Raw genomic sequence first — 49,784 nt, forward strand, 5'->3', positions numbered from 1 at the left:
CGGCAAGCCGGCTCCCACACTGTCCGTGCAAACCGCATCATGTGTGGTCGCCGCGACCCCTGTGGGAGCCGGCTTGCCGGCGATGGGCTGCAAGGTAGCCCCAAAAATGACAAAGCGCCGCTTAACTGAGTGACATTGCCCCGCAGCCTGCCTTGCAAATATTGGGGCGGCTTGGGTTCAATGCGCCAGCCAGGCTAGACCTTGGCCAACCGGGTCAGGATCCGGTCCAAGGCATTGGCGAACGCCTGCTTCTCCCGATCCCCGTAGGGTGCCTGCCCGCCACCGACCTGGCCCTGCTCCCGTAGCTCGGTGAACAGATTACGCACCGCCAGCCGCTCGCCCATGTTGCGCTCGTCGAACTCGCGCCCGCGCGGGTCGAGGGCTGCCACACCCTTCTTGATCAGGCGATCGGCCAGGGGCACGTCGCTACAGATCACCAGCTCGCCCGGCACGGCGTGCTCGACCAGATAGTCGTCGGCCGCATCCATGCCGCTGGGCACCACGATCAGCCGCACGCAGGCGAACGCCGGCTTGATCTGCGCCTGGCCGGCCACCAGTACCACCTCGAACTTGCGCTTGAGGGCGAACTTGACGATCAGGTCCTTGGCCGCCTTGGGGCAGGCGTCGGCATCGATCCATACACGCATCTCTGTGATTCCTATGCAGCCAGGCCCCCGGGTGGGACCACTGCCGATATTGTGTCAGGTCCGGCCCATTCGCGGGCAAGCCCACTCCTAGCCGGCTGCCGCGCGCCGCTTCTGCGCCAGACGACTACGTCCATAGAGCACCATGATCGCCAGCAACGCCACCACCTGCGCCGCCAACGAATACGCATCGGCATGGATCCCCAGCCAGTCGAACTCGAAGAACGCCACCGGCCGCGTGCCCAGCACACCGGCCTCCTGCAAGGCCTTGACGCCATGCCCGGCGAACACCACCGACAGCGCGCACAACAGCGCCGCATTGATGCTGAAGAACAATGCCAGCGGCAACTTGGCCGAACCCCGCAGGATCACCCAGGCCAGGCCCACCAGCAGCACCAGCGCCGTGGCGCCGCCGGCCAGCACGGCCCGGTGCCCGGCAGGCCCTGCCTGCAGCCATAGGGTTTCGTAGAACAGGATCACCTCGAACAACTCGCGGTACACCGAGAAGAACGCCAGCACCGCGAAGCCGAAGCGCCCACCGCCGCTGAGCAGGCTGCTCTTGATGTAGTCTTGCCAGGCCGCGGCGTGGCGCCGGTCGTGCATCCATACGCCGAGCCACAGCACCATCACGCTGGCGAACAGCGCCGTGCAGCCTTCGAGCAGCTCGCGCTGGGCGCCGCCGACATCGATCACGTAGGCCGCCAGGGCCCAGGTGGCGAAACCGGCGACCAGCGCCAGGCCCCAACCGACGTTGACGCTGCGCACCGCCGACTGTTGCCCGGTATTGCGCAGGAAGGCGAGGATCGCCGCCAGCACCAGGATCGCCTCGAGCCCTTCGCGCAACAGGATCAGCAGGCCGGAGATGTAGCTGAGCGACCAGCTCAAGCCATCGCTGCCCAGGCGCTTGGCCGCCTCGTCGAGCTTGGCCTTGGCCTCGGCCAGGCGTTGCTCGGCCTGGGCGACCGGCAGGCCGTCCTGCAGCGACTGCCGGTAGGCCATCAGCGCCTTCTCGGTGTCCTTGCGGGCCTGGGTGTCGATGTTGTCCAGGGAGCTCTCCACCAGCTCGAAGCCTTCCAGGTAGGCTGCCACCGACAGGTCGTAGGCCTGGTCGTGGTCGCCCTCGCGGTAGGCAGCCAGGCTCTTGTCCAGGGTGCTGGCGGTGTACTCGAGCAGTTGCGCCGGGCCGCGCTTGACCTGCGGTGGCTGGGCACGCTGGGCGCGGAACGCCGCCACGGCCTCGGCACCTTCGTTGGTGGCGACCTCGGCTGGGGTCTGGCGGGTCAGGTCGGCCAGGTTCCAGGCCCGGTCACCTTTGGCCGCCTCGGGGTCGGCAGTGAAGCTGGCGATATAGGCCGCCACGTCCCAGCGTTGGCGCTCGTCGAGCTGGTCGGCGAACGACGGCATCTCGGTGCCATCGATGCCCAGCCCCAGGGTGTTGTAGAGGTCGAACAGGCTCAGCTGGTCGAGCCGCTCGGTGCTGCGCAGGTTGGCCGGCGGCGGCTCCAGGCCTACACCGGCCGGGCCGTCGCCAGCACCGCTGTCGCCATGGCAGATCGCGCAGTTCTGCGCATACAGCGACGCGCCGCGGGCCGGGTCCGGCGTGATCACCGGGGCCTGGCTGACCTCGTAGGCCACGGCCAGGCGGGCGCCCAGCTGACGCGCCTGGCGGGCGACGCTGGCCCCGTCCTGGCGCTGGTCGATGGCCTCGCGCAGCGCCTGGACGCCCTGCACCAATGCCTCGCGCTCGGCATGGGCCGGGAGGCCGTCGACCAGGCCGGCCAGGACCGCGCTGAACTCCTGCTGCTCGCGGTATTCCCCCTCGTCCAGCACCTTGCCGTCGCGCACCGTCGGCGGGTAGTCGGCGCCGATGTAGCCCAGCAGGTGCAAGGCCTTGGTCGCCTCGGCAGGGGTTTCTGCCAGCACCAGGGTGCTGCACAGCGCCAGCACCGGCCAGAGCAGCCAGGCGAACAGTCGGGAACGGGAAATCATGGCCAATCTCAACGCAAACACGAAAGCGAACATTGTTCACTTCCACTTTCCCCGGCTCAAGGCTCCCGGGCAGATTTCATGAAAAATCTTGAGACAATTCTCTGAGTGATGGCACTCGAGTAAAAAATGAGATCAACGGGCCATCATATAGCCATAACCTTCGTTATAATCCCGCCGCTTTTTGATAGCCATTTGAAATCACGGCGCTCAGCGCCTTCATTTGTTCCAGGGAAAGAAGATCAACGATGGTACGCGCCCTCCCCTTGGCGACCCTGCTCGCCGCCTTGCAGCTGACTGGCTGCGCCGCCTTCCGTAGCTACGACAGCGAACTGCAGCAAACCAACCAGCACCTGGTGGCCGGCAACGTCGATGCCGCCCTGGCCGTGCTGGAAAGCAATAACAAGGGCGAGGACAAGGACCTGCTCTACTACTTCGAAAAAGGCGAACTGCTGCGCTCCAAGGGCGACCTGCAAGGCAGCCAGGATGCCTGGCGTGCCGCCGACGATGTGGTGTTCCGCTGGGAAGAGTCGGTAAAACTGGACACCGAGAAGTACCTCAGCCAGTTCGGCAGCTACCTGGTCAACGACAAGGTGCGCCGCTACGAAGGCTACGACTACGAAAAAGTCATGCTGACCACCCAGATGGCCTTGAACCTGCTGGCGCAGAACGATTTCGAAGGGGCCCGCACCGAAATCAAGAAAACCCACGAGCGCGAAGCGGTGATCGCCGAGTTGCGCGACAAGGAATACCTCAAGCGCGAGGAAGAGGCCGAGAAGGAAGGGGTCAAGACCGAGTTCAAGGAGCTGCAGGGCTACCCGGTCGCCAGCCTCGACGACCCGGAAGTGGTCAACCTCAAGAACAGCTACCAGAGCGCCTTCAGCCACTACCTCTCCGGTTTCGTCTACGAGGCCCTGGGCGAAAAAGGCCTGGCCGCACCAGGCTACCGCAAGGCCGCCGAGCTGCGCCCGAACACCCCGTTGCTGGAGCAGGCCCTGCTGGACCTGGACAAGCACGACGCCAAGACCACCGACAGCGACGTGCTGATCGTGGTCCAGAGCGGCCTGGCCCCGGCGCGTGACTCCGTGCGCATTCCGTTGCCGCTGCCGATCGATGGCAACCTGGTGATCACCCCGCTGTCGTTCCCGGTGATGAAGGAAGACACCTCCACCGCCCACTTCAGCGAGATCTACCTGAACGACAAGGCGCAGCCGCTGACCGCCCTCAACAGCACCAGCGCCATGTCCCGCCGCGCCCTGCGCGACGACATGCCCGGCATCATCCTGCGCACCAGCGTACGTGCCATCACCCGTGGCGTCGCGCAGAAGAAGATGAACGAAGTCAACCCGCTGGCCGGTCTGGCCATGGGTATCGCCTCGGCCGTGGTCGAGGGTGCCGACACCCGCACCTGGCGCACCCTGCCCAACCAAACCCAGGTCGCCCGCGTGCGCCTGGCCCAGGGCGAACACCGTCTGAGCCTGCCGTCGAGCCTCGGCGGCAGCCAGATCAAGGTGAAGATCGAGCGCCCCTACCAGGTGGTCAGCCTGCGCGTGGTCGGCAACCAGGTCTTCGCCGGCGGCCCTGCCGTGGAAGTCGCGCCGCAAGCCCAGGACCAGGCCATCGCCAGCCTCAAGTAACCTCAAGGAACGAACATGCGCAGAACATGCCTCGCCCTGGTCGCAGCCGCCCTCCTGGCCGGCTGCGCCACCCCGCCCCCGGCCCCGGGCAGCGCCGCCAGCAAGGTGGTGACCATGGGCCAGCTGGATGACTTCGACATCGGCCCGATGCGCGTCGCCCGCGAGAACGGCTTCCTCACCGTCAAAGTGGGACTGAACAACACCAGCCGCAGTACCCAGACCCTGTACTACCGCTTCGCCTGGCTGGGCAACGACGGGTTCCCGGTGGCCGACGAGGAAAGCTGGAAAACCCTCACCTTGTACGGCAAGCAGGCGAGCTTCCTGCCGGCCATCGCCCCGGTGCCCCAGGCGACTGACTTCCGCCTCGAAGTCCACACCCGGTAACCCCTTTCAGGAGCATTTTCGATGTTTGCACGCATTACCCTCGCCGCCCTCTCCATCGCCCTAGTCAGCGGCTGCAGCACCACCTCGCCGGTTCTTGGCGGCAAGAACATCAGCTACGGCGACAGCAAGGCCGTTGAGCTGGTGACCAACGAGTTCGGCTCCACCGACCTGCAGATGATCGCCGAGAGCATGACCCGCTCCCTGGCCCAGTCCGGCGTGCTGCACGGCCGCCCGGTGGTGCAGGTGTACGACGTGAAGAACAAGACCAGCGAGTACATCGATACCCGCGAAATCACCACCTCGATCAAGACCCAGCTGATGAAGTCCGGCGTGGCGCGCTTCGCCAGCGACAACACCGACATGCAGAGCCAGGTCGACCAGCTCAAGCTGCAGAACCAGAGCGGCCTGTACAAGAAGAACACCGTGGCCAAGACCGGCAACATGATCGCCGCCCAGTACCGCCTGGAAGGCTCGATCAGCTCCATCGTCAAGCGCAGCAGCGACTACAAGGACGTGTTCTACAAGTTCAGCCTGCAGCTGGTGGACGTGGAAAGCGGCCTGGCCGAGTGGATGGACGAAAAAGAAATCCGCAAGACCACGGAGCGCTGACCGATGCGTGCATGGATGGCAATGATCGGCCTGGCCTGTGCATTCAGCGCGCAGGCGGCCCCGAAGGTCGCGGTCACCGACCTGGCCTACCAGGAGCGTGTGGAGCAGTACATCCACACCATCAACGCCCAGAGCAACCACCAGGCCGGCCTGTACCACGCCAGCGGCTCGGCGAGCTACAGCGAGCATGTGAGCCTGGAGAGCTATATCGAGCAGACCGAACTGCGCAAGTTCAGCGGCGATATCAAAGGCGAGATCCTCAAGAGCGGGATGTTCCAGCTGGTGCAGGGCACGCCCTACACCGCCTCGTCCAGCGAGAACGTCTACGATGTGATCGCGCGGATCAGGAGCGGTGCCTTCGAGGGGGCCGACTACGTGCTGTTCGGCACCTTGTCGGACATCGACTTCCAGCGCGACATCACCTCGCTGGACCATACCGACAGCTACTCGGCGGTGCTGGGCCTGAGCGTGGTGGCGGACTTCAGCCTGATCGACACCCGCACCTACGAGATCACCTCGGCGTTCACCGCCATGGGTGAGGGGCAGGACACCAAGCTGGTGAAAAGCCAGGATGCGCGGGTGACCCTGAACCGGCCGCGGGTGGTGCGGGAGGTGTCGAAAGAGCTGGGCCTGGATGTGGCGCAGCAGTTGGCCGAGCAGCTGGGAGGCCCGTTGCCTGGGCAACCCACGCGGCCAACGGGCGGCGGCAACCTGCCGCCTGATGAGCCGGCGCAAATTCTGCGCTGAGCCTTGGGGGCTGCTTTGCAGCCCAATCGCTGGCAAGCCAGCTCCCACAGGGTCCTGCGGGGTTCACAAATCATGTGTCATGCAGAGAAAACTGTGGGAGCCGGCTTGCCGGCGATGGGGCGCGAAGCGGCCCCTGCGATACCGAGCCACTCGCAAGAGGGGCACGGTACCGATCAAAGCCAGACAGCATCCCAGTGCGGATAATCCCCAATCCTCTCAACCAGGCCGGCCCGCTTCGGATTCATGACGATATAGCGCGCCACAGCCTGCACATCCTCTTCCCGACGCAAAGCCCGATCATGAAATCCCTGCTGCCAGAATCGTCCACTTCGCCCTTGAAGCGCATTGATTGCCTGGGTACTGCGCGACTTCACCCGTCGCATCAGGGTCTTCAGATCCACCGCACCCAACTCCACCAGCCAGTGGAAATGGTCAGGCATTACCACCCAGGCCAGGGATCGGGCGTCTCCTTCTTCATGCGCCTTGCGCAGCTGAGTGATAAGCAGACGAGCCACCTGCAGATTTCCCAGTACCGGGGCTCTGTATAGCGTCGTGCTGGTCAGCAGGTACAACCTGCCCGGTTCGGAGAATCGGCCGAGTCTCAACTGATTGGAATGGGGACGATCCATGTGCCCAGCTCCTGCTTTTTGCAGGCCAGGCTAGTGGCTGCGGCTTCGTTCGGACAGGGATGAATTGGCACCTCGTGTGTCATTTGATTCCCACAAGGGCTTCGCTCTTGATCGCTGGCAAGCCAGCCACAGGTTCCTGCTGTGCTCACGAATCATGTGTCATGCAGAGAAACCTGTGGGAGCCGGCTTGCCGGCGATGGGGCGCGAAGCGGCCCCACATGGCGGCTGGACGCCTCGCCCGACCGGTATTCTCACTGGCTACCGAGCGCGGTTCATCCCCAACTCCACGTCATTGATCAACGCCTTGGCCATACTGCTGAGCACCCGCGCCGCACTGCCGGCCAGCAAATCGCCTTCCATCTCCGCCTCGGTGGTCAGGTGACGAATACAGCCCAGGAGCATCGACAGTTCATCGAGGGCCCGGTCCAGGGGGACGCCAGGTTGTACCCGGAACAGCTCCAGAAAGGTTTCGACGCCTGCGGTGGTGCAGGCTTTCGGATCATTGCTCATTTCATCACTCCTTGACGTGATCGACTCACATTCGGTTCCGCACGCTGTCTAGCGCGTCGGGGATGGTCGTGTCGGAGTGGATGGAGAAGTGAATATGGGGGAACGAGCTTGGGACGAGGTGGATCGGGGACGAGCTTTTTCATAGTGAAGTTCCTATGTGCCGTAAGGAACTGCCTTCCTAGTCGTCTCACTGATTGAGGGTGGCAGTCGTACGCGGGGTGAGACCCGGGCCACATAGGAAACCCGACCAGGCCGAAGCCTGCCCGCGCACGACCGCCATAGCAAGCGGCGAAGTTCCAAGTGGTCCGGGGGTCTCAATCCCGATCGCCCGAAGGCGACCCGACGACGTTATCCGTGAGGCATTTCCCCGACAACACAGAAGCTTCCGCAAGATGCGTAGGATACTTCCCAAGCGCTCAGCAACTGAACCCTTTGATTCCACATTCGGAAATCCCCTACGGGTGTCGACGCAAGCAGCATCGGTACTCCGTTCCGTCGGCAGTGTTCGACTTCATTGAGCAGCAGGCCCAACGCACACTTTGTCAGGGCTCAGCCAGGAGCAATGGCTCCAGATCTGGCAGGCAACCATGTAAAACTTCGCTGCCTACCGATGAGGCCTAGCATTTTTACCAGTTGCTATTTATAAGCCGTGAGGACATGTTCATAGCACAGACGTCGTTCAATCCGGCATATCTCTATGAACTCTCAACTTTTTTATCAAGGCACATATCTTCGCAATAAGCTCAGTAGCGAGCTGCAGTGTTCATCGCTGCTGGTGAATACTACCCCCTATGCGGAATCCCTAGTCGCCCGGCACGGTCCTGAAACCATGCTACTCACTACCGACAACCAAGACTCGGTAATCCAAGCTCACACCACTAGTGCCACTGCATTTGCGGCTTATACCCCCTATGGTCATAACGTGCCAGAAGCTCGGCCTCTCTCCATGTATGCGTTCAATGGCGAATGGCGCGACTCGGTGACAGGTTGCTACCCACTGGGGACTGGCTATCGTTTCTTCAATCCCATCCTGATGCGTTTCCATTCTCCGGACGGCATAAGTCCTTTTGCTGACGGAGGACCCAACTACTACGCCTACTGTGCAGGTGACCCCATAAATTTTCAGGATCCAAGCGGCCATGTCCGCGTTCCGTTAGCATCGATATCGTTAAATCGAGGACCTCGCCCCTCAGTGCCACCCTTAACTCGCCGAATTGTTCGTAGGCGACTGGCCAGCACTCAAGTGGCGCTTCAGCAGGCAAGTGACCTGTCAAAAAACGCCCATAACCGAGCGGCCTCATTGGCGGCAACTGCCAATGAGGCCCGGCGCCTTGCGAACGCTGCTCAAACATCCCAACTCCGGAATAAGTACAACGCAGACGCCAATACCAATAATTCACTAGCCGCCCGAGCTCGTACTCTGGCAGAGGAACTAGCAAGAAAGGTAGAGCACCTGAAGAGTATTGCCGCCTCCCAAACGCGACTTCTGGGCCAGGACAATCGCGAAAATCTCATCTCCTCCCCCCAAGGGCCAAATGTACGACGCCCTCTCGCTAGTCCTGATCCATTGCAGATAGAGGTCACACGGCTACGCCGAACGAACAACTGAGCTAACGACTCTGTAAATAGACCCCCACAAGCGCCACGATGAGCCGCAAAACGGCCCTATTCCCCTCAAGGCTGGGCAGCCTCCTTCCACCCCCCACCCAGCGCCAGGAACACCCCGATCTGCCCCATGGCCACCTGGCTATTCGCCGCCGCCAACTGCGCACGCATGTCGGTATAGGTCCGGGTCGCCTGCAAGTCCGCCAGGAACGACTCGCGCCCGGCCTGGTAATAGCGATGGGTTTGGTCGGCCGCCTCCTTCGCCGAGCGTTCGGCCTCGGCCAGGGCATCGCGCCGCTCCAGCAGTGCGCTGTACTGCGCCAGGCGGGTCTGGGTCTCGCGGATGGCGTTGAGCACCACCCCATCGAAATGCGCCAGGGCGGCCTGCGTGGAGGCCTCGGCTTCGCGGATGCGGGCGCGGGTGCCGTTGGTGGGGATGGTCCAGCTCACCAACGGGCCGAAGCCCCAGCGGTTGGTCGAAGGTTCGCCGAGGTTCTCGAGGATACCGATGGTGCCGACCTGGGCACCGATGCTGATGTTCGGGTACAGCGCGCCGGTGGCCACGCCGATGGTCGCGGTGGCAGCGGCCAGCTGGCGTTCGGCCTGGCGCACGTCGGGGCGGCGCTTGAGCAACGCGGCGCCGTCGCCGATCGGGATCAACTGGGCGATATGTGGCAGCTCGGCGCAATCAGCAGTACCAGCCGGCAGTTGCTCGACTGGCTTGGCCAGCAGCGCGGCCAGGGTATACAGGCCCGCCTCGCGCTCGGCCTGGAAACGCGGCAGCTCGGCACGCAGCGACTTGAACTGGGTCTGCGAGCGGGTAACCTGGGTTTCGTCGCCACGGCCGGCATCGCGCAGGCGCTGGGTCAGTTGCACGCTCTGCTCCTGCAGGTCGAGGGACTCGCGGGCGATGTGGTACTCCTCGTTGGCCGAGCACACCTGGGTGTAGGCCTTGACCACGTCGGCCACCAGGGTGATGCGCGCGGTGTCGGCCGCGGCCTGCACGGCATCGGCGTTGGCCTGGGCCGCCTCGGTGCCGCGCTTGAAGGTGCCCCACAGGTCGAACTGGTAGGAGGCACTGAGGATGGCTTCGCCGATATTGGCCACCGGTACCTTCTCCGGCAACAGGAAGGCTTCGCCAGACTCCTGCAGGCGCTGGGCAGCCACCTTGGCACCGCCGCTGAAGCCCCCCTGGGACTCGGCCACCTCGACCTGGGCACGGGCCTTGGCGATGTTGGCCGCGGCTACGCGCAGCTCGGTGTTGGCGGCCAGGGCCTGGCGCACCAGCTCGTTCAGGCGCGGGTCCTTGTACAGCTGCCACCAGTCCTCCGGCACCGGCGCCGAAACCACGCTGTCGGCATCCTGGCGCAGCGGGCCGTTGAGGTCGCTGCGCTGTACGGCTGCGTCTTTCGGCAGCTCGTAGTCCGGGCCGACCATCGCACAGGCACCGAGGGACAGCGCCAGCCCCACCAGCATCAGACGTTTCATGGGTGCTGCCCCTCGATGATCGACACCGTGGCGGTACGCCCGGCGATCATGCGAAAGTCCTCGGGCACCTCGTCGAAGGCGATGCGCACGGGGATGCGCTGGGCCAGGCGCACCCAGCTGAAGGCCGGGTTGACGTTGGGCAGCAGGTTGGCGCCGCTGGTGCGGTCGCGGTCCTCGATACCGGCGGCCATGCTCTGCACATGGCCGCGCAGGCGGGTGTTGTCGCCCATCACGCGGATGTCCACGGCATCGCCGATGTGGATGCCGCTGAGCTTGGTTTCCTCGAAGTAGCCGTCGACGTGATAGGACGCGCTGTCGACCACCGACAGCACCGGCCGGCCAGCGGTGACGAACTCGTGGGCACGTGGGGCGCGGTCGTTGAGGTAGCCATCCACGGGGCTGCGCACCACCGAGCGGTCGAGGTTGAGCTGGGCGGTATCGACCGCCACTTGCGCCTCGTTCACCGCCGAGCGGGCACGGGCCTCGCGGGACTGGCTCTCTTCCAACTGCTCGGCCGCCACCAGGTTGCCCAGCTTGCGGTTACGACGGGCCTCGCGGGAGGCCTGGGCCAGGGTCTCCTGGCGCTCGGCCAGGGTCGCCTGGGCCTGGCGCAGGGCCAGGGTGAAGCGGTCCTGGTCAATGGTGAACAGCACGTCGCCGCGCTTGATCATCTGGTTGTCGCGCACTTCGACCTTCTGGATCAGCCCGGAGACATCCGGGGCGATCTGGATCACGTCGGCGCGGATGTGGCCGTCGCGGGTCCAGGGCGCGAACAGGTAGTACACGACCATCTGCCAGACCAGCACGGCCGCGAACGTCACCACCAGCAATGTCAGGACCACACGGCCCAGGGTCAACCAAGGTTTTTTCATGTCAGCATCAGGTTTCGGCAAAAGTGATCCACCGCACCGAGCAGCACGGCGTAGAGAGCAACGTTGAACAACGCCCGGTGCCAGACCAGGCGGTAGAAATGCAGGCGCACCAGCACGGCGTGCACGCCCAGGAACAACAGGTAGGTGAACACCATCATCACCAGCAGCGTAGGCAGGAACACCCCGCTGATATCCAGATCACCGATCACAGGGGCGCTCCATCGATGCCATGGGGCAGTTGCGGTTGGTCAGCGGGTTCGAGCATCACCTCCACCCCAGGCAACAGGGCCAGGCGCAGGCCGCTCAGGGCATGCAGCAGGTGAACGCGGGCATCGCCACGATCATGGAACGCGTCCAGGGCCAGGGCCTGGCGGGCACGCTCCATGTTGCGCAGCAGCGCCGCCGGCGCGTGCAGACGCTCATTGGCACGCAGGCAGGCGGCGTAATGCGCGCCGACTTCCTCGACCACCGTCTGCAGGCGCTCACGGGCCTGCTGGCCGACCCGTGGCAGGTAGGCCAGCAGGTCGAGCAGGTTCAGGCCCACGCGCAGGTCGCGCAGGGCCACGCCACTGTCCTGGCCGGTCTGCGACAGGCGCGGCAGGTGCTGCATCAGGCGGTCGAGCATCTGCACGCCGACCTGACGGTGCTCGGCCAGGGTCGCCGGTTGGGTCATCTCGACGATGTCGCGCCAGCTGAAACGGGTCAGGCGCTTGGCGGCCAGCTCCACGCCGAACGGGCGCAGCAGCAGGGTCCAGATGAAGGCGAACAGCAGGCCCACCGGGCCAGCCATGTTGGCGTTGATGAAGGTCAGGAAGTCCGCGTCGTAGGCACCCTGGATGCTGATGAAGGTGGCGGTGTTGACGATGGTCAGCAAGGTGCCGAGGTAGAAACGCGGCTGCACGGTCAGGGTACCGACGCAGATGAACGGCACGGCGAACGCCAGCACCAGCATCGGGAAATCGTGCAGGTTGGGCAGCACCAGGAACAGGTAGACGCTGGAGAAGATCACCGACATCAGCGTCCAGAAGAAGAACCGGTAGATCTGCGGCGCCGGGTCGTCCATGGCAGCGAAGAAGCTGCAGGCCACGGCGGCGAGGATCACCGCGCTGCCACCATCGTTCCAGCCGAGCAGGATCCACAGGCCGCTGGCGACGACGATCGCGGTGACGGTGGAGAACACCGAATAGAGCATCAGGCCACGGTCGAAGAATGGCGTCAGGCGGCCCAGGCGCCAATGGCGATAGACCGCGCGCCAGGGCGTGGCGTCGTCCTTGCGCAGGGCGTGCTGGAGGGTGCAGCAGTCCTGCCAGAGGTCGATCCACTCGGTGAGGCGGTAGAGGGCGTTGGACAGCAGCAGCTCGGGGCGCTGGTCCAGCGCGGCGGCGCTGGGCTGCAGGCGGTCTATCCGCTCGCGCAAGGTGGTCCAGCGCGCCACCGAGGCATCCTCGGCGGTGCCTTCAAGCCACGCGCGAGCCTCGGCCAGCACAGGCTGCAACTGGGCGAACTGGGCCGGGGCGCGGCCTTCCAGGGCGACCAGGGCGTCGTCCAGGGCATCGATCACCGGCAGCAGGTGGATCATCCGCCCGCGCAACTCGCGGGCGTTCTTCAGCGTATGCGGGCCGGCGCCTTCATGGCCGAGCTGGCCGATCATCATTTCCAGGCTGTTGAAGGTGGCGACCATCGAGGCACGCAGGCCGCCGACCTTGTCGGCCGCGACCTCGCGGGCCAGGTAGGTGTCGCTGTAGCGGATCGCCTCGTTGAACCAGTTGCTGGTCGAGCCCACCACCACCGGCGCCAGGCGACGCGGCCAGAAGATCGCCCCGACCACCGCTGCGCAGACGATGCCCAGGCAGATCTCCTGGGCGCGCGAGGACGCCACGTCGAACACCGCCAGCGGGTTGTCGACCACCGCCAGGGCGATCATCGGCAGGGTGTAGCCGGCCAGCATCAGCACATAGTTGTTGGCCGTGCGCAGGTTCAGCGAGAGGAACAGCAAGGTACCGGTCCACAGGGCGATGGCGATGGACAGCAGCAAGGGCGACTGTACCAAGGGCGGCACCAGCAGGACGGCCCCACCCGCGCCAAGCAGGGTGCCCAGGGCGCGGTACAGGGCCTTGGAGCTGGTCGGGCCGACGAAGGGGCTGGAGACAATGTACACGGTGGCCATGGCCCAGTACGGACGAGGCAACTGCATGAGCAGGGCGATGTACAGGGCGATCATGGAGGCGGCGAAGGTACGCACGCCGTAGAACCAGTCGCGGGCCGGTGGTACCGAGCTGAAGAAACCGTTCATGCGACCCCGCCTGAGGTCCCGAGGCCAGCGTCCTCGAAGGCGCGGATCACCCGCAGGGTGGCCTCCAGATCGGCCTGGTCGATACCGTGCAGCACTTCGCGGCGCAGGCGTACCAGCTCGCCTTCGATGGACTCGGCCAGGGTTCGACCCTGGGCGGTCAGGCTCAGGGCCTTGGCGCGGCGGTCCAGCGGGTCCTCGCTGCGGCAGACCAGGCCGGCCTTGCACAGCTGGTCGAGCAGGCGCACCAGCGATGGGCTCTCCAGGCCGGCGGCCTGGGCCACCGCCACCTGGTGCACACCATCGCCCAGGCGCACGATCATCAGCAACGGCACGGCGCAGGCCTCGGAGATACCGTAGCTGGTCAAGGCCGCATGGCAGATGCGCCGCCAATGACGAGCGGCCACGACCATGCCGCTGCTGACTTTCAGGTGCAGTGCATCAAGCGTCATGTGAGGAACCGAGGATATTCATAGTTTGCTAACTATCAATATACGCCTTGCCCTCCCCCTGTCGTCAACAGGAGGTGACGCAGAGATTGGATGAAAGGTTGTTCATCCAAGGGGTGTGCTGGCCTCTGCGTGGTGGTCTGGTTATTCAGGGCTGGATCTGGTCTTCCAGCTTCATGGTCAACGCCAGGCTGCTGCCCATCTGGATCGCCTGGTCACGCCAGGCCAGATAACGCGCACCATCACGGCTGCTGAAATGCACCGCCAGTTCCTCGGCCGCCTGCATCACCCCGGCGGCGGCGGCCAGTTCGAGCCAGTACAACGCGGCCTTGATATCAGCCTGCACGTAAAGCCCATGCAACAGCCGATAGCCCACCTCGAAGCGGCAGCGCGCCTCGCCGTGCTGGGCTCCTCGCAGGAACCACTGGTAAGCCGCCCGCGAGTCGACCTGCCAGCCCAGCGCCGCGTCGCAGACCTCCTCCTCGTAGAGATCGCCCAGCGCCGCCGCGGCATGCGACATACCCCGCTCGAACGCCTGGCGATAGCATTCGGCAGCCTGGGTATAGGAGATTTCCATACCCTTGCCGAAATAGTGCTGCTGGCCCAGGTTGAACCAAGCCGTGGCACTGCCTTGCAGGGCGGCCATGCGCAGCAGGTGCCCGGCCAGCACCGGGTCGGCGCGCCAATACTTGCCGTTGAGCCAGATCCAGCCGAGGTCGTTGAGCGCCGCCACGCTGCCCTCCAGGGCCTGGCCACGCAGGTCGGCGTACACCGCCTGCAGGTCGACAGCCTCATCCAGGCGATCGACCAGGCTGAAGCGCTCGCCCGGCAATGCCTGTTGGCTGGGCAGGCCGATGCTGGCGAAATACCTCTGGCGAGCGGCACAGGCTGGCGCCGAAGCGATCCGCTCGGGCAGCAGGCGAGCAAGCAGCGGGTGGATGTTGCTGGCAGCAGACATGTTCATCCTCATTGAACGACCCACAGCCCCGGCTGCGACCCTGATGAGGCGAGATTCTGCGCGACGCCACGACAAAACCTGTCGCGAACGATTCGATCCAGGGCAACCAATTGCGTCTTCCTTGATCTGAGCACGGCATGGCTAATTGCCATGCCCCTATCATTGCCGCCATGCTATTGCGGCAAGCCTAGACAAGGACGTTACCTTTTGCCGTTCGCCACCACTCGAGCCACCCTCAGCCGTCAGTGGGCGCTGTTGCGCCAACTGCCCAGCCGCTCTCCAGGCATCACCAGCGCCGAACTGGTATGGCGCCTGCGCGATGTAGGCTTCAACGTCAGCAAGCGCACGGTCGAGCGCGACCTCAATGAGCTGTCGCTGATTTTCCCGTTGGAGCGCAATGACAAGAGCATTCCATTCGGCTGGCACTGGTCGGCCAGTGCCGTGGGCGAATTGCGGGGCAATTTCGACCTGCAGGGGTATCTGCGCAGCGACACACTGCAGCCGCCCCAGGGTGAAGGCCTGGAGCTGCAGGCCTGGATCAGCGACGCCCTGGCACGCCAACTGCGGGAGGCGCCGCTGACCGCCGACATGCAGCTCACCGCGCAGGAACAGGGGCACCGGTTGCGGGCTACGGTCAGCGATGGCTGGCCGCTGCGCTGGTGGTTGCTGAGCCAGGGGGATGGCTTGGTGGTGGAGCAGCCGCGGGAGTTGCGCGAGGAGATTGCCAGGACGTTGGCCAAGGCGGCGGCGTTGTATCGGGACTAGGGGCTGCCTTGCCGGCGATGGGCCGCGAAGCGGCCCCACCTGGCAGCTACCGCTGCATCCCCCAACGCCTCACGGTCAACCGCTCCAGGGTATTGAACACCAGCCCCTCCACCAGCAGCCCGATGAGAATCACCACCGCCAGCCCGGCAAACACCTTGTCGGTGTACAACTCGTTGCGGTTCTGGAAGATGTACCAGCCCAGCCCGCCCTTGCCGCTGCTGGCGCCGAACACCAGCTCGGCGGCGATCAGCGTGCGCCAGGCGAAGGCCCAGCCGATCTTCAGCCCCGAGAGGATCGACGGCAGCGCCGCCGGCACCAGGATGTGCAGCACCAGCCGCAGGCCGCGCAGGCCATAGTTGCGCCCGGCCATGCGCAGCGTCTCGGAAACCCCCAGGAACCCCGCATAGGTGTTCAGCGCCAGGGCCCAGAGCACCGAGTGCACCAGCACGAAGATCAGGCTGTTGTCGCCCAGGCCGAACCACAGCAAGGCCAGCGGCAACAGCGCGATCGCCGGCAGCGGGTTGAACATCGACGTCAGGGTGCCCAGCAGGTCGCGGCCAAGCTGGGTCGACACCGCCAGGCTGGTCAGGCCGAAGGCCAGGACAATGCCCAACACATAGCCCTTGAGCAGCACCACCAGCGAAACCCCGACCTTGGCCAGCAATTCGCCACTGAGCAGGCCATCCCACAGTGCCGTGGCGGTCTGCAGGAAGCTGGGCAGCAGCAAGTCGTTGCCGGTGTAGTGGGCGGCTGCCTCCCAGAGAGCGGCCAGCAGCACCAGGATCACTGCCTTGCGCAGCCAGCCCTGCTGCCACAAACGCTGGACGATGGGCAGTTCGCGCTCGAGCGCTACCCCTGGCAGCGGCGCCAGTTGCACCTCGTATTCCTGCCGTGCAGGTGTGGTCGTCATGGCTGAGGCTCCTGTCAGTAGGCGATGCGAATATCGTTGAAACCCAGCTCGCCCGCCTGTTCAGGCTCGCTGGCCTCGTCGAACAACAGGCGGTGGATGCGCCGGGCGCTGGCCTGGAAGTCGACGCCACCGAGGCTGCCCAGGTCGTACTGGTGGCTGTGCACCTCGGCCCGCACCCGCCCGGGATGGGGCGAGAGCAGCAGGATGCGGTTGCCCACCACCAGCGCTTCCTCGATGGAATGGGTGACGAACAGCAGGGTGAAACGCACCTCCTCCCAGAGCAGTAACAGCTCTTCCTGCATCTTGCGTCGGGTCAGGGCGTCGAGCGCGGCGAACGGCTCGTCCATGAGCAGGATCTTCGGCTGGGTGGCCAGGGCCCGGGCGATCGCCACCCGCGCCTTCATGCCGCCGGACAGGGTATGCGGGTAGGCATCGGCGAACGCCGCCAGGCCGACCTTCTCCAAGTAGTGCAGGGCCCGCGCCTCGGCCTCGACGCGCTTGAGTTGCCCGGACACCAGCAGGGGGAACATGACGTTCTGTTTCACCGTCTTCCAGGGCGGCAACTGGTCGAACTCCTGGAACACCACGATGCGGTCAGGACCGGGGCCACGCACCGGCTGGCCCTGCAGCAGGACCTGGCCCTCCCGCGGTTCGATGAAGCCGGCCACGGCCTTGAGCAAGGTGGACTTGCCGCAACCGGAAGGCCCCAGCAGGACGAAACGGTCGGCACGGTCGACTTCGAAGCTGACCTGGTGGGTGGCCCGCACCACGCGCTGCGCCGTGCGGTACTCCAGGCTGAGGTTGTCCACCTGCAGCAGCGGTGGTGTGGCGACATGGCTCAGGTTGCTGGCCGTGTGGCCTGGCAATGGGGCGGTCATGGGCGATCAGCTCCCCTGCAGCGGGCGTTCGTCCTGGAAGAAGTAGTCCTTCCACGACTCGGGCTTGTGCTTGATGGCGCCGACCCGGTAGAGGAAATCGGCCAGCTTGTAGGTGTTCTTCGGCGTGACGGTGAACTCGTACTGAGGGTTGTCGATCAGGCGAATCAACGCGTCGCGGTCGATCTTGGCCTGGGTCATGCGGATGTAGGTGTCGGCCGCGGCGGCCTTGTCCTTCTGAGCGAAGTCCGCTGCCTCGGCCAGGGCATCGACGAAGGCCTTGTAGGTCTTGGGGTTGTCCTTGCGGAATTTCTCGGTGGCGAATAACAGGGTCGGCGAGTTGGGGCCGAGCAGGTCGTAGCTGTTCAGCACGACATGCACATCCTTGTTGGCCAGGACCTGGTCCTGGAACGGCGGGTTGGAGAAGTGCCCGTTGAGCTCGGTGCCGCCGGCCAGCAGGGCCGCGGTGGCGTCCGGGTGCGGCACGGCCAGGGTGTATTTGTCCAGGCGCGCGTACTCCTTGTCGCCCCACTGCTGGGCGGCGGCGTACTGGAGGAAACGCGACTGCACCGACACGCCCACGGCAGGCACGGCGATACGGTCCTTGTCGCTGATATCGGCGATGGTCTTGACGTTGGGGTTGCTGCTGACCAGGTAGTACGGGAAGTTGCCGAGCGACGCCACGGCCTTGACGTTCTGCCGGCCGCGGGTGCGGTCCCAGACCGTGAGCAGCGGCCCGACGCCGGCACCGGCGATGTCCACCGAGCCGGACAGCAGCGCGTCGTTGATCGCCGCGCCGCCGGAGAGCTGGGCCCAGTCGACCTGGATGTCGATACCCTGCTCCTTGCCGTGTTTCTCGATCAACTGCTGGTCGCGGACCACGTTGAGCAGCAGGTAGACGATGCCGAACTGCTCGGCGATGCGGATCTTGCCTTCGGCCTGGGCCACGCTGGGGGCGGCCAGGCTGCCGACGACCAGGCTGGCGCCCAGGCCGATGCTCGCCGCCAGGCGGCTGATGGATTTGCGCATGGGAACTCTCCTGATGAGGTCAGAACGGGGCATCGCCCTGGATGGTGGTGCGGTACAGCTTGCGCCGCAGGTGTGCGGGGCAGCCGGTGGCCAGGTGGATCAGCGAGCGGTTGTCCCAGAACACCAGGTCATGGGGCTGCCACTGATGGCGGTAGATGTTCGCTTCGAGCACGCTCAGGGCGTAGAGCTGCTGCAGCACATCGCGGCTTTCGTCCTCCGGCAGGCCGACGATGCGCGTGGTGAAGCCTTCACTGACGAACAACGCCTTGCGGCCGTTTTCCGGGTGGGTGCGCACGATGGGGTGGATGACTTCCTTGACCTGGGCGAGCTGCTCGGCGGTCAGGGTCGGTCGCCAGTTACCCTCGAACCGGGTCTCGGCGTAACGCGCGGTGTAGGAGTGTGCCGCGCTGCGCCCCTCGACCACCTGGCGCAGCGCTTCGGGCACCGCCTCCCAGGCCTTGTGCATGTCGGCGAAGAGGGTGTCGCCGCCTTCGCTGGGCAGCTCCTGGGCGTGCAGCATGGAACCAAGGCTTGGGAGCTCCTTGTAGGAGAGGTCCGAGTGCCAGAACTTGCCGGCATCGCCCAGGCCGATGTTGCGGCCGTCTTCGATGATGTTGGAAACGATGAGGATCTCAGGGTGCCCTTCGAGCAGGAACTGCTTGAGCACATGGATCTGCAGCTCGCCGAAACGGCGGCTGAAGGCGATCTGCTGCTCTGGAGTGATGCGCTGGTCGCGAAACACCAGGACGTGGTGGTCGAGGTGGGCGCGATGGATTCGGCTGAAATCCTCGGTGTTGACCGGCCTGGCCAGGTCGAGACCGACGATCTCGGCGCCGACGGCACCGGCGAACGGGCGGATTTCAAAGGATTGCGGCTGGGCGCTGTCGATGGACGACAAGGCGTTCGAGGCGGCTGGCATTGTTCACTCCCACGCAGTGCGCGACTTCAGGGCGCGCAACGATTAGAAACGCACGGGGATTTCCCGTGTGGGTTCAGGTCGTGCGGCGCGCCGATTGGTCGGCAGGTACGCAGTGGGAGTAACTATAAAAGCATAAGAAATATTATTTAAATATCTTTAAAGAATATTGATATGGCGGGTTTCATGGCCTTTCAAGATGCCGATCGGGCTCAGCGGTGTTCGCAGAACAGGTGTCATGCAGCAGATTCTGGGCTGCTTCGCAGCCCCACTACACTCACCGCCACTCGCTGTAAGGCTCCAGGGGCTGCACCGGCAGCAGAAGGTTGCCGCGCCACGGGTCGAAGAGGTAGCGCACGTAGAGCATGGCGTGGCTTGGCGCATAGTCGTCGCTGTATCGCCAGTCGAAGCCGCCACCAAGCGCCCAGTGGTCGCTCAAGCGCCGCTCGAACAACCCCCTGAGGTGGTAGCCCAGGCCATTGCTGGTACTCCCCTCGCTGACGTCGCCGATGTTCGAGGTGGCGATGTCATAGCGATCCAGCGCCTTGGCGTTCAGCGAACCTTTCGGGTAACGCGGCTGGCTGCCGCTCCTGGCCTGGGACCAACTGACCGAACTCTCCAGCAGCACCGACCAATCGTAGTTGCGCCAGGCATAGCTGAACGGCACGCCGATGGAGTTGTAGCGCTCCGGGCTGTAGTAGCCACCCTGGCCCAAGGTGTAGTCGCCCAGGTCCTTGTCGTGGCGCCAGTGCATCACGGTAAGGCCGATGCGCATGCGCTCATCAGCCCTTTCCACCAGGCGGTAGTAATAACCCGCCATGGCCCGGGTCCGCTGGTTATCGGCAACGTTCTCGCCACGCAGCCAGTGATGGCCGAGGCTGGCCCAGACGCCATCATCACCACCCTGATCCCAGCTCAGGCCAAGCGTGGCGCCGTTGGCAGTGACACCCCCCCAGCGTATGCCGGTACGCGGGTCCTTGGCGCCGCCAAAGGACAGCAGCGAGTTGCTCATCGGCCGCCGCGAGGCGGTCAGCGACCAGCCGTATTGCCCCAGGTCACCATTGACCGTAGCGCCGCCGAGCCAGTTGTCGACTTCGAAGCCATCGGTGGTGCCCAGGTCGGCGGCCCAGCGCTCACCTTCCCAGCCCAGCGCCATGATCCGGCCATTGGCGCGTTGCCTACCGCCGACACACCCCGACTCGAGCTGTTCGCCCGAGACCTGACAAGTGCCGAAGGCCTCGCGATGCAGGCCATCGTCATCCAGGTCGAAGCGCCCGGCATCCAGGCCGATCCGCTCGAGCCGGACGAACGCCTTGCCGTCCTGCCAAGGTGCGTCGGCATGCAGCAGGGTGGATTGGGTGGCCAGCCTGGAAATCCCGGCGGTACCGCTGTCATTGCGCCAGCCATAGTCGTGCATCAGGGTGATGCTGGGGTTGTGCCGTCGATACAGTTCGTCGACATCGCTGCGCAGGCTGCGCGCCAGCCAGTCGTCCTCATCACGCGCCCGGCTAGCGAAGGTCAAGGCACGGTCGTCACGCGGTGCCACCGCGTGGCGGTCCAGCAGGTCGGCATCGGCCATCGCCGCGGCGTACACGTCCAGTGCCCGCTGTGGCGCCTGCGCGCTCGCCAGGCGCGCGGCATCGCGGCGCAGCAGCGGGTCAGGTTGCGTCTGCTCGGCCAGCAGCCGGTCGAGCAGCGTCGCGGCTTTGTCTCGCTCGCCGACCGCCAGCCAGGCATTGGCCAGGCGGCGCTGGGCGTCATTCTGCCCAGCAGGGAAGTGCACCGGGTGTCGCTCAAGCGCCTGGCGAGCTCGCGGCAGGTCGCCTTCGGCGATCCAGCTTTCGATCAGGCCAAGACGCGCCTCGGGCTGCTCCGGCTGACGCGCCAGCACGCGCGCGTAATACGCCTGAGTAGCCTTGTGGTCACCGCGGGTCATGGCCCAGTCGGCCAACGTCAGCAGGTCATCGGGGTCGCCCTCGCCGCCGGCCAGGCTGGCCTCCAGCAGTGCCGTAGCCTCGGCTTCGCGCCCCTGGTCGCGCAGCTGCCGGGCCTTGGCCAGGGTCACGCGGCGACGCACGCGCTGATCCAACGTGCGCATGTCGTCGCTCCAGGCGCCCTTCGGTACGCGAGCCAGGCTGTCCAATGCCAGCGCATCGCGATCAGTGGATTCCAGGAACAGGCCATGGGCATAACGGGCCGCCGGGGCAGCCGGGTGACGCCGCAGCAGCCTGGCGAATGCGGCATCGGCCTCGCTCAGGCGCCCCTGTTGATGCAGGCTGCCGGCCAGCGAATAAACCAGCCACGGCTCATCGGGCGCGAGCTCGACGGCCCGGTCCAAGGCCTGGCTCGCCGCGAGCCAGTCCTGCCGCTGCATGGCAGCGTCACCCTCGCCACGCAACCGCTCCAGTTCCAGACCACGGCGCAGGTCGGCGAACGCTGCCTGTTGCCGGGGCGGCAGCCCGTCCAGGTAGGCTCGGGCCTTGTCCGGCGATTGCGCCTGGTAGATCCGCAACAGGCCACGCACGGCGCTCTCGTTGTCCGGTGCCAGGCGCCGCGCCTGGAGGAACAGGCGTTCGGCCGTGGCCTGGTCGCCTTCGGCCACGGCGACATCGGCCAGCCCGAGCACGGCGAACTCATCCCCAGGGCGCTGCTTGCGCGCCTGCTGGTAGAGCGACCGGGCAAGCGGGACATTGCCCTGCTCCAGGGCCAGGTCGGCCTTCTTGAGCTGGCCCCAGTAGCGACTGGACGCTTCCAGGTCGTTCCATTTGCTCATCCAGTGGGTGTCCTGCTCCTTGCTGGCGGCCAGCCGGAAGGCAGCATTGGCGTCCTCATAGCGGCGCTGCCCCATCAACGTCGAACCCAAGGCGCCGTGCAGCCTGGCATCGCCAGGATACTGGCGCAGGGCCCGGCGCAACTGGGCCTCGGCCTCGATGTAGCGTCCCTGCTCGAGCAGGCGCAGGCCATGCTGGCCCGCCTGCCAGGCGGGATCGGCGACCAGGCGGCGCTGCTGTGCCAGTACTTCACCGGCCTTGGGCAGCAGCGGTGAGGCCGGGTAGCGCTGGACGAACGCTTGCCAGGCGGCAACGCTGTCACGGCTCACCGATTGCTCGGACAGGTAGTCGAACTCCCGCTGGGCAGCCGCATCGCGTGCACCTGGGTCGCGGGACAATTGCTCCAGCACGGCCAGGGCCTCGGTATCGCGGTTCTCGGCGAACAACAGCCCCACCAGCGTCTGACGCAACGCGGCATTGCCTGGGTACTGGCGATCCAGCGCCTGCAGCCGGTCGATCGCTTCCAGGCGCTGGCCGGGCACGTTGCTGCGCACGCGCCAGTAGTCCAGCGCCAGGTCCAGGCTCGGCGGATCACCGGCGAACAATTGCTCGTACAAAGCGGCCGCCTCCGCATTGCGGCCAGTGATCGCCATCAGGCGAGCCTGCTGCAGGCGCCGGTTGCCTTCAGGCTGCTGCAGCTCGAGCAGACGCCTGGCATTGCGTTCCTGCACACTGCCAGGCGCCACCTGGCTGATACGCGCCAGCAACTGGCTGGCCTGTGCCTCGTCGCGCTCGCGCAGAGCCAGGCGCAACGACGCCAGCAACACCTCGGCATCGCCCGGTTCAAGCAGACGCAAGCGACCCAAGGCATCGCGCACCAAGTCATCGCGGTGCAACGCCTCGCCCATGCGGATCTGCTCGAGCAGCCATTGACGCTGCTCGTTGCGGTCGCTCGGTTGCGCCGCGACCTGGCTGGAAAGCCCTGCCAGCAACACGATGCCAATCAATCGGTACATGACGCACTCCAGGCCGGCAGCAGCCGCCCCGCTTTGTCGAAGCGATAACGCGCCTCATCCCAGCCCTGGCCGAACAGCGCCAGCACCTGGTTGTAGTAGGCACGGGGCTCGATCGCCTGTTCTTGCAGACGCAGCCGTTGGGCCCGCAGGCCTGGGCCGGCGTCAGGCGCCACGGCCAGCAAGGGCAGCAGCGCGGCCGAGAAGCCTCCCGGTCCGGCACCGCTCGCCTGGCCACTGCGCACATCCACGGTTTCCGGTGGCTGACCGTTTCGCACCGTCAGCGCGACCATCGGCGCGAAGTGGTGCTGCAGTTCGACACGTTGCGCAGCATCCTTGGCGAGCATGCCGAGCCACAGGTAGACGCGGATGGCGTCATAGGCACCGGTATTGCCGTGCTGCGGGTCCGGCGCGATGGTGCCGGCAGCGGTCCACAGCAACCAGTCCGGCGCAAACCCTTTCGCAGAGGCCTCGCGCAGCAGGCGGCGGGTATTGCCGGCGAGCTCGCCCCACAGCGGGTCGACCTGGGCGAATCGGTCGAGCAGTTGCAGGGGCAGGTAGCTCAGGTTCAGGCGCCAACCCCGTGCATCCTCGAAGCCATGGTCGGCCGGCAGCAGCATCACCCCCAGGCCGGGCAGCTTGCGCAGTGTCTGGGCGGCGATGCGCCAGAGCAGGTGCTGGCCGAGCTGGGTATAGCCGGGCGCCTGCCACAGTCGGCCGGCTTCGAGCAGGCTGTAGGCGATCCACAGGTCGGCGTCGCTGGCATTGTTGGCGTCGAGCACCTGCCATTGCCCCTGGGCGTCGCGTCCCCACAACCAGGCCGGCAGATGACGGGCCAGGTCGCCCTGGGCCAGGTTGTTGGTGGTCCAGCGCAGCAACTGCGCGAAGGTCGCCCGATCATTGTTCACCAGGGCGAAGAACAGGCCGTAGCTCTGCCCTTCCGAGGTGGTGATCAGGCGCGCGTCACTGGGGTCGATGACCCGCCCGTCCCCGCTCACCAGCGCCGTCTTGAAGCGCTCCCAGGCCGGCCATGCGCAGGTTGGCGCTGCACCGGCGACCGTGGGCAGGGCAAGCGCCAAAAGCAGTAGCACAAGCCGCCGCATGTTCAGCCTGCCTCGCCCAGTCGGCGCCGGGCGGCCCAACGCAGCGCGCGCCACAGCAAGAAGGCGAACAGCACCACGCTGACGGCAGCGACAAGTGCAAGCAGCACCGGGTGCTCGGACAGGTGGAACCACAGCAGCAGCCACCAGGGCAGTTGGCCGACGAAATAATGTTCGCCGACGAACTGGCTGCTCACCCCACTGCTGCGCGCCAGGGTGACCGAGCCCGCCACGGCGTCGAGCTTGCCGACATCGCCAAGGACATCACGCAGCAGCGCATGGTCGGCGTCGGTATTGGCCAACAGTGCGACCACGCTCCGTTGCTCATGGAACGGTGACTTGAGCCCGGTGATCGCGGCGATCGGCGCCTGGGCACTGACGTCCACGCGGCTGCTGGGCAATACCGATGCGGTGTCGAAGCGGTCGCTGCCAGGGAGCCCCGACGCACGCCCTTGCAACAGCCAGTCACGCTGGGCATCGAGCAGCAGGCCGAGGTTGCGCTCCTGGCCCAGCGCCTGCGGCAACGTGCCGATCACCAACAGGTCGGCATCCACGGTGCTGGCCTGCTTCCAGTCATCGACAATGCGTACGCCCAGGGCCGGATAACCGACATGGCCGGCCACACCCGCCACCACGTCGAGCAAGGTCCCCACCTGCATCGGCGTGGGCTTGGCGGGCATCAGGATCAGCGTCTCGGACAAGTCGGCCATGCGGCTGAAAGGGAAGCCGCTGCGGGCGAAGGCACGCAAGTCGGGCATGGCGATGTAGTGGTGGTAGCCGGAGAGGTCGATCGTCGAGTTCTCGTCGATGGCTGCACGCACGTCCACCGGCAAGGAGGTCTGGCAGTGATCGCGCTGGGCACTGCCGAGCTTGCTGGCGAAGCTGAAGTCGAAACGCAGGCGGTTGCGGTCGCCGATCTTCAGCGCAGGTACCAGCGCCTGCTCGCTCAGCGCGGTGCTGTCGCTGGACAGGACACTCAGGCGCAGCTCTTCCAGCGTGCCGCCACGGCGATCGTTACCGACCAGCGGCATGCTGGTGATGTACTGGTCGTTGACGCTGATGCTCAGGCGCGACTCGTCGGTGACCGCTGGCGGTGTATAGCGATACAAGGTGCGCAGCGCAATACCCTGGTTACGCCAGACGAACAGGTCCGGCGGCAGGTTCACATCGAGCGTGATCGCCCTCGGCTGCAAGCCACTGACCTGCAGTTGCTGGGGGTAGTCGAGCAATTCGGCGAAGCGAACCGGGCGGTCGGTGCGTGTCCAGTTCGGTGCATCGTAGGGCTTGCGTGGCTGCAACTCGCTCATCTGCTCGACCGCCACCCGGGCACCGCGGAACAGTTCGTTGCCCACCGCCAGCGCCGAGGCGGCCTTGACCAGGTCGGCGTCGTCGCGGCCCAGTACCAGCAGCAACTTGCTCCAAGGGTCTTGCGGGTGGTCGATCATCTGCACCACCGGGCCATCCACGCGTGGAAACCGCTCGTAATCGGCCAGGAACGAGGGACGGCGTTCATTGCTGGCGAAGACGATGGCCGGTTTCGGCCGCTCGCCAGCGACTGGCAGGCGATCGAAGAGCACCGGGAAGGTCGCCTTGCGCCAGCCGGCCTGGCTGCCGAAGTACGAAGACAGGATCGCAGCGGCACGCTGCTCGCCGAGGGTCGGGGTCGCTGCGAAGATCACCGGCAGGTCGACCTTGCCGGTATCCCTAGCATCGAAGAACGGCAGCGGGAAGAAGGCCAGGTCGTTTTCCATCGCCAGCGCCTGTTCGCGCAGGCGGACCTCGCTCTTGCGGTTGAGGTTCAGCCACAAGCCGCTGTGTGCAGGGTCTTCGCAGATGTCGGTGTAGTGCCCCACGAACTCCAGGCGCACCCGGTTGAAATCGCCGATCAGCTTGGGGTCGAGGGGCAACTGGCGCTGCACGCGCTGGCCAAGCTGCTCCTTCTCCACTGGCAGCACGCCCATCAGCTCGTCATTGAGGTAGACCCGCAGGTGCGACAGGGTCGGCAACAGTGCTGGCGACGGGGTGTAGTCCAGTTGCAGGAGCGCCTCGGTGGCCAGCCGATCGCGGCGCACGCCGAACTCGACCTGCTCGTTGTTGCGCACGCCGAGCAACAAGGTATCGGCTGGGTGCCCAAGCTGCTCGAACGTCCTCGACACAGGCCAGTTGGGTACCACCGGCTCGGCAGGCACATCGAGGGTGGCCGGGGTCGCGGCGGCGGTTACCTGGAACACGGAGGCGAGCAGCGCCATCGCCATGCCCCAGGCATGTGCGCAGTAACGGGTCATGATGCGTCTCGGGTCAGAAGGTTCGTGGAAGGGAGTGGGCGCGGGGTACGCGGCATGAAACTGGCCAGCCAGCGCACCAGCAGGACCAGGGGTTGCAGGGGCCCCAGCAGGCGGGCCGGGACGTGCTCGAGCAACTGCAGGTAGCCGACACCGCCCAGTTTCAGGACATCGACCAGGCTGCGCAGCGGGCGGTCGGGCTGGTGCTGCTCCTGCCAGCCCAGCCAGGCATCGGCGCGGGCGAAGGTGCAGTGCACCAGGTCGATGCGCTGTTGCACATCCAGCGCATCGAAGGTCAGGCCCAGGTGCCGGCCAACACGGCGGCTGACCCGTGCACCGAAGGCAAACTCACGCTCGCCACGGCTGAGCAGCAGGCGCACCCGCTCGCCAGGCATGGGTGCCAGGCCATCGCCCAGCTCCAGGCCGATGCCGCTATCGGAGTAGTCCACCAAGGTGCACGGGTAGGCGTGCCCGTTGTCCAGGACCAAGGCGGCCGGCAGGTGCATCCGTACCCGATGTGCGCGGCGCACCTGGCGAACCTCGGCCGCCACGGCCACCGCCGCGCCGATGATCAGCAGGTTGTAGATCACCCAGAGCGAACTGACGATGACCGTGCCGATCTCATCGACCGGGCCTGTGAACAAGCGCCAGGCGGCGAAACCGAGGCCCGCGAAATTGAGCACTGCCAACAACAGGTACGGCCGGGCGATACGCCAGTCGAACTGGCTCTGCTCCATCAACCCACCTTTGGCTGTGACGTTGAACGTGCCCTTCTTCGGCGCCAGCAGGGCGACCGTGGTGGGCCGGGCGATATACCAGGCCAGTACCGTCTCGTAGACCTCGCCCCAGAAGGTCTGCCGGTACTTGCCCTGCATGCGGGCGTTGGTCAGGCTGGCATGGATCATGTGCGGCAGTACGTAGAGCAGGATCATCAGCGCCGGTGCGTAGATGATGTAGGCATGCAGGAACAGGAATGCCAGTGGCGCGGTGAGGAACACCAGCCGTGGCAGGCCCGCCAGAAAATGCAGCATGGCGTTGGCGTAGCAGACCCGTTGGAACAGGCTCAGGCCACGGCCGAACAGCGGGTTGTCGGTGCGGAAGATCTGCACCATGCCGCGTGCCCAGCGGATCCTCTGGCCGATATGCGCCGACAGGCTTTCGGTGGCCAGCCCGGCAGCCTGTGGGATACGCAGGTAGGCTGAGTTCCAGCCCTGGCGATGCAGGCGCAGGGCGGTATGGGCGTCCTCGGTCACGGTCTCCACGGCGAAACCGCCGATGCTCTCCAGGGCGCTGCGTCGCAGCACGGCGCAGGAGCCGCAGAAGAAGGCGGCGTTCCACATGTCGTTGCCGTCCTGTATCAGGCCGTAGAACAGCTCGCCTTCGTTGGGCCGGCGGCGGAAGGTCCCCAGGTTGCGCTCGAACGGGTCGGGCGAGAAGAAATGGTGGGGCGTCTGCACCAGCGCCAGACGCGGGTCCTTGAGAAACCAGCCGACCGTCATCTGCAGGAAGGAGCGTACCGGCACATGGTCGCAGTCGAAGATCGCAACCAGTTCGCCATCGGTGACGCCCAAGGCATGGTTGAGGTTGCCGGCCTTGGCGTGCTTGTTGTCTGGCCGGGTGATGTAGCCGACGCCTACCTCGGCGGCGAAGGCGGCGAAGGCTTCCCGGCGTCCGTCGTCGAGCAGGTGGATGCGCAGGCGCTCCCTGGGCCAGTCCAGGCCCAGGGCCGCGAGCACGGTGGTACGCACCACCGCGAGGTCCTCGTTGTAGGTGGGGATCATCAGGTCCACCGTCGGCCAGTGCGAAGGCTCGGCCGGCAGGGCCGCCGGCTTGCGCTCCAGGGGCCAGCAGGTCTGGATATACCCCAGGATCAGCACGAACCAGGAATAGGTCTCGGCAACCAGCAGGATCAGCCCACAGACCAGGTCCGTGGTGTCGTTCCAGTTCAGTGTCGAGGTATAGCGCCACCACAGGTAGCGGCAGGAAATGATCGTCGACAGCACGATCAGCATCAGTGTCGGAAAGCGGCCAGGCATGTGGCGCACCAGCAGGGCGATACCCCATAGCAGCAAGATGAACACCAACTGCGCCAGATAGCCGAACGGCTCGGTCACGCACAGCAGCGCCAACGCCAGTGCGCACAAGGTGAGCACCGTATAGAACAGCCGTCGGGCGCCAACGCTCAGGCGTTGCAGGCCTTGGGCCGCCTCGCGTTGCAAGGCGCTGGTGCGCATGCGCCTGGGCACTTGCTGCAATCCTTCGATCAGGCACGCATGGTACGAACGCACACGTCTGGCCAAGCCACCGGCGATGCCACCCAGGGCCTGCCCGGCACGCGCCAGGAGGCCTGGGCTGCGTGGCCTCGGCTCACGCCGGATGAGCAGCCAGGCACCCTGGATCAGCAGGCGCAGCGGGTCACCCAGGGTCGGCCGCTTGCCGGCCACCTGCGGGAACAGCCGCCGACGGTCAGCCAGCAGCGCCTGCCAGGCTGGCGACTCCAGGCGCAACAGGAGAAAAGCGAGCCACGTGCCCAAGGTGAACAGCAAGGCCGTTGGCCAGCTTGCGCCTTGGGCGATGAAGTAGCCGTAGGGATTCGAAGACGACAGCTTCATGACTGCCGCCTCGTCAGGCAGCGCACGGCCAGGCTCTGCACGTCACGGGTGGCCAGGCTCTGGGGCGCGTAGTGCCCGACCGGCGCCTTGCAGGCGAATGCCTCGGCAAAGGCCTCGTCACGGTGCACCACCTGCAAGGGCAGGCGGCGGTGGTAGAGCCTGCGCCAGACCATCAGCACATCGCTCTGCAAGCGGCTGGCCGGGTCGAAACGGTTGACCAGCAACAAGTCGTAGCGCTCCAGCGCCCGACGCCCCAGCAGTACGTGGCTGGCCATCTCGGCCTCGGCGACCAGCACGCGCACGTCCGTTTCGAGGGCACTCAACGGGCCAGCCATGGGCAGGTCGAACAGCACCCAGTCGAAGTGCCGGGTCAATTGTGCCTGGCGTGGACGCCAGGCACCGGGCGTGATCTTGCCTGCCAGGCTGGCGTGGGCCGTTTCGTCGAGATCGCCGAATGGCATCACGCACAAGCCGTCGAGCACTTCGTACACCGGATCGTCGAACGGTCGCCCATCCAACTCGGCACGCGCCCAGCCGTCACCGCCAGCGAGCGGCAGGTTGAAGTGCAGCCCCAGCAGGTTGTCCGGGCACAGGTCGACCAGCAACACCCGCTCACCCAGTTCCCGCAGGGCATATCCCAGGGCAGCGAGCAGGGCGCTGCGACCCAGGCCACCACGCAGCCCGTGCAGTGCAAGGCTGGTCATGGCACGGTCGCCTTGGGAGCGGGCGCTGCTGGGTTGCCGAGTTCACCCAGCGCCCGCGTACAGCTTTCGCCCAGCAGTGGCCAACGCTCCAGCGCCTGGCGCACGCCAACCATCATGGAGATGTCCTGGTAATGCAGCTCTGGCAGGCCTAGGTGCTGACGCAGCCGGGTGATGTCATCGCTACGGTTGGCCGGGTCGGCTTTGCTCGTCATCGATTGCTCTCCTTGGGTAATGGCTGCCAGTCACGCTGCCCTTGCAGGCGCATGTAGGTGCTGCCCTGGAAATCCATTACCTGTGCACCGGAGGTCTCAGCCACGTGCTCGGTGGTGGGAAGGCCCTCGAGCAGGCCGGCCACGTCCAGCGTTTGCCCGGCGCCCTGGTTGGCGTAGATCCGGGACACCAGCTCGGACAGGGCCAGGTAGCTGGAGGGCGCCGCAACGCGAAGCGGCTCGCGGCGATCGGGTTGGTCCATGCCGATGAACTTCAGGCCCACCGGCACGTGGGTGATCGACGGCGTAGGGATCTCGCGCATGCCGGGCAGTTGCATGCGGTCGCCATGCAGCGCCGCGCCATGCTCCGGCACGATCGCCACCACGACACGCCGGCCGCTGCGCTGCAACTCATCGAGGAACTTGCCAAGCTCATCGAACAGGCGGTTCGCCCGGCTACCGTAGTCGGCGGCACGCGTGCCCCCATCGGCCATCACTACCCGGTTGCCGTCATGCAGGCTGATGGTGTTATAGAACAGCGAGACATGCGCCTCACCGGAAGCCAGGCGGCGCTCCCACCAGCGCTGCAGGACAGCCAGGTCACTGGCGATCGGCGAGCCATCGAAGCCGACCAGCGCGCGGGGAAAGTCGGCATTGGTCAACGCCGGCTGCGGCATGCGCTGGTTGACGATATCGCCCAGGAAGCCATCGAAATGCCCGCTGTGGTTGAGCAGTGTCTCGCGCTCGAAGCCCAGCCTGGCGAGGTTCTCGAACAGCAGGCACTGCTCGGGCGCCGGTTGGTACAGCATGTCGTGCGAGGCCTGGCCACAGCTGGCGCGCAGCATGCGAATGGCCGCCGGCCCACTGTACGAGGTGGCCGAGTTGAATTGCTCGAAGATCACGTCCAGGCGTGCGAACAGCGGGTTGTCGTGCAGGCCTACGGTCGAGAGATCATCCCAGGCGAGCGAACAGACGTTGATCACCAACAGGTCGAAGGGCTGCTCGTCGGGCCTTGCAGCCGGGAACAGGGTGGCACGCTGGCGCTCGCTGTCGAAGAAGCTTTTCAGCTTGGCATCGAGGGTGGCGTTGTCGGCCACCGTAACAGTTGCCTGTTGCGTGGTGACCTCGGCCGTCGCCTGCCGTGAGACGACCGGCGCGATCGATGACAACCCGCTCGCGGCCAGCCACAACAGCCCGGCCAGGCTCAGGGTGCTCAGGCGCAACCAGTGACGCAGGTAAACGTAAGCCACCACCAACAGCAGCAGGGTGCCCAACAGGTTCCAGTTGATGAAGCGGCCCAGCAGCTCCAGCAGGTAGTCTGCGGTGAAGTCGAACACACCCGGCTGTGCCAGCAGCCGCTGGAACGGCGGGAGCCAGGTGTCCTGGTAGAACAGCACGATCCCGATCGGCACCGCCAGCAGCTGTCGCCCGATGCGCAGCCAGCGCCATGGCAGCGGCACCAGCAAGAACGCGGCGAAGAGCAGGTTGGGCAATGCCTGGAAATCCAGCAAGCCTGCACCGAGCATGAGGAACTTCGCCAGGAAATACAGGTTCCAGAGGCCCAGCCCCGGCCAACGGGCCAGCGGGTTGGCGATCGATGCCGGGCTATTCATGCCGGCTCTCCCCACGCCTACGCACGCCCAGGGCCTTCAGGCGTCGGGGCGCCAGGCGGTGCTTGAGCCAACCCTGGATTAGGGTCTTCAGGTGCAGGATGGAAAGCACCAGGATCAATGTGACCAGCGCGGTGATGGCCATGACCTGCAGCAGTTGCGAGAAATTCATGCAGCTTCCCACTGCTGCAGCGATATCCGCCGGGGGTTCAGCGCCGGGCGTACCTGCGACAGCGGCATGCTGGCCGACTCGACGCTTGGCGATTCCGGCACGGTCTCGTCGAGAAATGCAGGGGCTTCCAAGGCACCGAGGTCATCGAGCAGCTCCTGGCCGATGAAGAGCTCCCGCCAGGACAACTGGAAGATATAGTCCAACGCCTGTTCGACACCCTCCGCCCGGCAGGCGAACAGGAACAGGTACAACACGCCATCGGCGATGCACGCGATATCGCCATCGCGGCGGAACAGGCTACGCGAGCAGGCCTGCAACGGCGACAAGCCGGGTGCAGGGCGCAACACCAGCAACTGATGGACGATCTCGCCATTGCGCCGGCCTTGCCACATCTGCTGTACCGCCTCGGCGAACACCCGCGGCGCCACAAGGCCACACACCGGTAGCGGCCTCAGCCGAGTGAGCAGTACCTCGAAATCGCTGGGCAGGCGTCGGCGCCAGGCATAACCCTGAATGCTGTCGACCTGCGTCAGAAAGCGCGACAGGCTGGCACCGAAGGGCACGATCAGGCTGGCGCCACATGCCAGCAACAGTTGCTCGTCCTGGTATCGCAAGGTGGGCGCCATCTCGCGGACCACCAATTTCAACGCATTGCCGCGCAACTGGCGCAGGGTATGGAGTTGTTGGGCCAGGATGTCGAGCCGCTGCCCACCCTCCATGGCGAAGATCACCGTCGCCGATACTGCCACGCCGGCCCTGACGCCAAGTTCGGAAACACTGTCGAACAACTGCCAATGCTCGGAGAAGGCCGGTGCGCCCTCCAGAACCTTGCGCTGCGCCAGGCAAAGCAGTTCATCGCCCCCGGTCCTGCCCAGCGAATGAGGACGGCCAGCCAGTGCGAAACCACCGGCATCATGGGTGAGTTCGACATCCTCGGTACCGACGACACCCAGTGCATTGCTCCAGAAATGCAGCAGGTAACGCATGCCACCCTGGCCGCGATACAGTTGCGCCATGCCATCGAGATTCTGGTTGTGCGCTCTCAATTGCTCGACCAGCCAGACACTCTGGCCTTCGCTGACCACCAGCAGGACTGTCCCAGTGTCGCGCACGCGGTCTCGGACCTCGTGGCACCACTGGCCTATGTCCCCGCCCTCCCAGACAGCCGCAGGCAGGAAGGCAAGAACAAGCCGCCCGGACGCCTCTATGCGGGACAAGTCCTCGGCCAGGTGCAGGGCGGCTTGCCGGTCGGCCTCATACAACGCCATTTCGCCCGGGCCGAGATCCGGATCGAGCGCATCCAGCACTTCACGCATACCTCGCGCATCGCTGATGAAGGCGGCCTTGGCGTCCTCTGCCATGGCGTTGAGGACCTGACGGCAGACCATGGCGGCATCTTCGGCCGTATCGCACGCCAGCCAGTACACACCCTGCTCATGGAACTGGCCATGCTCGGCATCAAGGCCGGGTATGGCTGAAGAGAGAATATTTTTCGCCAAAACCGTGACTCTAAAAATTCGGGAGCGACGCCTACCGATTGCGGTAGGCGTCGCTCGCCTGAAGGGTCAAAGGGGGCAAGATTTTTGACGCAGAAAAGCGTCAAAAAAACATCATAAAAGAAAGAATCTTGCGAATTCCGTCAATTCTACAGCAGTCTGAAAAAATAATGTCAAGATGACATTTGTTAGGCTAGCGCAACAGGTCTTGGGATCCTTGCCTATGCTGCCTACGATGAAGGGGCAACCAGACGAGGATCGACGCCATGTTCTACGTGCAACGCGACGCCGCGGGTCAGCTGCTGCGGGTAGAGGCTGCCCCGTATGCCGGGTACACGGAAATCCTCCCGGCTGACGATGCCCGGGTCCAGGCGTGGTTCGCCGACGACGTGGTGGAAAACAGCCTCCGGCAGCTCAAGCAGAGCGACCTGGACATGATCCGCGTGCTCGAGGACCTCATCGAGGTACTGACCACCAAGGGGGTGATCAGCATCACCGACCTGCCCGCCGATGCCCAGGCCAAGCTGCTCAGCCGCTCCTCGGCGCGCAAGGCGCTGGGTGGGCTGAACAATCTGATCGAGGAAGATGAGGGAGGCGGCTTGATCTGACGACTGGAGGAGCGGGCTTGTCCGTACAATGCTGGCTGCGCTGCCAGGCAGAGGGCCTTCCCCCGGTCAGCGCCAAGGCGCAGGTTCGCCGACCCACTGCCCCTGGATACCTTGCACCCCCATCTCCCGCAGCACCTGCACCTCCCCTTCGCTTTCGACCCGCTCGGCGATCAGCGGCAGGTCGATGCTGTGCGCCGCCCGCTGGATCGCCTCGATGAACAGGCGCTTGTGCTGCTCCCGGTCGATGTTGCGGATGTAGCTGCCGTCGATCTTCAGGTAGGCAAGCCCCAGGTGGGCGAGGTTGCCGATCATGCTGAAGCGGCCACCGAAGCGCTGCAATGCAAGGCCGAAGCCCAGGCTGCGCAGGCGTCGGGTCAGGTGTTCGAGGAAGTCCTGCTCCGGCAATTGCTCTTCGCCAATCTCGAAGGTCAGCCGAGGCCCCAGCGCGGCGTTCTGGCCCAGCAGCTCATAGACCCGCCGCAGCGCCTTGTCGTCGGCCAGGGTCGCGGCCGACAGGTTCAACGCCAAGGCTTGGTCATGACCCTGGAGGTGCCCGAGCACCTTTTCCAGCACCAGCAGGTCCAGGCGTGGCATCCAGCCGAAGCGCTCCAGCCAGGGCAGGAAGCGGCCGGCGGCCAACGTCTCGTCGTGCTCGATGTGCAGCCGCGAGACGACCTTGTAGTGCAGCACCCGCCCAGGCGCCTGGCTGTCCACCACGGGTTGGAAGAACAGCTCGAACTGCCCTTTGGCCAAGGCCTGGTCGAGCCGCGTGTGCCAGGCATGATGACTGTCGGCGGCCTGGACCGCGATGCCCTGCTCGAGGCAGACCCAGCCTGGCTCCGGCTGGCTTTCGGCACGCGCCAGGGCCTCGTCGGCCAGCGTGAGCAGGGCATGCGGCGCATCGCCGGGGCTATAGGGCGCAAGGCCGATGCAGGCGACCGGGTCGACGTCGCTGGCGCCAGTCGTGTGCAGGCTCTGCAGGCTGGCCTCCAGGGCCTGGGCCAGTTGCACGGCTTCATCGTGGACCATGCCCGGCGCCAGCACGGCGAACTCGCCACCTCGGCTGCGGGTGATCAGGTCGTTGGTCTGTGGGTAGCTCGCGCAGGTGCTCAGCAGTTGTTCACCCACCGCCTGCAGCAACTGGTCGGTGCGCGGGCCGCCCAGGCGGGCATTGAGGCCGGTAAGGTCCTGGACACGCAGCAACAGCAGGTAACCGGCGCGCGCCTCCTCCGGGTGGCTGACCCGGGCATTGAGTTGCATCTCGAAATAGCGCCGGTTGGCGAGCCCCGTGAGGCTGTCCTGGTAGGACTCGGCGTGCAGCTTCTCGCTGCGCTCGGCCTGTTCGGTGAACAGCGCCTTGAGCTTCTCGACCATCTGGTTCATCGCCAGCACCACCCGGCGCAGCTCCGGCGTGCGCGGCAGCTGCTGCGCACTGAGGAACTCGCGGCGGGCGATGGCCTGGGCTTGGGCGACCATGTAGTCCAGCGGCCGCAATTGGCGACGCAGCAACAGGGCACCGAGGGCTGCGCTGAGCGCACCGCACAGCAGCAGCCAGCCGAGGCTGCCCAGCGCACCCTGCCAGAGCTTGGCCAGGGCGAACATCGGGTGGCTGATCACCTCGACCCGCGCCGCCTGCTGCCAGCCACGGCTGACGATGGCATCGCCAGCGGCCGCCTCCAGCCCGATCAAGCGGACGAACCAGGCCGGCACGCCATCACGGTCAGGCTCGGCATGGCGCTCCACCAGCACGGCGTTGGAGCCCAGGTCGATGACCCTGATGCTCGCGTAGTAGCCACTGTCGAAAATGGAACTGACCATCAGCTCGACCATCGCCGGGTCATCGATATTCGGCGTCAGCGACAAGGCCAGCGCGGTCGCCGCGTCCTGGGCATGGGAGCGCAACTGGTTGACGTATTGACTGCGCGAGCTTTCCAGGCTGACCACGAAGCTGCCGCTGAAGGCGACCACCAGGAACAGGCAAATGGCAAGCAGCAATTGTTTGAACAATGACATCTGTGCTCCTTCAGTAGACCGGTTCGGCCGGGAACCCTTCGGCCTGCATTTTCTTCAGCACATCCTGCCAGCGGGACAGGCGCTTGGTGTCGCCGACCTTCCGGTTGCCGGAGGCACCGGTCAGCCACAGGCCCTCGCCGTTGAAGGCATACACCGGCAACAGGTCGGTACGCTCGCTGGCCGGCCGGATGGCGTCGATCAGGCTGTCGAGGACCAGCGGCTGGGCCTGTGGGCTTGAATAATAGGTCAGGACCATGTGCGCCCGGTTCTGCTGCAGCGCCTTGACGTAGGTGATGCGCAGCTTGTCGCGGGGGATGCCCATGCGCCGCAGGCTGAAATACTTGGCGATGGCGTAGTCCTCGCAATCGCCGGCCCCCTTGAGCAACGCCTGGATGGGCGTGGCCCAGTAGTCCACTTCACGCCACAGGTCGATGTCTTCGACGTAGCGCAGCTGCTGATTGAAGAAGCGGTTGACCGCCTGCAGGCGCGCCATCTCGCTGCCCTGCCCGTGGGTGGACAACAGCGCCTGCCAGGCATCGATGCGTGCCTGGCCAGGGCCAAGGGGGCCATAGAGCCCCTGCGCACGCCGGCTGATCTGGGAAAAGTCCCATTCCGCACGCAGGCCGCCCAGCAGCAGGCCACCCAGCAACAGGGCCAGGCCGAGACGCCGTGCGGCCAGTGTGAGCATCCGGGGTATCGCCACTGCGAAGACCTGCTCAGACCAATCGAAAGCAGCGATGGTGCTGCCTGGGGGACGAAAAGACAATGGCACCGTACAATCACTGCTCGACGAACGAGGTGGGATGAATTTCCCAACCATCGAAGGGAATGTACGGCTTCCTTTGACCAACGACTTCCTTCACGATAGCTGCACGTTCCTGGCACGTGGCGTGCTTGTCATCGTGACAGTTTGACACCCCTCTCGCGAATAACTAGTTTAATTGGATCCAATCTTGGACATCATCGAGGCAGACCCCGCGTGGCCGAGAAAACCAGACTCCTGAGTACTGTGCTGGGCAGCGAACAGGTACCACCGCATCTGGCGCGTAGCGTGATCGAGGAACGCTTGCGCAGCGCCATTCTCGACGGCCGTCTGCCGCCAGGCACCGCCCTGCGCCAGCAGGAGATCGCCACGCTGTTCGGCGTCAGCCGCATGCCGGTGCGTGAGGCGCTGCGTCAACTGGAGGCGCAATCGCTGCTGCAGGTGGTCATGCACAAGGGAGCGGTGGTCGCGCCGCTGATCGGCGAGGATGCGGTCGACACCTATGCGCTGCGCGTGCTCCTGGAGTCCGAGGCCCTGCGTCAGTCGATCCCGCTGCTCGATGCCAGCGACATCGCCCTCGCCCGCGGCTATATCCATCAGCTGGAACATGAGACCCGTCATGCCGAGATCGGGCGTCTCAATCGCCTGTTCCACATGGCGCTCTACAGCAAGGCGAAGAACCAGAAGCTGCTGCGCATGATCGAGGTGGAACTCAACGAGGAGGAACGCTTCCTGCGCTTCCACCTGTCCTCGATGGGGCTGGGTAAGCTGACCCAGGACGACCATATCGCCCTGGCGGATGCGGCCAGCGACAAACTGGTGGACGAAGCCATCAGGGTCCTGGAGCGCCACCTGAACAATGCGGCGCGCACCATCAGGAACTACCTCGACAAGCAGCCGGCCAACTGACGAACGCCCCCGGTGTGGGGCTTGGCACGTTGTCCTCCTGGGCCGCTTCGCAGCCCCGAATGGTGGCTGCGACCAGCATTGGCGCTTGCCCACTCCTACGACTCCCCCGCCTTTCTGCCATTGACCATGGCACCCCCAGCCGTTTCGGCACACTCTAGGGCCGGCAACGGTCGCTGATCGCCATCTGGCAGGCCGGATCGTTCGCCTTTCTCCCACCTGCAGAAGGAGTCTGCCACCGGGGCACGCGCCGAAAAGCATCAGCCGCCCCCTCGATAGTCGAATACCCCATATCCCAGTTCACCAGTGCTCCCGAGTGAGGCATTCACTCTTTTAAGTTTTTCCGATCTTATTTATCGGAGGGAGTACACTCGTGCCCAATAAAACTTTCCAGAAGTTTTATCGACACGCTCTTTTCGCCAATAAAGTTGGAAAAATAAAAATATCAAAAAAACGATTGCGCACAACTTTAAGTTTGCTCTAACTTTTCAAACGCCAGCAGCCATGCACCCTGAAACCAAGGCGCTCATGCCCTGCAGGCCTTCTGCATATCGCTCAGCATCGAAACTTCAATCGAGGCATTCGCTCGCCCGAATAAACGTCGACGCTCGACACGCAGGAACAATCCACCCGATGCCACCTCGTTATGGACATTTGCCATGAGCACATTGAAGAGCACACTTTCCGACAAGAAAGCCGAACTTTCCAGGCACCCGCTATTTTCCGAAATCGACTCGCTGGATACCTTGCGCCGTTTCATGGAAACCCATGTATTCGCCGTATGGGACTTCATGTCGCTGACCAAGCGCCTGCAACGGGAGCTGACCTGCGTCAGCCTGCCCTGGCTGCCGCCGGCCGACCCGGCCGCTGCCAGGCTGATCAACGAGATCGTCCTGGGCGAGGAGTCCGATGACCGTCTGGGCCAAGGCCACTACAGCCATTTCGAGCTGTACCTGGACGCCATGCGCGAAGTCGGCGCCAGCACCCAGGCCATCGAACGCTTCATCGAGCTGCAGCAACAAGGCGTCGACCCTGCCACGGCCTTGCAGCGCGCAGGCGCCAGCGAAGCGGCCCGGCGTTTCGTCAGCGACACCCTGCAGGTCGCCTTGCAGGCGCCTGCCCATCGCGTCGCCGCCGCCTTCCTGCATGGCCGGGAAAGCGTGATCCCGACGATGTTCCAGCAGATCCTCGACGCCTGGGGCATCGGCAGCGACCAGGCGCCAACCTTCCGCTACTACCTGCAACGGCACATCGAGGTCGACGCCGAGGACCACGGCCCGGCGGCCGAGCACTTGCTGGCACGACTGGTCGCGCACGATCCGCAGCGTCAGCAAGAGGTCTACGAGGCGGCCATCGCCGCCGTGGACAGCCGCATGGCCCTGTGGGACCGGCTGCGTGCCGCCCTGCAGGCGGAAATCGCCGAGGTCGCGCCATGAAAGCCCACGAATACCGCTCCTTCGCCGAGGCCTGGGAAGAACGCGCGACCATCCGTACCCGGCCACGCCGGCGGGTGGAAGACGATAAACGGCTCATCTATCCGCTGAGCCGCCAGCCCCTGGTGCTCGGCGCCACCTTCCAACGCGAATGCCCGCAGTTGCGCGACTTCGTGCTGGTGCAGAGCCTCTACAAGTTCATCAACGACGTGGTGATCTTCGAAACCGAGATCGTCGACCGCACGGCCCGGCGCATCGCCAAGGACCGCTTCGCCGTGCCGTTCCCCTTCGCCTGCCGCTACGACGCCATGACCGTGGTGGTGGACGAGGACTACCACGCCCTGGTGGCCATGGACTTCTTGCAGCAGACCATCGCCCTGACTGGCATCGAACCGATCGACCTGCCTCGGGAGATCGAGCTGAGCCGCGCCATCCCCGCGGCGCTGGCGCAGGTGCCAGTGGTGTTGCGCGATGCCATGGAATTGATCTGCGTGGGCATCGCCGAGAACACCCTGACCGACGATGTCGCCGCCTTCGCCCGCGACGACACGGTCAAGCCTTCGGTCAAGGGGCTGATGGCCGACCATCTGCTCGACGAAGGGCGTCACTCCAGCTTCTGGGCACGCCTGGCGCGTATCTACTGGCAGGCCGCGCCGCAGGCCGATCGCGAGGCCATCGCGCAGGTCTTGCCGGTGTTTCTCGGCCAGTACCTGACCAGCGACATCCAGCAGGCCTTCGACTTCAGCCTGATCGATGCGTTGCCGGTGAGCCAGGCGGTACGCCAGGCCCTGCGCGAAGAGGCCCGGGCGCTGGCCTACCCGATCAACCACCAGCACCCCTTGCTGGGCAACATCCTGCGCTTTTTGCGCAGCAGCTCGATGCTCGAGTCGGCCTGCGTGCAAACCGCGCTGCGCGACTACCTGCCCTGAGGAGACCGCCATGAGACGCCTCGACATACTCCTGGTGGGCACCAGCCCCGCATTGCGCCAGCTTGCCAAGATGCTCGACGAACACGGCCACGGCGCGACCCTGGTCGAAATCCCGGACGCCCTGTCCCTGGCCAGGTCACTGCTGGTGGTAGAAGACGGCACCCTGGCGCTGGACAGCGCCATCTGGCAGCCCTTGGGCGGCACACCGCTGCTCAGGCTGCGCCTGGGCGCCCGTTGCGCCGAACCACTGCCGCGACTGGAACTGCTGTGCTGGTGCGCCAGTGCCAGCACCCAGCGCCTGATCGAGTGGGTGCCGCTGCAGCCGCCAGCCTCCGGCAATGGCCAGCAGCTGCGTGAAGACGCCCTGCAAGCGCTGCGCGAGCTACTGGCCCTGCAGGTCACCCGCTTCGCCCGCAATCCCCAGTACCTGCAACAGGCGCCCACGGTCGGCCCCGGCCTGCAAGAACGCGAACATGACCTGGGGTGGCTGGAATCACTGGCCTACCGGCACCCGTTCAACCACACGCAGCGCGCCGACCTGCTGGAGCAGGCCGGGGCAGGCCTGGTGGAAGGCCTGGAACAGCGCCTGCGCCAGTTCGCCAACCACCCTGCCCTCAACCGTGACGGCCAGTATCACAGCTATCACCAGTTGCATGCCCGCGTCGTCGGTATCCAGCGCGCCTTGCTGCCCCTGTTGCCGGAGGCCGATGGACAGCCTGCAGTGGTCGCGGTGTGCATGGCCAAGTCGCCCGAACTCTATGCCAGCCTGCTGGCGGTACTCGGCTGCGCGGCCATCTACCTGCCACTGGACCCGGCCACCCCGCCCGAACGGCGCCAGCGCATCCTCGAGGATGCCGGCGCCTGCGTCCTGCTGCATGACGGCCAGGACCAGCCGGGGCTGCCCGGCCTGGATGTACGCACGCTGGGCGAGTCGCACGGACATCCCTTGCCCTCATTGCAGTTGCGCAAGGCCTCGGCGGATGCGCCATGCGTGGCCATCTACACCTCCGGCACCACCGGCCAGCCCAAGGGCGTGCTGCTCAGCCAGCGCAACCTTGCTCACTTCATGACCTGGTACGCCGAGCACGTATCGCTGGACGCCCACAGTCACGTGCTGCAGTTCTCGACCATCGGCTTCGACGCTTCGTTGCTCGACATCCTGCCGACCTTCGCCTGCGGAGCGCAGTTGGTGATCCCCAGCGACGACCAGCGCCGCGACCCGCAACAGCTGGTGCGGCTGATCCATGCCCAGGAGGTCAGCCATGCCTTCCTGCCACCGGCCCTGCTGAGCATCCTGCCCCGTGACGAGCAGCTGGGCCTGCGCCACCTGGTCACCGGCGGCGATGTCTGCGAACCCGAGGTCATCGCCCGTCTGGCCGCGCAGTGCCGGATGCACAACATCTACGGCCCGACCGAAACCACGGTACTGGCGACCACCCGGCTGTTCGCTGCTGGCGACAGCAATCGCAACCTCGGCACACCGATCGCCAACACCCAGGTGCTGATCCTCGACCAGAACCTGCGCCCAGTGCCCGAGCAGACCCCGGGCGAGCTGTACATCAGTGGCCCGGGTGTGGGCCTGGGCTACCTGAACAACCCGGCCCTGACCGCGCAGCGCTTCGTCGAGCTGGCCTTGCCCGACGGCCAGTGCCTGCGCGCCTATCGCACCGGGGACATCGCCAAGTGGGGCGTGGATGGCATCGAACTGTGCGGCCGGCGTGACAACCAGGTGAAGATCCGTGGCTTCCGGGTCGAGCCGGAGGAGATCGAGCACTGCCTGCGCGAAAGTCATCTGTTCGCCCAAGTCGCTGTAGTGATCGACGCCCAGCGCCGGATCCTGGCCTTCACCGCACAACCGGCCCGGGAAGACGCCGAGACGGCCCTGCGCGCCCATGCCGAGCAGCACTTGCCCGACTACATGTGCCCAACGTTCTACCAGGTGCTGGAGCGGATGCCCTACACGGCCAATGGCAAGGTCGACCGACACGCCCTGCAAGCATTGCCGCGCACCCTGCCCGGTAGCCATCGGGTCGTGCCGCGCACGCCCACCGAACAACGCCTGCGCAGCCTGTGGAGTGGCCTGCTGGACCTGCCGGAGGCGGACATTTCCATCGACGACAGCTTCTTCAACCTCGGCGGCCACTCGATCCTGCTCTCGCGCCTGCTGCTGGAGATACGCGAGCAGTTCGACCAGGGTGTGGCGATCAACCACTTCATCGAACAGCCGACCCTGCAGCGCCTGGGCGCCTTGCTCGACGGTACCGAGCGCGACCAGGCAACGCCCCTGGTGCGCCTGGAGCAGGACGCCAATCGCGAGCTGGGCCTGGAGGTGCTACCCGTGGAGTGCCTGGGTGATGTGCACAAGGTCATCGTCACCGGCGCCAACAGTTTCCTCGGCGTGCACCTGGTCGAGGCGCTGCTCGACTGGGGAGCCAGCGAGGTGGCCTGCCTGGTGCGCAGCCGCGATGGCCAGGGCGCCGCCGAACGTTTCGCCCAGGCCGTGGCGGACAATCGCCTGACCCTGGACCGGGGCCGCATACGGGTGTTCGAGGCCGACCTGCGCCAACCGCGCCTGGGTTTGTGCCAGCAGGACTACGACTACCTGGACCGCGAATACGGCGCCCTGCTGCACAACGCCGCACAGGTCAACCACGTGCTGGACTACCAGGCACTGGCCGCCGACAACATCGAGCCGCTGTTCGAGTGCCTGCGCCTGTGCGAAGGCAAGCGCAAGAAGGTCTTCAACTTCGTCTCGACCCTCTCGGCCTGCAGCGCGGTGTCCAGTGACGGCCGCGTGCTGGAGCAAGGCCCGGCAGCGACGCCGCCAGTCTACATCCGCAATGGCTACAACCTGGGCAAATGGGTCGGCGAGCGGATCCTCCAACGGGCGCGTGAGCAGGGCGTATGGGTCAACCTGTTCCGCCCGGGCAACATCACCTTCGACAGCCGTAGCGGCGTCTGCCAACCCCAACACAATCGCCTGATGCTGATGCTCAAAGGCTCGCTGCAACTGGGCCAGGTGCCGGATCTGGACATCGACTTCGACCTCATGCCGGTCGACTTCCTGGCCCGCTTCATCGCCTTCCACGCCAGCGGCCACCAGCCTCGGCAGTGGGTATTCAACCTGCACAACCCCGAGCCGCTGCGCTGGCGCGACTACCTGGCGGCATTCCGCGCGCAGGGCCATGTGTTCGAGCTGGTGGGTATCCGACAGTGGCAGCGCCAACTCGGCCATGTCGATCGCGACAACGCGCTGTTCGAGGTCCTGGGCTTCTACCTGGATGGCTTCGAGGAAGACATCGGCGATATCAGCGCCATCGAGCACCACAACGCCCGCGCGGGGGTACGGCGCATGGGCGCCAGCTACCCGGCCAAGACGCCGCAGCTGCTGCGTCGTGGCTGCCGCTACCTGAGCGACATCGGCTTCATCTGACCCCCTTCATTCACGACAGGAGCAACACGACATGCACGTTCTCGAACCCGATACCCTGATCCGTAACCCGCAAGGCTGCCAGGTGGTTTCCAGCGTGGAAATCGCCGCTCCGGCCGCCAGCGTGTGGAACATCGTCGGCAACTTCGCCGGTTTCCCGGTGTTCATCCCAGCGCTGTCGCACATCGACATGACCGGCAGTGGCGTGCGCTCGGTACGCAAGAAGCTGTTCAAGGATGGCAACGTGGTCATCGAACAGTTGAATTCACGCGACGAGCAAGCCATGACCATGACCTGGAGCCTGATCTACACCAGCTTGAACATCGGCAACCTGTGGGCGGCGATGCAGGTCGAGGCGCTCGATGGCCAGCACAGCCGGGCCACCTGGACCATCCAGGCCGAACCCTGGGAGGGCGGCGCCGAGGCGCTGCCTGGGTTCCAGGCATTCCTGCAGGGTTTTGCCGATGAGGCGATGGGGAATGTGCGCACGCTGCTGAGCTGAATGCGGCTCGGCTGGCTACAGGCCACATGAGGCAGATGGGGTGCGTCTGTACCGGCCTTATCACGGGCAAGCCGGCTCCCAGGTTCACCACTGCCCTCGGGTCTGGTGGAGTACCTGTGGCGGCCGGCTTGCCGGCGATGGGCTGCAAGGTCTCCCCAGGCTCGATATCGATCAGTGACAGTTGCAAAATAATGCCAGCCCGCAAACAATGAGACTAATTATCATTCATACCCTTTGACGCCAGCGCCTCTCCATGCCCTCCAGAGACTCCGTGCACACGCTCTACAGCCATCATCACGGCTGGCTATACAACTGGCTGCGCAGCACACTGGGCAACGCCGCCGACGCGGCGGACCTGGCCCAGGACACCTTCGTGCGCCTGCTACAACGCGAGCAGCTGGAACTCAGCGCCCCACGCGCCTTCCTGCGCACGGTCGCCCGGGGCCTGGTGATCGATCACTGGCGGCGCGAAGAGCTGCAACGCGCCTATCTCGAGGCCCTGGCCCACCTGCCGGAAGCCCAGGTACCGTCAGCGCAAACCCGCGAACTGATGCTGGAGTTGCTCGAACGCATCGCGCACATGCTCGACGGTCTCAAGCCCAAGGTCCGCCGCGCCTTCCTGCTGGCCCAGTGCGAAGGGCTGGGCCACAAGGCGATCGCCGAACAGATGGGCATCTCCCTGCGCTCCGTGGAACGCTACGTGGCAGAGGCGCTGTACCACTGCTACCTGCTGCGCTACGAAGACGGCTGCTGAGACAATGGGCCCAGCACATCCCCCGCCACAGGTCGTCAAGCAGGCCATCCACTGGCTGCTGAGGCTGCGCGAAAGCGGTCACGACCCGGCGCTGGCGCAGCAATGCGAACAATGGCGCAGCACCCACCATGAACATGAACTGGCCTGGCAACGGGTGCTCAGCCTGCACCAGGACCTTGACCTGCGCGCCCTCCCCGCCGCCGGTGTGGCCCTGCGGACCCTGGAGACCAGCCAGCGTCGCTTGCACCGGCGCCAGGCCCTGAAGCTGCTGGGCGGGGTCGCTCTAGTGGGCTCCGCAGCCTGGCTGGGCAAGGACCTCGATGCATTGCACGCCTGGACCTCGGACTACGCCACCGGCACGGGCGAGCGCCGCAGCTTCCAACTGCCGGATGGTTCGCTGCTGCAGCTCAATACCCGCAGCGCCGCGGACCTGGCCTTCGACCAGCGGCAGCGGCTCATTCGTCTCAGGCAGGGCGAGCTGATGCTCACCTGCAATGCCTTGCAAGGCCAGGGACGTCCCCTGCTGGTGGAAACCCGCGATGCCTTGCTGGAGGGTTTCGACGGACGCTTCGTGGTACGCCAGGACGCCGATTGCACGCGGGTCAGCGTCAGCCAGGGGAAAGTGGCCATCCACCGCCCTGGCCATGGCCAGTTGCAGTGGATCACCAGCGGCCAGGCTTGGCGTCTGGATACCCAGGGCGCGCAGCAGGTCGAGCAGCAAGCCATGGATGCCAGCGCCTGGGCCGAAGGGCTGATCGTCACCCGTGACATGCGCCTGGCCGATTTCCTCGCCGAAGTGGGCCGGTATCGCCACGGCTATCTCGGCTGCAGCGAGGCAGTCGCCGACCTGCGCCTGTCTGGTGTGTTCCGCCTGGAAGACACCGACGGGCTGCTGGAGTTGCTGCCACAGACACTGCCGGTCAGGCTCCACCAACGCACCCGCTGGTGGGTCCGGGTGGAGCGGATGGGGTGAGTCTGCTCTTTTTTGCAGATTTTTCTGGCGGGTTTTTCTCGAGCGTCCGGCTAGGACAGTAAGCGACTCCTACCAGCCCTTTCGACCCGACGGATATTCTCCATGCCTGACGCTCTGCCCTCGCTGCCCCTCGCGAGTACGAATGATTTTCGACCTGTCCTCAATTCAGCTCGCCTTGGCAAGGCGGTGCGCGCCGCGCTGTTCGGCACGGCCCTCGGCCTCGGCAGCGCGCCGCTGCTGGTTCAGGCCGCGGAGCCGACCGAGGTCAGCCAGCAGTATGCGATCCCTGCCGGCAACCTCGACGATGTGCTCAACCAGTTCGCCCGCCAGGCTGGCATCACCCTGTCCAGCACCCCGCAACTGACTGGCGCACTAGAGTCGCCCGGCCTGCAGGGGCACTACTCCACCGACCAGGCCTTGCGCCAGTTGCTCAATGGCACAGGGCTCGAGGCTGTCAGCCAGGATGGCCGCAGCTATGTGCTGCATCCCTTGCCGGAAGACGCGGCGCTATCGTTGCCGAGCACCGATATCCGCAGCTTCACCCTGGGTAACGCGCTAGGCAGCATGGAGGGCTACAACGCCACCCACAGCCAGGTCGCCACCAAGACCAGCATGCCGCTGCTGGAGACATCCCAGTCGGTCTCGGTGGTGACCCGCCAACAGATGGACGACCAGGGCGCGCAGACCGTGGCACAGGCCATGCGCTACACGCCGGGCGTCCTGACCAACCCCTACGGCGCCACCCACCGCTACGACTACGTGGCCATGCGCGGCTTCAACGATGGTTCGGTGGACAACATCTACGTCGATGGCCTGAAGTCCATGGGCGACAACGGCACCTACAGCACCATGCAGGTCGACCCGTACTTCCTCGAGCGCATCGACATCCTCAAGGGCCCCTCCTCCGTGCTCTACGGCCGCAGCTCGCCCGGCGGCCTGGTGGCACTGACCACCAAGAAACCGCTGTTCGACCCATATCGCCAGGTCCAGGCCACGGTCGGTACCCAGGGCCAGCGCGGCATGGGCTTCGACTTCAGCGGCCCGCTGGACGACGACAAGCGCATCGCCTACCGCCTGACGGGTCTGGCGGATGCCTCCGACACCCAGTTCGACCACAACAAGGAAGAGCGCTACGCCATCGCGCCGGCCGTCAGCATCGACTTCAGCGAGGACACCTCGCTGACCTTGCAGGCCTACCTGCAGCACGACCCCAATGGCGGCTATCACGGCGGCAACCCGGCGGACGGCATGTTGCACCCGCGTAACGGCCTGCGCCTGTCCGATCACTTCTTCGAAGGCGAGCCGGACATCGACAACTACGAGCGTACCCAACAGTCGTTCAGCTACCAGTTCGAGCATCGCTTCAACGATGTCTTCACGGCCCGCCAGAACTTCCGCTACCAGGACTCGGACGTGTCGATGGACCAGGTCTACTCGGCCGGCTGGGCAGACAGTACCAGCACGATCCTCAACCGCGCCTATACCGGCGGTGACGAGCGCCTGCATTCGTTCATCGTCGACAACATGCTCCAGGCGGAATTCTTCACAGGCTCGGCCAAGCACACCCTGCTGCTCGGTGCCGACTATCAGCGGCGCAAGGCGGATGTGGCCTGGCGCTATGGCACTGTCGATCCGCTGGATGCCGGCAACCCGCAGTACGGCAACGGCAACTTGCAGGTCCTCGGCGAAAACCGCTACCTGCGCCGCCTGCAGCAGACCGGCGTGTACCTGCAGGACCTCGTCGAACTGGACCAGTGGCGCTTCTCCCTCGGCCTGCGCCAGGACTGGGTGAAGGTGTCCGAGGAAAACCGCGACACCGACAGCAGGGTCAGCGATGATCGCTCCAAGTTCACCACCCGCGCCGGGGTGCTCTACCTGTTCGAAAACGGCATCGCGCCGTATGTGAGCTACTCCGAGTCGTTCAACCCCAACACCGTATCCGACCAGGACGGCCGCCCCTTGGCGCCGACCGAGGGCACCCAGTGGGAGGCGGGCATCAAGTACCAGCCGCCGGGCAGCGACAACCTGTTCACGGCGTCGGTGTTCCGCATCGAGCAAGAGAACCTGGCGTCCAAGCAACCGGACGAAGAGTTCTACCGCGCCGTCGGCGAGGTGCGCTCCCAGGGCCTGGAGCTGGAGGCCCACGTACAGGTGACCGACAACCTCAGGGTACTGGGCGGCTACACCTTCACCGATGTCGAGTACGCCAAGTCGATGCCCAGCCTGGTGTCGGGCAACCTCGACAACAAGGGCAACTCGCCGACCCAGGCGCCGAAGCAGATGTTCTCCTTGTGGGCCGATTATGATTTTCGCCAGGGCCCGCTCGACGGCCTGCGGCTGGGCGGCGGCGTGCGCTATGTCGGCTACAGCTGGGTGGATGCGGAGAACAGCATGAAGGTGCCCTCCTACACCCTGTTCGATGCCTCGGTCGGCTACGACCTGGGCAAGGTCGGGCTCAAGGGCGTGGATGTGCGCCTGAACGCCAACAACCTGACCAACGAGAGCTACATCGCCTCCTGTGCCAGCCTGAACTACTGCTATATGGGCGAGGAGCGCAATGTCAGCGCCACGGTCAGCTACCAGTTCTGACCACTCCCTCCATGTGCTCGAGGCCAGCGCCTGAAACCAGGTGCTGGCTTTTTCGTTTCTGGCGTTTTTCCTGGAGTCCCGACCGATGCGTCAATGCTATGTCTTGTTGCACCGCTACCTGGGCCTGGTGACGGCTGTGTTCCTGGCCCTGGCTGGCCTCACCGGCAGCCTGCTGGCTTTCCACCACGAGCTGGACGAATGGCTCAACCCCAGCTTCTATGAAGCGCCGGCGCTCGGCACGCCGCAGCAACCCGGCGCGCTTGTGGACAAGTTGCAAGCCGAGCATCCGCGCCTGCAGGTCTGGTACATGGAATATCCACAGGAAGCCGGACATTCCGCATTGCTGGCCATGGTGCCGCGCAACGACCCGCGCACTGACCAGCCCTATGCCGAAAAGAACACGGTGTTCTATCTCGACCCCGTGAGCGGCGAGACCCTCGGCCAGCGCTACTGGGGCGAGTGCTGCTTCTCTCGCGAGAACTTCATGCCGTTCATCCTGGAACTGCACTACAGCCTGACCCTGCCAGGCAACTGGGGCATCCTGCTGATGGGAGTGGTGGCCATCCTCTGGGTGCTGGACTGCTTCATCGCCGTGCTGCTCACCCTGCCCCGCGGGCGGCCGTTCTGGCGCAAATGGGCGACCGCCTGGAAGATCAAGAGCGGGCACGCCTATCGCCTGAACCTGGATATCCACAGGGCCGGCGGATTGTGGCTGTGGCTGCTGCTGTTACCCATCGCCATCAGCAGCGTGGCGATGAACCTGCCGGCACAGGTGTTCAAGCCCGCCGTATCCTTGTTCTCACCCGTCGCGCCAAGCGTCTACGAGGCCCGTGGAGCAATGCCCAAGGACGAACTGGGGGTGACCCTGCTGACCTATCAACAGGCCTACCAGAGGGCCCAGGAGGAAGGGGCAAGGCTTGGGTTGTCCGCACCGATCGGCGAGCTCTACTACAGCTTCGAGTACAACTTCTATGGCGCCGGCTTCGGCCAGCATGACACCGATGCCCACGGCAAGTCTTGGCTGTTCTTCCACGGCACCGATGGGCGTTTGCTGGGCCAGGAGATAGCGGGCCAGGGGACCTTGGGCGAACAGTTCTATCGCTTGCAGCTACCCATCCATGGTGGACGGATCATCGGAACGACCGGCCAGGTGCTGATCGCCATCCTGGGCGTGGCGATAGCGGTGCTCTCGTTTACCGGGGTCTATATCTGGTGGCGCAAGTTGCAGGCACGCCGGATCGGGAAAGCGCGCAAGGCGACGATGGCGTAGGGCCGGAAAAGACAAAGCCCCTGTCCGCATCGCGGACAGGGGCTTTGGATTTGAATCTTGACGATGACCTACTCTCACATGGGGAAACCCCACACTACCATCGGCGATGCGTCGTTTCACTGCTGAGTTCGGGATGGGATCAGGTGGTGCCAACGCTCTATGGTCGTCAAGAAATTCTGTGTGCCGGACCGTCGTGGAGGACGTGCCAGCGAATCTCTGGTCTCTCTACTAAAAGACAAAACCCCTACCTGCTCGCGCAGATAGGGGTTTTGCGAAATGAATCTTGACGATGACCTACTCTCACATGGGGAAACCCCACACTACCATCGGCGATGCATCGTT

The 49,784-nt window shown here is 65.2% G+C and carries 41 protein-coding genes and 1 rRNA gene; 16 read left to right on the top strand and 26 right to left on the bottom strand.

Features of this window, described 5'->3' with window-relative positions:
- Window positions 1-194: 194 nt before the first annotated feature.
- Window positions 195-647 carry a YaiI/YqxD family protein gene (locus NJF35_RS21985; RefSeq protein ID WP_225787674.1) on the bottom strand — a complete coding sequence of 151 codons (453 nt, stop codon included), beginning with the start codon at window positions 645-647 and terminating at the stop codon, window positions 195-197.
- A gap of 87 nt (window positions 648-734) precedes the next feature.
- Window positions 735-2,666 (bottom strand): cytochrome c/FTR1 family iron permease, encoded by a 1,932-nt coding sequence (locus tag NJF35_RS21990; protein ID WP_225787675.1) that lies wholly within the window; start codon window positions 2,664-2,666, stop codon window positions 735-737.
- A 212-nt stretch (window positions 2,667-2,878) separates the two neighbouring features.
- On the opposite strand from NJF35_RS21990, the gene NJF35_RS21995 reads away from it, so the two are divergent.
- From NJF35_RS21995 to NJF35_RS22010, 4 genes are read left to right on the top strand one after another with little or no spacing between them, the layout of a single operon-like run.
- Window positions 2,879-4,267 (top strand): COG3014 family protein, encoded by a 1,389-nt coding sequence (locus tag NJF35_RS21995; protein WP_225787676.1) that lies wholly within the window; start codon window positions 2,879-2,881, stop codon window positions 4,265-4,267.
- A 15-nt stretch (window positions 4,268-4,282) separates the two neighbouring features.
- Window positions 4,283-4,651: a YcfL family protein gene (locus NJF35_RS22000; RefSeq protein WP_225787677.1), complete on the top strand. Its 369-nt coding sequence runs from the start codon at window positions 4,283-4,285 to the stop codon at window positions 4,649-4,651.
- A gap of 21 nt (window positions 4,652-4,672) precedes the next feature.
- On the top strand, window positions 4,673-5,260 hold the full coding sequence (lpoB, locus tag NJF35_RS22005; protein WP_225787678.1) for a penicillin-binding protein activator LpoB: 588 nt from the start codon (window positions 4,673-4,675) through the stop codon (window positions 5,258-5,260).
- A gap of 3 nt (window positions 5,261-5,263) precedes the next feature.
- On the top strand, window positions 5,264-6,007 hold the full coding sequence (locus NJF35_RS22010) for a penicillin-binding protein activator LpoB (protein WP_253091481.1): 744 nt from the start codon (window positions 5,264-5,266) through the stop codon (window positions 6,005-6,007).
- A gap of 173 nt (window positions 6,008-6,180) precedes the next feature.
- Here NJF35_RS22010 and NJF35_RS22015 read toward each other — a convergent pair whose 3' ends face one another.
- Window positions 6,181-6,636: an REP-associated tyrosine transposase gene (locus tag NJF35_RS22015; protein ID WP_225787680.1), complete on the bottom strand. Its 456-nt coding sequence runs from the start codon at window positions 6,634-6,636 to the stop codon at window positions 6,181-6,183.
- 258 nt (window positions 6,637-6,894) lie between these two features.
- Window positions 6,895-7,146 carry a DUF3077 domain-containing protein gene (locus NJF35_RS22020; protein ID WP_225787681.1) on the bottom strand — a complete coding sequence of 84 codons (252 nt, stop codon included), beginning with the start codon at window positions 7,144-7,146 and terminating at the stop codon, window positions 6,895-6,897.
- An 829-nt stretch (window positions 7,147-7,975) separates the two neighbouring features.
- Between NJF35_RS22020 and NJF35_RS22025 the strand changes: the two genes are divergently transcribed.
- Window positions 7,976-8,755 (top strand): RHS repeat-associated core domain-containing protein, encoded by a 780-nt coding sequence (locus NJF35_RS22025; RefSeq protein WP_262924652.1) that lies wholly within the window; start codon window positions 7,976-7,978, stop codon window positions 8,753-8,755.
- Between the two features lie 65 nt (window positions 8,756-8,820).
- Here NJF35_RS22025 and NJF35_RS22030 read toward each other — a convergent pair whose 3' ends face one another.
- The 6 genes from NJF35_RS22030 to NJF35_RS22055 form a co-directional block, all read right to left on the bottom strand.
- Window positions 8,821-10,239 (bottom strand): efflux transporter outer membrane subunit, encoded by a 1,419-nt coding sequence (locus NJF35_RS22030; protein ID WP_225787682.1) that lies wholly within the window; start codon window positions 10,237-10,239, stop codon window positions 8,821-8,823.
- Complete coding sequence (locus NJF35_RS22035; RefSeq protein ID WP_225787683.1) at window positions 10,236-11,111, bottom strand: HlyD family secretion protein; 876 nt, start codon at window positions 11,109-11,111, stop codon at window positions 10,236-10,238. Before NJF35_RS22035 ends, NJF35_RS22030 begins: the two co-directional genes overlap by 4 nt.
- Window positions 11,108-11,320, bottom strand: a complete 213-nt coding sequence (locus NJF35_RS22040) for a DUF1656 domain-containing protein (protein ID WP_225787684.1) — start codon at window positions 11,318-11,320, stop codon at window positions 11,108-11,110. Before NJF35_RS22040 ends, NJF35_RS22035 begins: the two co-directional genes overlap by 4 nt.
- Entirely contained in the window at window positions 11,317-13,404 is a 2,088-nt protein-coding gene (locus tag NJF35_RS22045; protein WP_225787685.1) for an FUSC family protein, read from the bottom strand. The genes NJF35_RS22040 and NJF35_RS22045 overlap by 4 nt, the downstream gene beginning before the upstream one ends.
- On the bottom strand, window positions 13,401-13,853 hold the full coding sequence (locus NJF35_RS22050) for a MarR family winged helix-turn-helix transcriptional regulator (RefSeq protein WP_225787686.1): 453 nt from the start codon (window positions 13,851-13,853) through the stop codon (window positions 13,401-13,403). The genes NJF35_RS22045 and NJF35_RS22050 overlap by 4 nt, the downstream gene beginning before the upstream one ends.
- A 145-nt stretch (window positions 13,854-13,998) precedes the next feature.
- A complete protein-coding gene (locus tag NJF35_RS22055) occupies window positions 13,999-14,808 on the bottom strand; it encodes a tetratricopeptide repeat protein (RefSeq protein ID WP_225787687.1) in 810 nt (269 codons plus the stop codon).
- A gap of 207 nt (window positions 14,809-15,015) precedes the next feature.
- Between NJF35_RS22055 and NJF35_RS22060 the strand changes: the two genes are divergently transcribed.
- Window positions 15,016-15,573 (top strand): WYL domain-containing protein, encoded by a 558-nt coding sequence (locus NJF35_RS22060; protein WP_225787688.1) that lies wholly within the window; start codon window positions 15,016-15,018, stop codon window positions 15,571-15,573.
- Between the two features lie 46 nt (window positions 15,574-15,619).
- Here the strand turns inward: NJF35_RS22060 and NJF35_RS22065 are convergent, their stop codons facing one another.
- From NJF35_RS22065 to bcsE, 13 genes are all read right to left on the bottom strand, one after another.
- The gene (locus NJF35_RS22065; protein WP_225787689.1) at window positions 15,620-16,483 is read right to left on the bottom strand and encodes an ABC transporter permease; all 864 of its coding nucleotides are present in this window, start codon (window positions 16,481-16,483) and stop codon (window positions 15,620-15,622) included.
- 14 nt (window positions 16,484-16,497) lie between these two features.
- Window positions 16,498-17,361 carry an ABC transporter ATP-binding protein gene (locus tag NJF35_RS22070; RefSeq protein WP_225787690.1) on the bottom strand — a complete coding sequence of 288 codons (864 nt, stop codon included), beginning with the start codon at window positions 17,359-17,361 and terminating at the stop codon, window positions 16,498-16,500.
- Between the two features lie 6 nt (window positions 17,362-17,367).
- The gene (locus tag NJF35_RS22075; protein ID WP_253091482.1) at window positions 17,368-18,387 is read right to left on the bottom strand and encodes an ABC transporter substrate-binding protein; all 1,020 of its coding nucleotides are present in this window, start codon (window positions 18,385-18,387) and stop codon (window positions 17,368-17,370) included.
- A 19-nt stretch (window positions 18,388-18,406) separates the two neighbouring features.
- The gene (locus NJF35_RS22080) at window positions 18,407-19,306 is read right to left on the bottom strand and encodes a TauD/TfdA dioxygenase family protein (protein ID WP_225787692.1); all 900 of its coding nucleotides are present in this window, start codon (window positions 19,304-19,306) and stop codon (window positions 18,407-18,409) included.
- A gap of 274 nt (window positions 19,307-19,580) precedes the next feature.
- Window positions 19,581-23,090, bottom strand: coding sequence for a cellulose synthase complex outer membrane protein BcsC (bcsC, locus tag NJF35_RS22085; RefSeq protein ID WP_225787693.1), 3,510 nt, complete (start codon window positions 23,088-23,090; stop codon window positions 19,581-19,583).
- The gene (bcsZ, locus tag NJF35_RS22090; RefSeq protein ID WP_253081311.1) at window positions 23,078-24,190 is read right to left on the bottom strand and encodes a cellulose synthase complex periplasmic endoglucanase BcsZ; all 1,113 of its coding nucleotides are present in this window, start codon (window positions 24,188-24,190) and stop codon (window positions 23,078-23,080) included. Before bcsZ ends, bcsC begins: the two co-directional genes overlap by 13 nt.
- 2 nt (window positions 24,191-24,192) lie before the next feature.
- A complete protein-coding gene (gene bcsB, locus NJF35_RS22095; RefSeq protein WP_225787695.1) occupies window positions 24,193-26,472 on the bottom strand; it encodes a cellulose biosynthesis cyclic di-GMP-binding regulatory protein BcsB in 2,280 nt (759 codons plus the stop codon).
- Window positions 26,469-29,081: a UDP-forming cellulose synthase catalytic subunit gene (bcsA, locus tag NJF35_RS22100; RefSeq protein WP_253091483.1), complete on the bottom strand. Its 2,613-nt coding sequence runs from the start codon at window positions 29,079-29,081 to the stop codon at window positions 26,469-26,471. The genes bcsB and bcsA overlap by 4 nt, the downstream gene beginning before the upstream one ends.
- A complete protein-coding gene (gene bcsQ, locus NJF35_RS22105) occupies window positions 29,078-29,785 on the bottom strand; it encodes a cellulose biosynthesis protein BcsQ (RefSeq protein ID WP_253081309.1) in 708 nt (235 codons plus the stop codon). Before bcsQ ends, bcsA begins: the two co-directional genes overlap by 4 nt.
- Window positions 29,782-29,997 carry a cellulose biosynthesis protein BcsR gene (bcsR, locus tag NJF35_RS22110; RefSeq protein WP_225787698.1) on the bottom strand — a complete coding sequence of 72 codons (216 nt, stop codon included), beginning with the start codon at window positions 29,995-29,997 and terminating at the stop codon, window positions 29,782-29,784. The genes bcsQ and bcsR overlap by 4 nt, the downstream gene beginning before the upstream one ends.
- Window positions 29,994-31,607, bottom strand: a complete 1,614-nt coding sequence (gene bcsG, locus NJF35_RS22115; RefSeq protein WP_253091484.1) for a cellulose biosynthesis protein BcsG — start codon at window positions 31,605-31,607, stop codon at window positions 29,994-29,996. Before bcsG ends, bcsR begins: the two co-directional genes overlap by 4 nt.
- Window positions 31,600-31,776 (bottom strand): cellulose biosynthesis protein BcsF, encoded by a 177-nt coding sequence (bcsF, locus tag NJF35_RS22120; protein WP_225787700.1) that lies wholly within the window; start codon window positions 31,774-31,776, stop codon window positions 31,600-31,602. Before bcsF ends, bcsG begins: the two co-directional genes overlap by 8 nt.
- A complete protein-coding gene (bcsE, locus tag NJF35_RS22125; RefSeq protein ID WP_253091485.1) occupies window positions 31,773-33,203 on the bottom strand; it encodes a cellulose biosynthesis protein BcsE in 1,431 nt (476 codons plus the stop codon). The genes bcsF and bcsE overlap by 4 nt, the downstream gene beginning before the upstream one ends.
- A 335-nt stretch (window positions 33,204-33,538) precedes the next feature.
- Here bcsE and NJF35_RS22130 point away from each other — a divergent pair, with 335 nt between their 5' ends.
- Complete coding sequence (locus tag NJF35_RS22130) at window positions 33,539-33,880, top strand: tryptophan synthase subunit beta (protein ID WP_225787701.1); 342 nt, start codon at window positions 33,539-33,541, stop codon at window positions 33,878-33,880.
- A gap of 66 nt (window positions 33,881-33,946) precedes the next feature.
- Here the strand turns inward: NJF35_RS22130 and lapD are convergent, their stop codons facing one another.
- Window positions 33,947-35,893, bottom strand: a complete 1,947-nt coding sequence (gene lapD / locus NJF35_RS22135; protein WP_225787702.1) for a cyclic di-GMP receptor LapD — start codon at window positions 35,891-35,893, stop codon at window positions 33,947-33,949.
- 10 nt (window positions 35,894-35,903) lie between these two features.
- Window positions 35,904-36,665 carry a cysteine protease LapG gene (lapG, locus tag NJF35_RS22140; RefSeq protein WP_225787703.1) on the bottom strand — a complete coding sequence of 254 codons (762 nt, stop codon included), beginning with the start codon at window positions 36,663-36,665 and terminating at the stop codon, window positions 35,904-35,906.
- Window positions 36,666-36,872: 207 nt separating this feature from the next.
- On the opposite strand from lapG, the gene NJF35_RS22145 reads away from it, so the two are divergent.
- The 9 genes from NJF35_RS22145 to NJF35_RS22185 all read left to right on the top strand — a co-directional run bounded on the left by NJF35_RS22145 (window position 36,873) and on the right by NJF35_RS22185 (window position 49,442).
- Window positions 36,873-37,565 (top strand): GntR family transcriptional regulator, encoded by a 693-nt coding sequence (locus NJF35_RS22145; RefSeq protein WP_225787704.1) that lies wholly within the window; start codon window positions 36,873-36,875, stop codon window positions 37,563-37,565.
- Between the two features lie 656 nt (window positions 37,566-38,221).
- Window positions 38,222-38,998, top strand: coding sequence for a DUF3050 domain-containing protein (locus NJF35_RS22150; RefSeq protein ID WP_225787705.1), 777 nt, complete (start codon window positions 38,222-38,224; stop codon window positions 38,996-38,998).
- A complete protein-coding gene (locus tag NJF35_RS22155; protein WP_253081307.1) occupies window positions 38,995-39,924 on the top strand; it encodes a diiron oxygenase in 930 nt (309 codons plus the stop codon). The genes NJF35_RS22150 and NJF35_RS22155 overlap by 4 nt, the downstream gene beginning before the upstream one ends.
- Window positions 39,925-39,934: 10 nt before the next feature.
- Window positions 39,935-43,357, top strand: a complete 3,423-nt coding sequence (locus NJF35_RS22160) for an amino acid adenylation domain-containing protein (protein ID WP_225787707.1) — start codon at window positions 39,935-39,937, stop codon at window positions 43,355-43,357.
- Window positions 43,358-43,388: 31 nt separating this feature from the next.
- The gene (locus tag NJF35_RS22165; protein WP_253091486.1) at window positions 43,389-43,856 is read left to right on the top strand and encodes an SRPBCC family protein; all 468 of its coding nucleotides are present in this window, start codon (window positions 43,389-43,391) and stop codon (window positions 43,854-43,856) included.
- Between the two features lie 253 nt (window positions 43,857-44,109).
- The gene (locus tag NJF35_RS22170) at window positions 44,110-44,610 is read left to right on the top strand and encodes a sigma-70 family RNA polymerase sigma factor (protein ID WP_225787709.1); all 501 of its coding nucleotides are present in this window, start codon (window positions 44,110-44,112) and stop codon (window positions 44,608-44,610) included.
- Between the two features lie 4 nt (window positions 44,611-44,614).
- Window positions 44,615-45,583 carry a FecR domain-containing protein gene (locus NJF35_RS22175; RefSeq protein WP_253091487.1) on the top strand — a complete coding sequence of 323 codons (969 nt, stop codon included), beginning with the start codon at window positions 44,615-44,617 and terminating at the stop codon, window positions 45,581-45,583.
- 102 nt (window positions 45,584-45,685) lie between these two features.
- Entirely contained in the window at window positions 45,686-48,172 is a 2,487-nt protein-coding gene (locus NJF35_RS22180; RefSeq protein WP_225787711.1) for a TonB-dependent siderophore receptor, read from the top strand.
- Window positions 48,173-48,257: 85 nt separating this feature from the next.
- Entirely contained in the window at window positions 48,258-49,442 is a 1,185-nt protein-coding gene (locus tag NJF35_RS22185) for a PepSY-associated TM helix domain-containing protein (protein WP_225787712.1), read from the top strand.
- A 55-nt stretch (window positions 49,443-49,497) separates the two neighbouring features.
- On the opposite strand, the gene rrf is transcribed toward NJF35_RS22185, so the two are convergent.
- Window positions 49,498-49,613: ribosomal RNA gene (rrf, locus tag NJF35_RS22190) — 5S ribosomal RNA — on the bottom strand.
- Window positions 49,614-49,784 lie beyond the last annotated feature (171 nt).

This window comes from Pseudomonas guariconensis, assembly GCF_024127895.1.
GTDB classification, from domain to species: Bacteria; Pseudomonadota; Gammaproteobacteria; order Pseudomonadales; family Pseudomonadaceae; genus Aquipseudomonas; species Aquipseudomonas guariconensis_B.

What these genes read in the sequence shown, in the direction of transcription:
- NJF35_RS21985 (WP_225787674.1), bottom strand. Translation starts at nt 647, where the DNA reads ATGCGTGTATGGATCGATGCCGACGCCTGCCCCAAGGCGGCCAAGGAC.
- NJF35_RS21990 (WP_225787675.1), bottom strand. Translation starts at nt 2,666, where the DNA reads ATGTTCGCTTTCGTGTTTGCGTTGAGATTGGCCATGATTTCCCGTTCC.
- NJF35_RS21995 (WP_225787676.1), top strand. Translation starts at nt 2,879, where the DNA reads ATGGTACGCGCCCTCCCCTTGGCGACCCTGCTCGCCGCCTTGCAGCTG.
- NJF35_RS22000 (WP_225787677.1), top strand. Translation starts at nt 4,283, where the DNA reads ATGCGCAGAACATGCCTCGCCCTGGTCGCAGCCGCCCTCCTGGCCGGC.
- lpoB (WP_225787678.1), top strand. Translation starts at nt 4,673, where the DNA reads ATGTTTGCACGCATTACCCTCGCCGCCCTCTCCATCGCCCTAGTCAGC.
- NJF35_RS22010 (WP_253091481.1), top strand. Translation starts at nt 5,264, where the DNA reads ATGCGTGCATGGATGGCAATGATCGGCCTGGCCTGTGCATTCAGCGCG.
- NJF35_RS22015 (WP_225787680.1), bottom strand. Translation starts at nt 6,636, where the DNA reads ATGGATCGTCCCCATTCCAATCAGTTGAGACTCGGCCGATTCTCCGAA.
- NJF35_RS22020 (WP_225787681.1), bottom strand. Translation starts at nt 7,146, where the DNA reads ATGAGCAATGATCCGAAAGCCTGCACCACCGCAGGCGTCGAAACCTTT.
- NJF35_RS22025 (WP_262924652.1), top strand. Translation starts at nt 7,976, where the DNA reads ATGCTACTCACTACCGACAACCAAGACTCGGTAATCCAAGCTCACACC.
- NJF35_RS22030 (WP_225787682.1), bottom strand. Translation starts at nt 10,239, where the DNA reads ATGAAACGTCTGATGCTGGTGGGGCTGGCGCTGTCCCTCGGTGCCTGT.
- NJF35_RS22035 (WP_225787683.1), bottom strand. Translation starts at nt 11,111, where the DNA reads ATGAAAAAACCTTGGTTGACCCTGGGCCGTGTGGTCCTGACATTGCTG.
- NJF35_RS22045 (WP_225787685.1), bottom strand. Translation starts at nt 13,404, where the DNA reads ATGAACGGTTTCTTCAGCTCGGTACCACCGGCCCGCGACTGGTTCTAC.
- NJF35_RS22050 (WP_225787686.1), bottom strand. Translation starts at nt 13,853, where the DNA reads ATGACGCTTGATGCACTGCACCTGAAAGTCAGCAGCGGCATGGTCGTG.
- NJF35_RS22055 (WP_225787687.1), bottom strand. Translation starts at nt 14,808, where the DNA reads ATGTCTGCTGCCAGCAACATCCACCCGCTGCTTGCTCGCCTGCTGCCC.
- NJF35_RS22065 (WP_225787689.1), bottom strand. Translation starts at nt 16,483, where the DNA reads ATGACGACCACACCTGCACGGCAGGAATACGAGGTGCAACTGGCGCCG.
- NJF35_RS22070 (WP_225787690.1), bottom strand. Translation starts at nt 17,361, where the DNA reads ATGACCGCCCCATTGCCAGGCCACACGGCCAGCAACCTGAGCCATGTC.
- NJF35_RS22075 (WP_253091482.1), bottom strand. Translation starts at nt 18,387, where the DNA reads ATGCGCAAATCCATCAGCCGCCTGGCGGCGAGCATCGGCCTGGGCGCC.
- NJF35_RS22080 (WP_225787692.1), bottom strand. Translation starts at nt 19,306, where the DNA reads ATGCCAGCCGCCTCGAACGCCTTGTCGTCCATCGACAGCGCCCAGCCG.
- bcsC (WP_225787693.1), bottom strand. Translation starts at nt 23,090, where the DNA reads ATGTACCGATTGATTGGCATCGTGTTGCTGGCAGGGCTTTCCAGCCAG.
- bcsZ (WP_253081311.1), bottom strand. Translation starts at nt 24,190, where the DNA reads ATGCGGCGGCTTGTGCTACTGCTTTTGGCGCTTGCCCTGCCCACGGTC.
- bcsB (WP_225787695.1), bottom strand. Translation starts at nt 26,472, where the DNA reads ATGACCCGTTACTGCGCACATGCCTGGGGCATGGCGATGGCGCTGCTC.
- bcsA (WP_253091483.1), bottom strand. Translation starts at nt 29,081, where the DNA reads ATGAAGCTGTCGTCTTCGAATCCCTACGGCTACTTCATCGCCCAAGGC.
- bcsQ (WP_253081309.1), bottom strand. Translation starts at nt 29,785, where the DNA reads ATGACCAGCCTTGCACTGCACGGGCTGCGTGGTGGCCTGGGTCGCAGC.
- bcsR (WP_225787698.1), bottom strand. Translation starts at nt 29,997, where the DNA reads ATGACGAGCAAAGCCGACCCGGCCAACCGTAGCGATGACATCACCCGG.
- bcsG (WP_253091484.1), bottom strand. Translation starts at nt 31,607, where the DNA reads ATGAATAGCCCGGCATCGATCGCCAACCCGCTGGCCCGTTGGCCGGGG.
- bcsF (WP_225787700.1), bottom strand. Translation starts at nt 31,776, where the DNA reads ATGAATTTCTCGCAACTGCTGCAGGTCATGGCCATCACCGCGCTGGTC.
- NJF35_RS22130 (WP_225787701.1), top strand. Translation starts at nt 33,539, where the DNA reads ATGTTCTACGTGCAACGCGACGCCGCGGGTCAGCTGCTGCGGGTAGAG.
- lapD (WP_225787702.1), bottom strand. Translation starts at nt 35,893, where the DNA reads ATGTCATTGTTCAAACAATTGCTGCTTGCCATTTGCCTGTTCCTGGTG.
- NJF35_RS22150 (WP_225787705.1), top strand. Translation starts at nt 38,222, where the DNA reads ATGAGCACATTGAAGAGCACACTTTCCGACAAGAAAGCCGAACTTTCC.
- NJF35_RS22155 (WP_253081307.1), top strand. Translation starts at nt 38,995, where the DNA reads ATGAAAGCCCACGAATACCGCTCCTTCGCCGAGGCCTGGGAAGAACGC.
- NJF35_RS22160 (WP_225787707.1), top strand. Translation starts at nt 39,935, where the DNA reads ATGAGACGCCTCGACATACTCCTGGTGGGCACCAGCCCCGCATTGCGC.
- NJF35_RS22165 (WP_253091486.1), top strand. Translation starts at nt 43,389, where the DNA reads ATGCACGTTCTCGAACCCGATACCCTGATCCGTAACCCGCAAGGCTGC.
- NJF35_RS22170 (WP_225787709.1), top strand. Translation starts at nt 44,110, where the DNA reads ATGCCCTCCAGAGACTCCGTGCACACGCTCTACAGCCATCATCACGGC.
- NJF35_RS22175 (WP_253091487.1), top strand. Translation starts at nt 44,615, where the DNA reads ATGGGCCCAGCACATCCCCCGCCACAGGTCGTCAAGCAGGCCATCCAC.
- NJF35_RS22180 (WP_225787711.1), top strand. Translation starts at nt 45,686, where the DNA reads ATGCCTGACGCTCTGCCCTCGCTGCCCCTCGCGAGTACGAATGATTTT.
- NJF35_RS22185 (WP_225787712.1), top strand. Translation starts at nt 48,258, where the DNA reads ATGCGTCAATGCTATGTCTTGTTGCACCGCTACCTGGGCCTGGTGACG.